Origin of the sequence: Flexivirga meconopsidis, from assembly GCF_026162425.1 — a bacterium.
Classification (GTDB): Bacteria; Actinomycetota; Actinomycetes; order Actinomycetales; family Dermatophilaceae; genus Flexivirga; species Flexivirga meconopsidis.
In genome coordinates this window covers 795,217-850,202 of sequence record NZ_JAOBQJ010000002.1, presented here as the reverse complement: position 1 = coordinate 850,202, position 54,986 = coordinate 795,217, and the positions used below count along the sequence as shown (strand labels likewise).

The 54,986-nt window shown below is 67.9% G+C and carries 57 protein-coding genes and 1 pseudogene (2 of these 58 only partly in view); 38 read left to right on the top strand and 20 right to left on the bottom strand.

Annotated elements, in window-relative coordinates; genetic code table 11:
• The 4 genes from N2M23_RS09355 to rho form a co-directional block, all read left to right on the top strand.
• On the top strand, positions 1-881 hold the 3' portion of the coding sequence (locus tag N2M23_RS09355; protein WP_265444966.1) for a homoserine dehydrogenase. The gene continues 409 nt to the left of window position 1, outside the view; only the last 881 of its 1,290 coding nucleotides appear in the window; its start codon lies beyond the left edge, outside the window; the stop codon is at positions 879-881.
• Positions 881-1,969, top strand: coding sequence for a threonine synthase (gene thrC / locus N2M23_RS09350; RefSeq protein WP_265444964.1), 1,089 nt, complete (start codon positions 881-883; stop codon positions 1,967-1,969). The genes N2M23_RS09355 and thrC overlap by 1 nt, the downstream gene beginning before the upstream one ends.
• Before the next feature lie 5 nt (positions 1,970-1,974).
• The gene (locus tag N2M23_RS09345; RefSeq protein ID WP_265444962.1) at positions 1,975-2,916 is read left to right on the top strand and encodes a homoserine kinase; all 942 of its coding nucleotides are present in this window, start codon (positions 1,975-1,977) and stop codon (positions 2,914-2,916) included.
• 208 nt (positions 2,917-3,124) lie between these two features.
• Positions 3,125-5,086, top strand: coding sequence for a transcription termination factor Rho (gene rho / locus N2M23_RS09340; protein WP_265444961.1), 1,962 nt, complete (start codon positions 3,125-3,127; stop codon positions 5,084-5,086).
• 501 nt (positions 5,087-5,587) lie between these two features.
• Here the strand turns inward: rho and N2M23_RS09335 are convergent.
• From N2M23_RS09335 to N2M23_RS09325, 3 genes are all read right to left on the bottom strand, one after another.
• Entirely contained in the window at positions 5,588-7,492 is a 1,905-nt protein-coding gene (locus tag N2M23_RS09335; RefSeq protein WP_265444959.1) for an N-acetylmuramoyl-L-alanine amidase, read from the bottom strand.
• A 110-nt stretch (positions 7,493-7,602) separates the two neighbouring features.
• Positions 7,603-9,498, bottom strand: coding sequence for an N-acetylmuramoyl-L-alanine amidase (locus tag N2M23_RS09330; protein ID WP_265444957.1), 1,896 nt, complete (start codon positions 9,496-9,498; stop codon positions 7,603-7,605).
• Positions 9,499-9,603: 105 nt separating this feature from the next.
• Positions 9,604-10,455, bottom strand: coding sequence for an LLM class flavin-dependent oxidoreductase (locus tag N2M23_RS09325; RefSeq protein ID WP_265444956.1), 852 nt, complete (start codon positions 10,453-10,455; stop codon positions 9,604-9,606).
• Between the two features lie 172 nt (positions 10,456-10,627).
• On the opposite strand from N2M23_RS09325, the gene rpmE reads away from it, so the two are divergent.
• From rpmE to prmC, 3 genes are all read left to right on the top strand, one after another.
• Positions 10,628-10,843, top strand: a complete 216-nt coding sequence (gene rpmE, locus N2M23_RS09320; protein WP_171153925.1) for a 50S ribosomal protein L31 — start codon at positions 10,628-10,630, stop codon at positions 10,841-10,843.
• An 88-nt stretch (positions 10,844-10,931) separates the two neighbouring features.
• Positions 10,932-12,029: a peptide chain release factor 1 gene (gene prfA, locus N2M23_RS09315; protein ID WP_265444954.1), complete on the top strand. Its 1,098-nt coding sequence runs from the start codon at positions 10,932-10,934 to the stop codon at positions 12,027-12,029.
• Positions 12,030-12,045: 16 nt separating this feature from the next.
• Complete coding sequence (prmC, locus tag N2M23_RS09310) at positions 12,046-12,909, top strand: peptide chain release factor N(5)-glutamine methyltransferase (RefSeq protein ID WP_265444953.1); 864 nt, start codon at positions 12,046-12,048, stop codon at positions 12,907-12,909.
• Here prmC and N2M23_RS09305 read toward each other — a convergent pair.
• Together N2M23_RS09305 and N2M23_RS09300 are read right to left on the bottom strand one after the other, a co-directional pair.
• Complete coding sequence (locus tag N2M23_RS09305; protein WP_265444952.1) at positions 12,863-13,276, bottom strand: DUF5360 family protein; 414 nt, start codon at positions 13,274-13,276, stop codon at positions 12,863-12,865. The genes prmC and N2M23_RS09305 overlap by 47 nt on opposite strands.
• On the bottom strand, positions 13,263-13,820 hold the full coding sequence (locus tag N2M23_RS09300; protein ID WP_265444950.1) for a TetR/AcrR family transcriptional regulator: 558 nt from the start codon (positions 13,818-13,820) through the stop codon (positions 13,263-13,265). The genes N2M23_RS09305 and N2M23_RS09300 overlap by 14 nt, the downstream gene beginning before the upstream one ends.
• A gap of 36 nt (positions 13,821-13,856) precedes the next feature.
• Here N2M23_RS09300 and N2M23_RS09295 point away from each other — a divergent pair, with 36 nt between their 5' ends.
• Positions 13,857-14,198: a DMT family transporter gene (locus N2M23_RS09295; protein ID WP_265444949.1), complete on the top strand. Its 342-nt coding sequence runs from the start codon at positions 13,857-13,859 to the stop codon at positions 14,196-14,198.
• 266 nt (positions 14,199-14,464) lie between these two features.
• Here the strand turns inward: N2M23_RS09295 and N2M23_RS09290 are convergent, their stop codons facing one another.
• The 3 genes from N2M23_RS09290 to N2M23_RS09280 are packed head-to-tail and all read right to left on the bottom strand — an operon-like array spanning position 14,465 to position 17,624.
• Positions 14,465-15,334, bottom strand: a complete 870-nt coding sequence (locus tag N2M23_RS09290; RefSeq protein WP_265444948.1) for a carbohydrate ABC transporter permease — start codon at positions 15,332-15,334, stop codon at positions 14,465-14,467.
• On the bottom strand, positions 15,331-16,260 hold the full coding sequence (locus N2M23_RS09285) for a carbohydrate ABC transporter permease (RefSeq protein ID WP_425270208.1): 930 nt from the start codon (positions 16,258-16,260) through the stop codon (positions 15,331-15,333). Before N2M23_RS09285 ends, N2M23_RS09290 begins: the two co-directional genes overlap by 4 nt.
• Complete coding sequence (locus tag N2M23_RS09280; RefSeq protein WP_265444946.1) at positions 16,260-17,624, bottom strand: extracellular solute-binding protein; 1,365 nt, start codon at positions 17,622-17,624, stop codon at positions 16,260-16,262. Before N2M23_RS09280 ends, N2M23_RS09285 begins: the two co-directional genes overlap by 1 nt.
• Positions 17,625-17,799: 175 nt before the next feature.
• On the opposite strand from N2M23_RS09280, the pseudogene N2M23_RS09275 reads away from it, so the two are divergent.
• A pseudogene (locus tag N2M23_RS09275) lies at positions 17,800-18,777 on the top strand (acyltransferase family protein); the annotation flags it as partial.
• A gap of 105 nt (positions 18,778-18,882) precedes the next feature.
• Here the strand turns inward: N2M23_RS09275 and N2M23_RS09270 are convergent.
• The gene (locus tag N2M23_RS09270) at positions 18,883-19,443 is read right to left on the bottom strand and encodes a pentapeptide repeat-containing protein (RefSeq protein ID WP_265444944.1); all 561 of its coding nucleotides are present in this window, start codon (positions 19,441-19,443) and stop codon (positions 18,883-18,885) included.
• A 126-nt stretch (positions 19,444-19,569) separates the two neighbouring features.
• Between N2M23_RS09270 and N2M23_RS09265 the strand changes: the two genes are divergently transcribed.
• From N2M23_RS09265 to N2M23_RS09195, 15 genes are all read left to right on the top strand, one after another.
• Positions 19,570-19,782: a type II toxin-antitoxin system VapB family antitoxin gene (locus N2M23_RS09265; protein WP_265444943.1), complete on the top strand. Its 213-nt coding sequence runs from the start codon at positions 19,570-19,572 to the stop codon at positions 19,780-19,782.
• On the top strand, positions 19,779-20,180 hold the full coding sequence (gene vapC / locus N2M23_RS09260; protein ID WP_265444941.1) for a type II toxin-antitoxin system VapC family toxin: 402 nt from the start codon (positions 19,779-19,781) through the stop codon (positions 20,178-20,180). The genes N2M23_RS09265 and vapC overlap by 4 nt, the downstream gene beginning before the upstream one ends.
• A gap of 44 nt (positions 20,181-20,224) precedes the next feature.
• Positions 20,225-21,253: a GNAT family N-acetyltransferase gene (locus tag N2M23_RS09255; RefSeq protein ID WP_265444940.1), complete on the top strand. Its 1,029-nt coding sequence runs from the start codon at positions 20,225-20,227 to the stop codon at positions 21,251-21,253.
• Entirely contained in the window at positions 21,250-22,161 is a 912-nt protein-coding gene (locus N2M23_RS09250; RefSeq protein WP_265444938.1) for an L-threonylcarbamoyladenylate synthase, read from the top strand. The genes N2M23_RS09255 and N2M23_RS09250 overlap by 4 nt, the downstream gene beginning before the upstream one ends.
• Before the next feature lie 10 nt (positions 22,162-22,171).
• A complete protein-coding gene (locus N2M23_RS09245; protein ID WP_265444936.1) occupies positions 22,172-23,455 on the top strand; it encodes a serine hydroxymethyltransferase in 1,284 nt (427 codons plus the stop codon).
• Between the two features lie 24 nt (positions 23,456-23,479).
• Positions 23,480-24,556: a glycosyltransferase family 4 protein gene (locus N2M23_RS09240; RefSeq protein WP_265444935.1), complete on the top strand. Its 1,077-nt coding sequence runs from the start codon at positions 23,480-23,482 to the stop codon at positions 24,554-24,556.
• Between the two features lie 167 nt (positions 24,557-24,723).
• The gene (locus tag N2M23_RS09235) at positions 24,724-25,185 is read left to right on the top strand and encodes a Cg1360 family ATP-synthase-associated protein (protein ID WP_265444933.1); all 462 of its coding nucleotides are present in this window, start codon (positions 24,724-24,726) and stop codon (positions 25,183-25,185) included.
• A gap of 199 nt (positions 25,186-25,384) precedes the next feature.
• Entirely contained in the window at positions 25,385-26,209 is an 825-nt protein-coding gene (gene atpB, locus N2M23_RS09230; protein WP_265444932.1) for a F0F1 ATP synthase subunit A, read from the top strand.
• A gap of 100 nt (positions 26,210-26,309) precedes the next feature.
• Positions 26,310-26,522, top strand: coding sequence for an ATP synthase F0 subunit C (gene atpE / locus N2M23_RS09225; protein ID WP_171153948.1), 213 nt, complete (start codon positions 26,310-26,312; stop codon positions 26,520-26,522).
• Positions 26,523-26,573: 51 nt separating this feature from the next.
• A complete protein-coding gene (locus tag N2M23_RS09220) occupies positions 26,574-27,158 on the top strand; it encodes a F0F1 ATP synthase subunit B (RefSeq protein WP_265444930.1) in 585 nt (194 codons plus the stop codon).
• The gene (locus N2M23_RS09215; protein ID WP_265444929.1) at positions 27,158-27,970 is read left to right on the top strand and encodes a F0F1 ATP synthase subunit delta; all 813 of its coding nucleotides are present in this window, start codon (positions 27,158-27,160) and stop codon (positions 27,968-27,970) included. The genes N2M23_RS09220 and N2M23_RS09215 overlap by 1 nt, the downstream gene beginning before the upstream one ends.
• A 78-nt stretch (positions 27,971-28,048) precedes the next feature.
• Positions 28,049-29,686 (top strand): F0F1 ATP synthase subunit alpha, encoded by a 1,638-nt coding sequence (gene atpA / locus N2M23_RS09210; RefSeq protein ID WP_265444927.1) that lies wholly within the window; start codon positions 28,049-28,051, stop codon positions 29,684-29,686.
• 46 nt (positions 29,687-29,732) lie between these two features.
• Entirely contained in the window at positions 29,733-30,647 is a 915-nt protein-coding gene (locus tag N2M23_RS09205) for a F0F1 ATP synthase subunit gamma (RefSeq protein WP_265444926.1), read from the top strand.
• Positions 30,648-30,671: 24 nt separating this feature from the next.
• Positions 30,672-32,165 (top strand): F0F1 ATP synthase subunit beta, encoded by a 1,494-nt coding sequence (gene atpD / locus N2M23_RS09200; RefSeq protein ID WP_265444925.1) that lies wholly within the window; start codon positions 30,672-30,674, stop codon positions 32,163-32,165.
• 295 nt (positions 32,166-32,460) lie between these two features.
• Positions 32,461-33,102, top strand: coding sequence for a hypothetical protein (locus N2M23_RS09195; protein ID WP_265444924.1), 642 nt, complete (start codon positions 32,461-32,463; stop codon positions 33,100-33,102).
• A 4-nt stretch (positions 33,103-33,106) separates the two neighbouring features.
• Here the strand turns inward: N2M23_RS09195 and N2M23_RS09190 are convergent, their stop codons facing one another.
• Both N2M23_RS09190 and N2M23_RS09185 read right to left on the bottom strand, forming a co-directional pair.
• Positions 33,107-33,928: a DMT family transporter gene (locus N2M23_RS09190; protein WP_265444923.1), complete on the bottom strand. Its 822-nt coding sequence runs from the start codon at positions 33,926-33,928 to the stop codon at positions 33,107-33,109.
• A 39-nt stretch (positions 33,929-33,967) separates the two neighbouring features.
• Entirely contained in the window at positions 33,968-34,558 is a 591-nt protein-coding gene (locus tag N2M23_RS09185; RefSeq protein ID WP_265444921.1) for a hypothetical protein, read from the bottom strand.
• Between the two features lie 103 nt (positions 34,559-34,661).
• Here N2M23_RS09185 and asnB point away from each other — a divergent pair, with 103 nt between their 5' ends.
• Positions 34,662-37,307, top strand: a complete 2,646-nt coding sequence (gene asnB, locus N2M23_RS09180) for an asparagine synthase (glutamine-hydrolyzing) (RefSeq protein WP_265444920.1) — start codon at positions 34,662-34,664, stop codon at positions 37,305-37,307.
• 3 nt (positions 37,308-37,310) lie between these two features.
• Here the strand turns inward: asnB and N2M23_RS09175 are convergent, their stop codons facing one another.
• Entirely contained in the window at positions 37,311-38,096 is a 786-nt protein-coding gene (locus N2M23_RS09175) for a TerC family protein (protein WP_265444918.1), read from the bottom strand.
• 146 nt (positions 38,097-38,242) lie between these two features.
• Between N2M23_RS09175 and N2M23_RS09170 the strand changes: the two genes are divergently transcribed.
• Both N2M23_RS09170 and N2M23_RS09165 read left to right on the top strand, forming a co-directional pair.
• The gene (locus N2M23_RS09170) at positions 38,243-38,512 is read left to right on the top strand and encodes a F0F1 ATP synthase subunit epsilon (protein ID WP_265444917.1); all 270 of its coding nucleotides are present in this window, start codon (positions 38,243-38,245) and stop codon (positions 38,510-38,512) included.
• 7 nt (positions 38,513-38,519) lie between these two features.
• Positions 38,520-38,951: a DUF2550 family protein gene (locus N2M23_RS09165; protein ID WP_265444916.1), complete on the top strand. Its 432-nt coding sequence runs from the start codon at positions 38,520-38,522 to the stop codon at positions 38,949-38,951.
• A gap of 116 nt (positions 38,952-39,067) precedes the next feature.
• On the opposite strand, the gene N2M23_RS09160 is transcribed toward N2M23_RS09165, so the two are convergent.
• Complete coding sequence (locus N2M23_RS09160; protein WP_265444915.1) at positions 39,068-39,697, bottom strand: cob(I)yrinic acid a,c-diamide adenosyltransferase; 630 nt, start codon at positions 39,695-39,697, stop codon at positions 39,068-39,070.
• 168 nt (positions 39,698-39,865) lie between these two features.
• Here N2M23_RS09160 and N2M23_RS09155 point away from each other — a divergent pair, with 168 nt between their 5' ends.
• Positions 39,866-40,231, top strand: a complete 366-nt coding sequence (locus N2M23_RS09155) for an STAS domain-containing protein (protein WP_265444913.1) — start codon at positions 39,866-39,868, stop codon at positions 40,229-40,231.
• Positions 40,232-40,235: 4 nt separating this feature from the next.
• Here the strand turns inward: N2M23_RS09155 and N2M23_RS09150 are convergent, their stop codons facing one another.
• The 6 genes from N2M23_RS09150 to N2M23_RS09125 are packed head-to-tail and all read right to left on the bottom strand — an operon-like array spanning position 40,236 to position 46,434.
• Positions 40,236-41,750: a gamma-glutamyltransferase gene (locus N2M23_RS09150; protein ID WP_265444911.1), complete on the bottom strand. Its 1,515-nt coding sequence runs from the start codon at positions 41,748-41,750 to the stop codon at positions 40,236-40,238.
• A 16-nt stretch (positions 41,751-41,766) separates the two neighbouring features.
• The gene (nucS, locus tag N2M23_RS09145; protein ID WP_265444910.1) at positions 41,767-42,462 is read right to left on the bottom strand and encodes an endonuclease NucS; all 696 of its coding nucleotides are present in this window, start codon (positions 42,460-42,462) and stop codon (positions 41,767-41,769) included.
• Between the two features lie 19 nt (positions 42,463-42,481).
• Positions 42,482-43,285 carry an ABC transporter permease gene (locus tag N2M23_RS09140; RefSeq protein WP_265444909.1) on the bottom strand — a complete coding sequence of 268 codons (804 nt, stop codon included), beginning with the start codon at positions 43,283-43,285 and terminating at the stop codon, positions 42,482-42,484.
• A 16-nt stretch (positions 43,286-43,301) separates the two neighbouring features.
• Positions 43,302-44,213 (bottom strand): ABC transporter permease, encoded by a 912-nt coding sequence (locus N2M23_RS09135; protein WP_265444908.1) that lies wholly within the window; start codon positions 44,211-44,213, stop codon positions 43,302-43,304.
• Between the two features lie 11 nt (positions 44,214-44,224).
• Positions 44,225-45,394 (bottom strand): extracellular solute-binding protein, encoded by a 1,170-nt coding sequence (locus tag N2M23_RS09130; protein WP_265444907.1) that lies wholly within the window; start codon positions 45,392-45,394, stop codon positions 44,225-44,227.
• Positions 45,394-46,434: an ABC transporter ATP-binding protein gene (locus N2M23_RS09125; RefSeq protein WP_265444905.1), complete on the bottom strand. Its 1,041-nt coding sequence runs from the start codon at positions 46,432-46,434 to the stop codon at positions 45,394-45,396. The genes N2M23_RS09130 and N2M23_RS09125 overlap by 1 nt, the downstream gene beginning before the upstream one ends.
• A gap of 158 nt (positions 46,435-46,592) precedes the next feature.
• Here N2M23_RS09125 and N2M23_RS09120 point away from each other — a divergent pair, with 158 nt between their 5' ends.
• The 7 genes from N2M23_RS09120 to N2M23_RS09090 all read left to right on the top strand — a co-directional run bounded on the left by N2M23_RS09120 (position 46,593) and on the right by N2M23_RS09090 (position 52,008).
• A complete protein-coding gene (locus N2M23_RS09120; protein WP_265444903.1) occupies positions 46,593-47,351 on the top strand; it encodes a FadR/GntR family transcriptional regulator in 759 nt (252 codons plus the stop codon).
• A 14-nt stretch (positions 47,352-47,365) separates the two neighbouring features.
• Positions 47,366-48,052, top strand: a complete 687-nt coding sequence (locus tag N2M23_RS09115; RefSeq protein ID WP_265444902.1) for a cache domain-containing protein — start codon at positions 47,366-47,368, stop codon at positions 48,050-48,052.
• Positions 48,053-48,077: 25 nt separating this feature from the next.
• Complete coding sequence (locus N2M23_RS09110) at positions 48,078-49,748, top strand: 3-hydroxyacyl-CoA dehydrogenase family protein (protein WP_265444900.1); 1,671 nt, start codon at positions 48,078-48,080, stop codon at positions 49,746-49,748.
• An 86-nt stretch (positions 49,749-49,834) separates the two neighbouring features.
• Positions 49,835-50,089: a hypothetical protein gene (locus N2M23_RS09105; RefSeq protein WP_265444898.1), complete on the top strand. Its 255-nt coding sequence runs from the start codon at positions 49,835-49,837 to the stop codon at positions 50,087-50,089.
• 10 nt (positions 50,090-50,099) lie between these two features.
• Entirely contained in the window at positions 50,100-50,849 is a 750-nt protein-coding gene (locus N2M23_RS09100) for an alpha/beta hydrolase (RefSeq protein WP_265444897.1), read from the top strand.
• Between the two features lie 163 nt (positions 50,850-51,012).
• Positions 51,013-51,420: a hypothetical protein gene (locus N2M23_RS09095; protein WP_265444896.1), complete on the top strand. Its 408-nt coding sequence runs from the start codon at positions 51,013-51,015 to the stop codon at positions 51,418-51,420.
• Between the two features lie 171 nt (positions 51,421-51,591).
• On the top strand, positions 51,592-52,008 hold the full coding sequence (locus N2M23_RS09090) for a hypothetical protein (RefSeq protein ID WP_265444895.1): 417 nt from the start codon (positions 51,592-51,594) through the stop codon (positions 52,006-52,008).
• A 45-nt stretch (positions 52,009-52,053) separates the two neighbouring features.
• On the opposite strand, the gene mce is transcribed toward N2M23_RS09090, so the two are convergent.
• Positions 52,054-52,488 (bottom strand): methylmalonyl-CoA epimerase, encoded by a 435-nt coding sequence (gene mce / locus N2M23_RS09085; protein ID WP_265444893.1) that lies wholly within the window; start codon positions 52,486-52,488, stop codon positions 52,054-52,056.
• Between the two features lie 23 nt (positions 52,489-52,511).
• Between mce and N2M23_RS09080 the strand changes: the two genes are divergently transcribed.
• The 3 genes in view from N2M23_RS09080 to N2M23_RS09070 are tightly spaced (at most 37 nt apart) and all read left to right on the top strand, a layout consistent with a single transcriptional unit that may run on beyond the window.
• On the top strand, positions 52,512-53,765 hold the full coding sequence (locus N2M23_RS09080) for an acetyl-CoA C-acetyltransferase (protein ID WP_265444891.1): 1,254 nt from the start codon (positions 52,512-52,514) through the stop codon (positions 53,763-53,765).
• Between the two features lie 17 nt (positions 53,766-53,782).
• On the top strand, positions 53,783-54,742 hold the full coding sequence (gene meaB, locus N2M23_RS09075) for a methylmalonyl Co-A mutase-associated GTPase MeaB (RefSeq protein WP_265444890.1): 960 nt from the start codon (positions 53,783-53,785) through the stop codon (positions 54,740-54,742).
• Positions 54,743-54,779: 37 nt separating this feature from the next.
• Positions 54,780-54,986 carry the 5' end (the start) of an NAD(P)/FAD-dependent oxidoreductase gene (locus N2M23_RS09070; protein ID WP_265444888.1) on the top strand. Its footprint extends 1,497 nt past the window's final position, so only the first 207 of its 1,704 coding nucleotides appear in the window; its start codon is at positions 54,780-54,782; its stop codon lies off the right edge, out of view.

Below are 54,986 nucleotides of genomic sequence, written 5' to 3'. Positions count from 1 at the left end.
CTCTGCTGCGGCCGCTGCGCGAATCCCTCGCCGGCGACTCGGTGCAGCGCGTGATGGGCATCGTCAACGGCACCACCAACTTCATCCTCGACAAGATGGACCGCACCGGCGCTGCCCTGCCCGACGTGCTCGCCGAGGCGCAACAACTGGGGTATGCCGAGGCCGACCCGACCGCCGACGTCGAGGGCCATGACGCGCAGGCCAAGGCCGCGATCCTCGCCTCGCTCGCCTTCCACACCCGCGTCTCGACCGATGACGTGCACTGCGAAGGGATCATGGGCATCACCGCCGATGACATCCGCGACGCGCGCAAGATCGGGTGCACGGTCAAGCTGCTTGCGATCTGCGAGCGGACCGCCGACGGCGTCAGTGCCCGGGTGCACCCGACGCTCGTGCCTCGGTCCCACCCGCTCGCGTCCGTGCGGGAAGCGTTCAACGCGGTCTTCCTCGAGACCGAGCTCGCCGGTGAGCTGATGTTCTACGGCCAGGGCGCCGGCGCGCAGCCGACGGCTTCGGCGGTGCTCGGAGACCTGGTGCAGGCGGCCCGCCACAAGGTCGACGGCGGCCGCGGGCCGGGGGAGTCGGCATACGCCGCCCTGCCGATCCTGTCGATCGACCAGGCGCGCACCAGCTACTTCATCCGGCTCGATGTGCAGGATGAGCCCGGCGTGCTGGCACGGGTGTCGAATGTCTTTGGAAATCAAGGAGTTTCGATCGAGAGCATGCGGCAGGGCGTCGTCCGTTCCGACGACGGGCTGGCCATGCTGCAGATCGTCACCCATCAGGCGACCGACGCGGCGTTGGCTCGCACGGTCGAAGGTCTACAAGCCGCCGACGACGTGCACGAGGTCGCATCGGTGCTCCGCGTGGAAGGTATGTGATGGCCCAACAGTGGCGCGGTGTGATCCGCGAATACGCCGATCGTCTGCCGATGTTGCGTGACGCTCCCGTCATCACCCTCGGTGAGGGGGGCACGCCCCTGATCCATGCCGACTACCTCAGCGAGCTCGTCGGCGCTGAGGTCTACGTGAAGTTCGAGGGGCTCAACCCGACGGGTTCGTTCAAGGACCGCGGCATGACGGCCGCGATCTCGATGGCCGCCAAATCCGGTGCGAAAGCAGTGATTTGCGCGTCGACCGGCAACACGTCGGCGTCTGCTGCGGCATACGCGATCAAGGCGGGTATGACGTGTGGCGTGCTCGTCCCCGAGGGCAAGATCGCGATGGGCAAGCTCGCCCAGGCGATCGCCCACGGCGCTGAGCTGCTGCAGGTCGAGGGCAGCTTCGACGACTGTCTCAATGTGGCGCGAAAACTCGCCGAGTCTTACCCGGTGGAGCTGGTCAACTCGGTGAACCCGGCCCGCATCGAGGGCCAGAAGACCGCCGCGTTCGAGGTCATCGACGTGCTCGGCGACGCCCCCGACATCCACTGCCTGCCGGTCGGCAACGCCGGCAACATCACGGCATACTGGAAGGGTTATCGCGAATCCGCAGCTCTGGCAAAGGGTTCCGACGGTCACGCGACCAAGTCGCCGCAGATGTGGGGTTTCCAGGCGGCGGGCGCGGCGCCGATCGTCAAGGGGCACCCGATCGACGAGCCGGACACCGTCGCCACCGCCATCCGCATCGGCAACCCGGCCTCCTGGCGACAGGCGCTCGCCGCCCGGGACGAGTCGTCCGGGCTGATCGACGCGGTCAGCGATCAGCAGATCCTGCAGGCGCACCGGGTCATCTCCAGCAAGGAGGGCGTCTTCGTCGAGCCGGGCTCGGCTGCGAGCATCGCCGGTTTGTTGATGATGCACGCGCGCGGCGACGTCCCGGCCGGGGCGACGATCGTGTGCACCGTGACCGGGCACGGCTTGAAGGATCCGCAGTGGGCGCTCCGCAACGCCGACGGCGAGGACGTCCAGCCGACCCGGATCCCGGTCGACGCCGTGACCGCCGCCCGCGCTCTCGATCTCGAGGGCTGAATTTCGTGGATCGGCAAGCTTTTTCGCCCGGTAGCTCGGTCACGGTGCAGGTGCCGGCCAGCAGCGCCAACCTTGGCCCGGGCTTCGACTCCATCGGCCTTGCGCTCGGCATTTTCGACACCGTCCAGGCGACGATCGGCGGCGACCAACTGGTGATCAGCGTCGACGGTCACGGCGCCGACGACGTCCCGACCGACGACGGTCACCTGATCTGGCAGTCCGCAGTCACGATGTGGCGACATCTCGGCATAGAGCCGCCCACAGGCGTGATCCTCAACTGCCGCAACGAGATTCCGCATTCGCGCGGGCTCGGGTCGTCGGCCGCGGCCATCGTCGCCGGCCTCGCAGTCGGGCTGGCGCTCGTGCGCGATCACATCGACGACGAAGCCTCGTTGGCGCTGCTGAACAATCTGGCCGGTGACGCCGAAGGGCACCCGGACAACGCGTCCGCGAGTGTCTACGGCGGGTTCACCGTCTCCTGGGCCGACGACCACGGCGGCGGATGGCGCACCGTGCGGCCGCCGCTGCACCCGGGGATCACCCCGACGGTGCTGATCCCGCATGCCACGCTCGCCACTGACAAGGCCAGGGCCGCACTGGGTGACACGGTCAGTCTCTCGGCGGCAGCGTCGACCGTCGGCCGAGCGGCGCTGCTGGTCGAAGGAATGACGCGTGATCCGCAGGTGTTGTACCCGGCAACGCGAGACTGGCTGCACCAGGAGGCGCGACGCCCGTCATACGCCGAGAGCATGGGCCTGGTGGACGTGCTGCGGTCGCGCGGCGAAGCCGCGGCGATCTCCGGCGCGGGGCCGGCCGTTCTCGTCCTCGGCACGCAGCCGCCCGCCCTCAGCGCGCAGGACCTCGGCGACACCTGGCAGGTGCTGCAACCTGGCGTCGCCACGACCGGCGTGCGGGTCGTTTCGCGTTCCACACCTTCCACGGTGTAAGTTGGGTGCTGCATCGAAGGCAGTTAGTCGGCCGCGTGACATTTTCGTCCCGGCTTCACTCGATGCCTCATCACCGAAGGCTCCGGGCCGATCAACTCGGTCCTTGCCGTATGGCGATGAGGTCGCCGCATCCAGCGCGACTCAAAGTGACACCCCAACACGATCGGCCCATCGAGAGGCCGGCACAGACGAGGGGGAAGGAACCTTCGTGACAGACACCACCGAACTCACTGCGTCGACCAACGAGTCTGCGCCGAGTTCCCGGGGCAGCCTCAGCACCATGAAGCTCGACGAGCTCAAGCAGCTCGCGGTGACGATGGGCATCAGCGGCACCTCGAAAATGCGTAAGAGCGACCTGCTCGCGGCGATCCGCGAGCGTGGCGCCGAAGGGGGCGCTGCGTCCGGGGGGACCAGCAACGGCGGTACGACGAGCGCGCGCCGCGCGCCGCGCCGCGCCGGCTCCGGCACCACGACTCCCGAGGAGCGCCCGGCCGAGCAGCCCGCGCCGCAGGCCGAGCCCGAACAGCGCGCAGCGCAGAGCCGGTCTGACAAGGCGGACACGGGCAGGGCCGACTCTGAGAAGGCCGACTCTGACAAGTCGGGCCAGGCTGGCGAGCAGGACAAGCCCGCCGACGGCGAGCAGTCCGACAAGTCCGACAAGGGTCAGTCCGACAAGAACCAGGGCGACCGCGGTCGTCGCGGGGACCGTCAGCAGGGCGGGGACCGTCAGGACCGTAACCAGGGCGGCAACGACCGTCACGACCGCGACCGCAACCAGGGCGGCGGCAACAACAACGACCGTCAGCAAGGTGGCGACCGGCAGGGTGGCCGTCAGCAGGGTCAGAACCGCCAGGGCAACCAGGGCGGCAACGACCGGCAGGGCGGCAACAACAACGACCGCTGGAACGACGACGGCAACAACCGCGGCGGACGCCGTCGGCAGCGGGGCCGCGACCGCAAGCGCGGGCGTGGCCGCGGCGACGACTTCGGCGACGTCGATCTGGCGGTGCGCGAGGACGACGTCCTCGTGCCGGTGGCCGGCATCGTCGACGTGCTCGACAACTACGCGTTCGTCCGCACCAGCGGCTACCTGCCCGGCCCGAACGACGTCTACGTGCCGCTGGGCATGGTGAAGAAGAACGGCATGCGCAAGGGCGACGCCGTGACTGGCGCCATACGGGCCTTGCGCGAGGGTGAGCAGCTGCCGAGCCGGCAGAAGTTCAACGCGCTCGTGCGGGTCGACACCGTCAACGGGATGACTCCGGAGAAGGCCAAGGAGCGCGTCGAGTTTTCCAAGCTGACCCCGCTCTACCCGCAGGAGCGGCTGCGTCTGGAAGACGACCCGAAGCACATCACCAACCGGGTGATCGACCTGGTCGCGCCGATCGGCAAGGGCCAGCGTGGCCTGATCGTCGCGCCCGCCAAGGCCGGTAAGACCCTGGTGATGCAGGCGATCGCCAACGCGATCACCACCAACAACCCCGAGTGCCACCTGATGGTCGTGCTCGTCGACGAGCGGCCGGAGGAAGTCACCGACTTCGAGCGCTCGGTCAAGGGCGAGGTCATCTCCTCGACCTTCGACCGTCCCGCCTCCGACCACACCGAGGTCGCCGAGCTGGCGATCGAGCGCGCCAAGCGCCTGGTCGAACTCGGTCAGGACGTCGTGGTGCTGCTCGACGGCATCACCCGCCTCGGTCGCGCCTACAACCTGGCCGCGCCGGCCAGCGGGCGCATCATGTCCGGTGGTGTCGACTCGGCCGCGCTCTACCCGCCGAAGAAGTTCTTCGGTGCGGCCCGCAACATCGAGAACGGTGGCTCGCTCACCATCCTCGCGACCGCGCTCATCGAGTCCGGTTCGAAGATGGACGAGGTCATCTTCGAGGAGTTCAAGGGCACCGGCAACTGGGAGCTGCGCCTGTCGCGTCAGCTCGCCGAGCGCCGCATCTTCCCGGCGGTCGACGTCAACCAGTCGTCCACCCGCCGCGAGGAGATCCTGCTCGGCCAGGACGAGCTGAAGATCATGTGGAAGCTGCGCCGCGTGCTCGCCGCGCTCGACTCCCAGCAGGGCATCGAGCTGCTGCTCGACCGGTTGAAGAAGACCGCGTCGAACACCGAGTTCCTGATGCAGGTGCAGCAGACCAGCTCGATCAAGCTCGACGACGAGGACTGAGCGAGCGACGCAAGTCATCGAGAGGCCCACGAAATCCAGCGGATTTCGTGGGCCTCTCGATGTATGCCCCGGTATGCGGCGGGGCGTGGAGCCGGGGGCGTGCGTAACTCGAAACGGTTGCGGGTTGTGCGCGCGGACCCGGCCCGGGGGCGTGCATAAGTCGAAACGGTTGCGGGTTGTGCGCGCGGACCCGGCCCGGGGGCGTGCGTAAGTCGAAACGGTTGCGGGTTGTGCGCGCGGACCTGGCCGGGGGCGTGCATAACTCGAAACGGTTGCGGGTTGTGCGCGCGGATCCGGCCTGGGGCGTGCATAACTCGAAACGGTTGCGGGTTGTGCGCGCGGATCCGGCCTGGGGCGTGCATAACTCGAAACGGTTGCGGGTTGTGCGCGCGGATCCGGCCTGGGGCGTGCATAACTCGAAACGGTTGCGGATTGTGCACGCGTCAACGCGCAGGCGCCGGACCCGCGCGGGATCCGGCGCCTGCGCCATACCGACGAGCGTCAGCTCACCCGCACGTCCTTCGCCTGCACGAACATCACCCGGTGGCCGAAGCTGACCATGAGATATTCGGTCTTGCCGACGATGTCGATGTGGTCGTTCGGGGTGTCGATGTCATAGGTCTTGGCCTTGTAGTAGTCAGTGGGGACGTCCTCGTCGACCACGACGTACGACTGACCTTCACCCCACACATAGCTGTATGGCGAAATCGCCTGCACATCCGTCGGATCGGAGTATGCCGAGGCTTCCGGATAGGCCCGGCCGTAGAGCGGCACGGCACCGGTCTTGGCGGTCGCGACACGAGCCTTCTTCACCACCCGCGCGGTCGGCGACTTCACCGGGTTGCGGAACCACGATTTCTGCCCGAGATACCAGATAGCGGTCCAGTCGCCGTAGACCTCGGCCACCACCCAGTCCGTGCCGGCCGTTGCGCGGGCGCTGATGTCGTCCGGCTCGGTCGTCGAGGCGGAACCGTCCGGGTGCCGGCCGATGTCGTCGACCAGGGGAGCACCCTCGTCCGGCTGCTTGTGCAGTGTGACGAAGTTGGTCGCCGGCTGCGGCCCGTCGACCACACAGATCGGCGGGTTGTTGGTGTCGCAACCGGTGACGACCTGCTCGTTGCCGTCGAAGCCGGGCAGGATGCGCACCACGTCGCCGGCGCGAATCTCCTTGTTGCGGAACGTTCCCCGGTCCAGAGGCGCCTTCAGCAGCTCGAAGTAGTGCTCCCAGTCCCAGAAGGGGCCCGGGTCCCAGTGCATCCCGGCGATCCCGGCGGTGGTCGTGGCCGGCACCTGGTCGTGGCCGATGATGTGCGCGCGGTCCAGCGGGATGGCGTATTCCCTGGCGAGATAGGCGACCAGTCGCGCGGAGGTGCGGTACATCGCCTCGCTGAACCATTTCGGCCCGTCGACCGCAAAGCCCTCGTGCTCGATCCCGATCGAATGCATGTTGACGTACCAGTTGCCGGCCTGCCAGCCGACATCCTTGCTCTCCAGGTGCTGCGCGATCTGCCCGTCGCTGGAGCGCACCGAGTAGTTCCACGCCAGGTAGGTCGGGTCCTGGACCAATTTGAGGCTGCCGGCGTAGTAGCCCTCCATGTCGTGGATGACGATCTGGTTGATGATCGGCGCCTTCGGCCGGCGGGCCAGGTCGTGGTTGCCGTAGTCGCCGGGAGTCGGTCCCGTCTGTTCGTATGGCGCAGGCACCCAATCGACCGCGAGCCCCTTCGGGGCGTCGATCGGCGACGACTGCCGGGCCTTGGCCGCCTCGGCGGCGCGCTTGGCGAACGGCGCCCGCTGACCGCTGACGTCACCGACCTTGGTGGGTGACAACTGCAGCTTCGCGCCGGCTGCCTGCTTGCTCACGCCCTTGCGCAGGTCGGCCACGACGTCGTCGGCGAAGCCCAGCTGCGTTGCGGCAGAGGTAAATCCGCTGGTGCTGGCGATCGCGGCATACCAGCTCGCCGGGTCGGTGCCGGTGCCGATCGCGTGCCCGAGCGCGCGTTGCGCGGCGGACAACACGGCGGCGCCTCCGGCGATGTTCGACGCCGGATCGGTCCGCAGGTGCTGCGTGTCGATGCCGGTGAGAGTGGCCGCCTGGGCGAGAGTGTCGACCACCGAGGGCGCCGAGTCACCCCGCGCGTTGTCGCGCAGGGACTGTGCCTTGGTGCCGTCGATCAGGTGCATCGGGCCGTAGCCGAGGCTGGTGCTCGGCCGGCCGGCGTGGTCCTCCCAGCGAGTCTGTCCGTAGGAGACGGCAGCGAGCACCGCGGGCGGCACGCCGTACTTGGCCGCGGCAGTTGTGAACAGGTCCTGCTCGTCCACCGCGAGCGCGGGCGCGGCGGCCGCGGTGAGCGGCACCGCGAGTGCGGCAACCAGGAAGTTTCGTCGGGAGAGCGGTCTACTCATGGTGTCTCCGAAGGGCACGGGCGCTAGCCGGGGGTGAACGCTGACTGATTCACCATGCCACCGATTGGTGGGTAAATGCTTTCCAATCGTCGAAGAACTTCGCGGCCGGTTCAGCTCACGACGACGTCCGCCGCCTTGACATACATCAGCCGGTGCCCGAAGTTGACCAGGTAGTACTTGGTCGTCCCGACGACATCGATGTGGGTGCCCGGAGCGTTGAGGTCGAACCCGCCGCTCTTGTAGTAGTCCGTTGGCACCCGCTCGTCGACAACGGCATACTCCTGGCCGACGCCCCACACGTAGCTGTATGCCGAAATCGGTTGCGCCGTAACGGAGCTCGGGTATGCCGAAGCTTCCGGGTAGGCGCGGCCGTAGAGCTTGATCGGCCCGGTCTTCGGGCGCGCCTTGCGCCCACCGGTCACCACTCGGGCGGTCGGCTTTGCCTTCGGGTTCTTAAACCACGCGAGCTGATCGAGATACCAGATCGCGGTCCAGTCGCCGTCGACCGCAGCGACCACCCAGTCGGTGCCGGCGGCGGCGCGCGCGCTGACGTCGGACGGGTTCGTGGTCGAGGCCGAGCCGTCCGGATGCGCGCCGATGTCGTCGACCAGGGGAGAACTGTCGCTCGCCAACTTGTGCAACGCGACGAAGTTGGCGCCCGGCTGCGGGCCGTTCGTGACGCAGAGCGGCGGGTTGTTGGTGTCGCAGCCGGTGAGGACCTGCCCGTTGCCGGCGAAGCCGGGCAGGATGCGCACCACGTCCCCGATGACCGGCGCGGTCGTCGTGGTGCCCGTGGTGAGCGGCTTGCCCAGCAGCTCGAAGTAGTGCTCCCAGTCCCAGAAGGGGCCCGGGTCCCAGTGCATCCCGGCGATCCCAGAGGTGGTTGTCGCCGGCACCTGGTCGTGACCGATGATGTGCGCCCGGTCGAGCGGCACGCCGTACTTGGTGGCCAGATAGGCGACCAGCTTCGCCGAGGTGCGGTACATCGCCTCGCTGAACCACTTCGGGCCGGCGACCGCGAAACCTTCGTGCTCGATGCCGATCGAATGCATGTTGAAGTACCAGTTGCCGGCGTGCCAGCCGATGTCCTTGGCCTGCAGGTGCTGCGCAATCCGCCCGTCGCTGGAGCGGACCGAGTAGTTCCACGCGACATACGTCGGGTCCTGGACCAGCTTGAGGCTGCTCGCGTAGTAGCCCTCCATGTCGTGGATCACGATGTGGGTGATCGACGGTGACGCAGGTCGTCGCGCGAGGTCGTGGTTGCCGTAACCGCCCCCGCTCAACTGCTCGTATGGCGCCGGCACGTCGTCCACGGCGAGCCCCGTGGGTGCATCGACCGCCGCGGCGGCCAGAGTCCGGCGCGCCGCGTCGGCACGGGCGGCCAGTGGTGCACGCTGCGCGGTGACGTCACCGACCTTGCTCGGAGCGAGCTGCAGCTTCGCGCCGGCCGCCTGCTTGCTCACGCCCTTGCGCAGATCGGCCACGACGTCGTCGGCGAAGCCCAGCTGTGTTGCGGCAGAGGTGAATCCGCAGGTTGCCGCGATCGCGGCATACCAGGTCGCTGGGTCGGTGCCGGTCCCGGTGGGGTGCCCCAGACTGCGCTGTGCGTCGGCCAGGACGGCCGCGCCGCCCGCGATGTTCGACGCCGGGTCGGTGCGCAGACGCTGCTTGTCGATGCCGGTGAGCGCCGCGGCCTGGCCGAGGGTGTCGAGCGCGCCGGGGGCGCTCTCGCCGCGCGCGGCGTCGCGCTGTGCGCGCACGGCCGCGCCGTCGATCAGGTGCATCGGGCCGTAACCGAGGCTGGTGCTCGGTGCGCCCTCGTGGTCCTCCCAGCGGGTCTGTCCGTAGGAGATCGCCGCCAGGACCGCGGGCGGCACCGCGTATTTCGTTGCGGCAGGTGCGAACTGGTCGTGTTGGTCCACCGCGAGGGCGGGTGCTGCTGCAGCGGTGAGCGGCACGGCGAGCGCGGCGACCAGGAAATTTCGGCGAGACAGCGGACCGGTCATGGTGACCCACCATGGCAGCGCCGAGGACGCGAAAGGTATTGCCCAGGTAAGGATTTCGCCAATTCGAGTTATCGGCCGGGTGTTCAGCCGCGGTGCGGCCGGTGCTCAAACACGGGGTGGGCCGGCGCCGATCCGGCGTCGCAGCTCGGCGACGGAGTCCGGCCCTTCCGGCAGCGACCACCATGACTCCACCCACCAGGTCGCGCCGGCCTGCGCCCAGTCAGCGGGCCCGCCCGGCAGGTCGAGGAACTGCCCGTAGGAGTCGGCCTCCAGGACCACGTCGTAGCCCTCCCACGGCAGACCTGCGTCGGCCCGCAGGACTCTCAGTCGGTCGACGATGTCGGCGAAGAATTCGGGGTTGATGCCGGAGGAGCCCTCGTCGACTCCGGCCACCGCCGGGAAGATGCCCTGGAAGCGCGCTGCCCGAGCCAGCGACGGCTGCCGCGCCTTGCCCGGCACGAGCGCGCCGACCACCCAGACCGGCGGGTGCGGCCGCTGCACCGGGGGAGGCGGCAGTAGTTCCTCAGTCGGGCGCACCTGGAAGTGGGTCCCGTCATACGAGAACGGCTGCCCGCGCAGCAGCCCGGTCACCACGTCGAGTCCCTCGTCGAGCTTCTGGGCGCGGACCTTGCGCCCCTCGTCGGGCTCGAAGGCCAGCCAGTTGGCATTGGGCGCGCCCAGTCCGGCGCCGAGGATCACCCGGCCGTCGCTCAGCCGGTCGACCGTGCCGATCCGCGCCGCGAGGTCCCACGGCCGATGCCGCGGCACCGGCGTCAGCAGGGTGCCGAGCCGGATGCGCTCGGTCGACACTGCCGCGGCCGCGAGCGTCGACCAAGCGTCGTGCCGGAAGACTGCCTCCCAGCTGAAGACGGCGTCCCAGCCGTGCTCCTCGCCGAGTTGCGCCAGCTCCACGAACTCGCGCTCGGTCGTCATCGGCACGACATAGGCAAATCTCATGCTCCGACCGTATGACGCCCCACCGACAGCCGCCCCGCGCGCGGAATATGTCGGGAACGCTTCTCGTTTGGACTGATGGTCTGCCACCTGGCAGAATCTTCGGTTGGCCCACCGGTTCACGTGCCGCACCAGCGATGCGACCCGGAGGGCAAGAGATCGCAAGGAGACTTCCATGAAGAAGGACATTCACCCGGCATACGGTGAAACCGTCGTGACCTGCACCTGTGGTGCGACCTTCACGACCCGCAGCACTGCGGAGTCCGGCCGCATCAGCGCCGACGTCTGCTCGCAGTGCCACCCGTTCTACACCGGCAAGCAGAAGATTCTGGACACCGGTGGTCGCGTGGCCCGCTTCCAGGAGCGCTACGGCAAGAAGGCCGCGAAGTAACTCAAGAGCACCGCCGGTCCCACTCCTTCTGGCCGAAGGAGTCGGGGCCGGCGTTTTGCATCCGCGCACCCCTCACCGAAGGCAGAGCATGAACGAGTCCGCAGCAGCCGTAGCCGACGAGTACGCCGACCTGGAGCGGCAGCTCGCCGACCCGGCCGTGCATGCCGACCCGACGGCGCTGCGCAAGCTCAACAAGCGCTATGCCGCGCTGGCCCCGACCGTCGCGGCCTACCGCACCTGGCAGCAGGCGCACGACGACCTCGACGCCGCGCGCGAGCTGGCCACCGAGGACGAGTCGTTCGCCGCGGAGATCCCCGGCCTCGAGCAGCAGGTCGGCGAGGCCGAGGACAGGCTGCGCAAGCTGTTGCTGCCGCGGGACGAGGACGACGACCGCGACGTCATACTTGAGGTGAAGGCTGGCGCGGGCGGCGCCGAATCTGCTTTGTTCGCAGCCGATCTGGTGCGCATGTATCTCCGGTATGCCGAGCGCTCCGGCTGGAAGGCCGAGATCACCGACGGCACCGAGTCCGATCTCGGCGGCTACACCGACGTCCGCGTGGCGATCCGGGCCAAGGGTCAGCCGGAGCCGGGCACGGCGCCGTGGGCGCGCCTGAAGTACGAAGGCGGCGTGCACCGGGTGCAGCGCGTGCCGGTCACCGAGAGCCAGGGGCGCATCCACACCTCCGCAGTCGGCGTGCTCGTCATGCCCGACCTCGACGAGGGCGACGACGACGAGATCGACTTCGGCCCGAACGACCTGAAGATCGACGTCTACCGGTCGTCCGGGCCCGGCGGTCAGTCGGTCAACACCACCGACTCCGCGGTGCGCATCACGCACCTGCCGACCGGCACCGTGGTGTCCTGCCAGAACGAGAAGTCGCAGCTGCAGAACAAGGAGGCGGCGATGCGCGTGCTCAAGGCGCGACTACGGCAGATGGCGCAGGAGGAGCGCGACGCCGAGGCGTCGGCCGCCCGGCGCTCGCAGGTGCGCACGGTCGACCGCAGCGAGCGCATACGCACCTACAACTTCCCGGAAAACCGCATCGCCGACCACCGCACCGGCTTCAAGGCCTACAACCTCGACGGAGTGCTCGACGGCGACCTCGACCCGGTCGTGCAGTCGGCCATCGAGATGGACGAGGCGGCCCGTATGGCGGCAGTCGCCGACGGGTCCGCGTCCGCCTGATGACCGGGTCAGCCCGATGACCGGCCTGCGTGCGGCGGTCGACGCCGCGACGGCGCAGCTGCGGGAGGTGGGCGTGCCGAGTGCGCGGGCCGACGCGCTCGCGCTGCTGGCGCACGTGCGCGGGGTGCCGGGCGCTGAGCTGCAGCGGCAGTTGGTGCTCGGAGCAACCCTCGACGCCGCCACCCGTCAGGCGTATGACGAACTGGTCGCGCAGCGCCGTGCCCGGGTGCCGCTGCAGCACCTCACCGGCACCGCGCCTTTCCGTCACCTCGAACTCGCAGTAGGGCCAGGCGTTTTCGTGCCGCGCCCGGAGACCGAGCTGCTGGTCGACCTGGCGCTGCGGGCCGTGGCCGATGTGTCGGCGCCCACCGTTGTCGACCTGTGCACCGGGTCCGGCGCGATCGCGCTCGCGATCAAGCACGAGCTGCCCGCCGCTGACGTGTCGGCGATCGAGCTCGACCCGATGGCACACGCGTGGGCGGCCCGCAACCGCGACAACCTCGGTCTCGACGTCGAGATCGACTGCGGCGCAGCCGAATCCGCGTTCCCCGACCTCGACGGGGGAGTCGACCTGGTCGTGAGCAATCCGCCATACATCCCGGTGGGGATGGTGCCGATCGACCCCGAGGTGCGCGACCACGACCCGGAGGTCGCGCTCTACGGCGGCAGTGAGGACGGCTTGCGCATCCCGATCGTGGTCGCGGCGCGCGCCGCGCAGTTGTTGCGCCCCGGCGGCGTGCTCATCATGGAACACGCTGATTCACAAGGGGATTCGCTACCTGCCGCGTTGCGTCAGCAGGGCGTGTGGAGTCGCGTCAGCGACCATCTCGACCTCACCGAGCGACCGCGTGCGGTGACTGCGGTGCGTCGAGCTTGGTGAACATTCGGCCGAGCGCGATGACCGGGAAGAGCAGGAGCCAGAGGTTGGGCAACCACCAGGCCGGGTCGAAGCTGCACCGGATCGCGTAGAAGTTGATCGCCATTAGTCCCGCTGCAGCGGTGGCGGTCAGCGAGATCACCATGAGCATGCGGCTCCGCTCGGGACTGCGCCGGGCCGTTGCCACGCTCAGCAGGCCCAGCGCGATTGCCAACAAATCGAGTCCGATGAACGACCAATTCCATTGGTGCAGAAACGGGTCCACGCCAACACTGATAGCGCCGCCGGCGGTGAGCAGCCAGTAGCAGAGAAAGCCGACGTCGGTCACAAACATGGTGCGCTTGGTGAGGGTGCGGTCACGCGTCTGCACGGCCGAGCTCCCGGTCCAACAGTTCGATCACGTAACGCTGGACGTCGCCGCTCAGGTCCTTGTCGGGTGCGGCGAGGCCAAGCGTCGCTGCGGCCCAGTAGCCGTCCATCGCGAGTCTGATCGTCATGCTCACCTCCGGGCGAAGCCCGTCGGCGTCGAGGAGTCTCTGCCAGCGGTCGTAGTGCGCTCGTAACGGCTGCAGGAGATCGGTGTCCACCGCGATTGCGGCGAGGATGCCCGCTGTCGGAGCGGTCCCTTCACCGGTGTCGTTCGGCGTGGTCGCAAACGTGCCGTCGATATAGGCGCGGGTGCGCGCTCCTGGCTCGCCGGCTGCCTCGGCAAGGACGCTGTCGAAGGCGCTCACGAAGTCGGAGACCAAGGCCTCGAGGAGGGCCCGCTTGTTGGCGTAGTGGTAGCGCACGCCGCCCACGGTCACCCCTGCCTCCGCCGCGACTGCGGCGAGGGTGAGCCGGTCGGCTCCGTCGCGCACGAGCACCCGGCGGGCAGCCGTCAGGATCCGCGCCGGAAGCAGGTTGTTCTTCATGGATTTACTGTACCGCACGTGCGGTACAGTAAATCCATGGACGGACGAACCGCGTCGTGGCTGATGCTCGCGGGAGCGATCGCACTCGAGGTCACCGCGACCCTGTCGCTGCGAGCATCGGACGGCCTGACCAAACTGATCTGGCTGATCCCGATCGCCCTCGGGTATGGCGGGGCGTTCGTCCTGCTCGCCCAGGTGCTCAAGCAGGGCATGCCGGTGGGCGTCGCCTACGGCATCTGGTCGGCGATCGGCGTCGCCGCGACGGCCCTGCTCGGCAAGGTGATCTTCGACGATCCGCTCACCTGGCGGATGGGCCTCGGCATCGTGCTGGTGATCGGCGGCGTCGCGCTGCTGGAGAGCTCGAGCGCCGCACACTGACAGCGTGATCCGCCGGCGCGGGCTGCATTTTTCCGACGACGGTCGCGCTGAAAGTGCGCGGGTGCGGCGCGGGTTGCATTTTTCCGACGACGGTCGCGCAGAAGGTGCGCGGGTGGGGCGCGGGCTGCACATTTCCGACGACGGTCGCGCTGAAGGTGCGCGGGTGGGGCGCGGGCTGCATTTTTCCGACGACGGTCGCGCTGAAGGTGCGCGAGTGCGACGTCGGTTGCACTTTTCCGACGACGGTCGTCAGCCCTTCACCCCGCTCAGCCCTTCACCCCGCCCGCAGCGACGAAACCGTCCCGCAGCCGCCGGCCGAGCAGCAGGTAGAGCAGCGCCACCGGCAGCGAGTAGAGGATCGAGAAGGCGGCAAGCTGGCCGTACTGCACCTGCCCGTATTGCGAGGAGAAGGTGAACAACGACACCGCCGCGGGCAGTTTGTCCGGTGACAGCAGCAGCATGAACGGCACGAAGAAGTTTCCCCACATGCCGACGAACGTCAGCATCGTGACCACCGCCGTACCCGGTCGCATGAGTGGGAGCACGATCGACCAGAGGGTGCGCACCATGCCGGCGCCTTCGGTCCAGGCGGACTCCTCGAGCTCGTGCGGCACCCCGTCCATGAAGTTCTTCATCAGGAAGATCGCGTAGGGCAGCGAGGATGCGGCGAGGAAGGCCGCCGCGGCGGGCATCGAGTCGATCAGGTTGACCTGCACGAACATCGCGTAGACCGGGATCATGATCGCGGTGATCGGCAGTCCGCTGGCGAAGATGATCGTCATCAAGAACGGCCGGGTCCCGCGGGAGCGATAACGGCTGAGCGGGTATGCCGCGAGCGCCGCACAGACCACGGTGATGATCGTGCCGCCGCCGCACAGCAGCAACGAGTTCCAGATCGGCCGGTAGGTCGTCTTCTCGTTGAGCACGCCGCGGTAGTTGTCGAAGGTCGGCGACCCGGGCCAGGACACCGCGAGCGAGGCGTTCTTGTCGAACGACGCCAGGATCACCCAGACGAGCGGGATGCAGAAGAGGAACGCGACGATCAGCAGGATGCCGCTGGAGCCGGTCTTGACCGCGGCCTCGCGAGAGCGGGGACGCTTCGCCGTACGCGGCAGGGCGGGTGCTTCGGTGCTCATAGGTCCTCCTTGGGCAGCACCTTCAGATAGGCGAGCGCGGCGACACCGCCGACCAGCAGCAACAACAGCGCGACGGCGGTGCCGTAGCCGAGTTGCCCGAAACTGAAAGCCTGTTCGTACATGTAGAGCGGCAGCGTCTGGCTTTCGGTGCCGGGGCCGCCGCCGGTCATCACGAAGATCAGGCCGAAGACCGACAGCGTCTGCAGCGTGGTGAGCAGCAGGTTGGTCATGATCGAGCGCCGGATCAGCGGCACGGTGATCGACCAGAAGCGGCGCATCGGTCCGGCGCCGTCGATCGCTGCACTCTCCTCGACCTCGGGATCGAGCTGGGACAGTGCCGCCGAATAGGTGAGCATCGAGAAGGCCGTGCCGCGCCAGATGTTCGCGAACGACACGGCCACGATCGGTGCGCTGATCAGCCAGTCCTGCGGTCCGAGCCCGAACCAGCCGAACACCTTGTTGAGCGAGCCGTCGCCGGAAAGGAAGGTGTACCAAAGGTATCCGGCGACCACCTCGGGGATGATCCACGCGCCGATCACCACCGTCCCGGTGATCCAGGAGACCCACGCCGCGCACTTGCGCAGCAGCAACGCCAAGGCCATACCGAGCACGTTCTGCCCGATCACGCCCGACACGACGGTGAACACCAGCGTCAGCCACATGGCGTTCCAGAAGTCGGGCTGTGAGAACGCCTCGGTGAAGTTGGCGAAACCGACCATCGACGTGCTGTCGGCGCCCTCGCCGCGGACTGCCTTGTTGGTGAAGGCCAGGTAGATCGAGTAGATCACCGGTCCGGCCATGAAGATCAGTAGCAGCACGAGGGCCGGGAGCAGCGGCATACCGCGGCGTGCGGTGCGTGCCGGGTCGCTGTTGCCGCTGCGCCGCGGATCCACTGGCATCGTTGAGGTTTCGGCGACGGCAGCCATCACGCACCTGCCTTCATGGTCTGGTCCCGACCCACGATGTCGATGAGCATCGAGTCGTAGGTGGCAGCGGCCGCCGCCGGGGTCTTCGATCCGATGAGCATCGCCTCGCAGGCGATCTGGATCGCGTTGGAGATCTGCGGGTATGGCGCGAGCGCCGGTCGGTAGGTGGTGCTTTTGACCAGATCGGTCATGAATTTCGTTGTGGGAGTGGACTTTTGGTAGGTCGGCTCGGCGGCGGTGTCTGAGCGCACTGCGATCTGGGAGTCCTTGATGCAGTAGTCGGTGTTGTTCTTCCGGTTGCACATGGTGCGCACGAAATCGAAGGCCTTGTCGGGGTGTTGCGCGTGCTTCGGGATCGCCCAGCAGAAACCGCCCGACATGGTGACCAGTCCTGGTGCGGCGCCGTGCTGGGTCGGCATCTTCGCCACCGACATGCTCTTGCTCCAGTCCGGCCACGACCCACCGATCCAGGCACCCGGGATCCAGCTGCCGTCGACCGCCATCGCGATCTTCTCGTTGGGCCACAGGACGTTGTAGAGCCGATCTCCCATGTTGGGGTCGAGCGCGTCCGACAGTTGCAGGCCGAGCTTCTCAGCCGAGACCGTCCGCATGAATTGCAGCGCGTCGACGAACCCCTTCGAGCCGGTGACCCACTTGCCGCGACTCTCGTCATACAGCGTGGAATCGGTGCCGTAGAGCAGCATCTCGAAGCCTTGCATCGACGTTGCCTCGCCCATCGCCTTGCTCGACCAGATGTTGATGGGTATGACGCCGGGCAGCTTCTGCTTGATCGCGCGCGCGGCGGTGAGGATGTCGTCCCAGGTCTTCGGCTGCCACGTCTCGGGCAGGCCCGCCTTGGCCAGCAGCTTGCGGTTGAACCAGATCGCGCGGGTGTCGGTGGACAACGGCACTCCGTAATGCTTGCCGTCGGTGTATTTCACCGCGTCCTGCGTGGTCGGGTAGTAGAGCTTCCAGTCCGGCCAGGTCGCCAGGTAGTCATCGATCGGCCGCAGATAGCCGGCCGCGACGTCCGAGCGCAGGATGAAGGTGTCCTCGTAGACCAGGTCGGGCGAGGTCCGGCCGCTGCTCATCATGAGCTCGGTCTTGGTGTAGTAATCGTTCTCCGAGGCGACCAACGGAATGAGGTCGACGGCCGACCCGGATCCACTCGCGGAGTATTCGTTCACGACACCGCGCAGGAAGTCGCCCATGATCGTGCCGGAGCCGAACTGCTTGTAGGTCAGCTTCACCGCGTCGCTGGAGTCGCTCCCGCAGCCGGCAAGGCCGAGCGGCAGGGCGATCACCGAGCCTGCGGTGAACCACAGGGCTGTCCTCCTGCTGACTCCCGGTTGCGGGTCGGGCATCAAGCATCACATCCTGACGAGCGGTCGTCGCGGCAGCCGTTGACGCGACGTGTGCCTACTGTGGCAAGAATTGCCTGCTCATGGGCCGATTTCGGTCGGATCGCTGGAGCGGTTCAGTCGGATCTTCGCAAAGGAAACACACAGGAAACACTGACCGCGTGAACAACTGCGGTCGATGATGTGGGCTGTGATGCCCCATCCACCACGCCGTCCCGAGCACCTGCGCGCCCTGACCGGACTACGTATCGTCGCTGCCGCGTGGGTGGTGCTGACCCATCTATCCGGTCGTTGGTGGGCGATCTGGCCGGAGCTGCCGGACAGCGCGATCACCAACAGCGGCTACTTCGCAGTCGACCTGTTCTTCGTGCTGTCCGGGCTGGTGCTCGCGCACAACCACTTCGAGGAGTTCGCTTCCGGGCGTGGCGATTACCTGCACTTCCTGCGCAAGCGCCTGGCCCGGATCTACCCGTTGCACCTGGTCACGCTCGTCGCGATGGTCCTACTGTTCATGCTCGGCGCGCATGTGGCGGACCCGACGCTGCGGGGCGCGATCGGAGACCTGACATTGGTGCGCAGCTGGTTCGGCAACGACATGGGCTGGAACCTGCCCGCCTGGTCGCTGTCCGCCGAATGGCTTGCCTACCTGCTCTTCCCGGCCGTCGTGGTCGTGGTCGCGCGTTCCGAGCGCGCTCGCGGCTGGCTGCTCACCGGACTCATCGCCGCGCTGGTGCTCGTCGACGGCTACGGGTCATGGGCCTACCCGGGTGTCGACGGACAGGCGGTCGCACCGATCCGGGTGCTCACCGCCTTCACTGTGGGAGTGGCGCTCGCGCGACTTGCGCCATACCTCAGGCGAGTGCGGGGCGCGGGCCTGATCGCATCTGCCGCGCTCATCGCACTGATCGGTGCGCTGCCACTGCTCGACGACCACTGGTGGGTCACCTCCGCGGCATTGTTCTTCTGCACGCTGGCAGTCGCTGGGTTCGGTTATGGCACAGGAGGTTTCGCGGCGCTGCTGGCGAGTCGGCCGTTCGTGTATGCCGGCAAGGTCTCGTTCGCGCTGTACCTGGTGCACGTGCCGTTCGGGTCGCTGATGGACCTGCTGCTGCCCACGGCGGTCGCCGGAGGCTGGAGCCAGCCGATCCGCATCGGGCTGGTGGCGGTCGAGGTGGTGCTCCTCGGTCTGCTGGCGTGCGCCGCTCACCACTTCATCGAGGCGCCGGCCGCACGGCGCTTCGGCCGCAGGTCCGAGCGCGCTTCAGTCGAGCACGACCACGCCGGTCAGCTCGGTCACGATCGCCCGGGCCTGCTCGGTCGTGATCAGCGCGCCCTTGAGCACCCGGAGCCGGTCGAGGTCGCAGGGTCCGAGCGAGGCGCCGCGTAGGTCCGCGCCGTCGAGGTTGGCGTCGTAGAGATCGGCCTGGGTCAGGTCGCAGCCGTCGAGGGTGGAGGACCGCAGGTCGGTGCCGCGCAGGATCGCCTCGGTGAAGCGACACCCGGTGAGATCGGTGTGCGAGAGCACGGCGCCGATCAGGTTGGCGGCGAAGAGGTTTGACCGCTGGATGGTGAAACCTAGCCCGCGGGTCTGCGGCATCGAGACGCCCATCAGGCGGCACCCGACGAACCGCGCACCGCCCATCGACGCACCGTCCAGACGTGCCTCGTCGAGCACGCAGTCGGTGAACGCGACCTCGGTCAGGTCGGCGTCGCGCAGGTCCGCGCGGGTCAGGTCGCAGCGCACCAGCTCGACCGCTTCAGTGGCATCCGCGAGCAGCCTGCGCAGTTCGGGCCCGGCATACGTCTGGTCGAGCAGCTCCATGTGGCCGAGTGTGGCAGCGGGCACCGACTGGTCCACGAAACCCCGACTTGTCACGTGTTCCTGCACGTGACAAGTCGGGGTTTGACGTGACAAGTGGGCGCTTCTGGGGAGGTGTAAACTTGGTGTATGACGCGCACAAACATCGAGATCGACGATGCGCTGATCGGTCGGGTCATGCAACGGCACGGCTTCCGCACCAAGCGAGAGGCCGTGGCGGCGGGCTTGCGCGCCCTCGACCCGGCACCGCTTAACTCGTCGGCACTGCTGTCGCTCGAAGGAATGGGTTGGTCCGGCGACCTCGACGCGTTGCGTGATCCGGAGATGCGCGACGGCGAATGATCGTCATCGACAGCTCGGCGTGGATCGAGTTTCTGCGGGGGACCGGATCCCCCGTTGCGTTGCGGGTCCGTGCACTGCTGCGTGATCCGTCCGAGTTGGCACTAGTGGGTACAGTCGCCCTCGAATTGCTCTGTGGGGCAACCAATCCGCGTGAGTTGGAAGCGGTGCGACAACTGACGAAAGCCATCCCCGTTCTCGCCGTGGATGAGCGGGCCGACTATGAGTCCGCGGCCGACATCTACCGGGCGGCGCGCGCGATCGGTCGCCCGGTCCGCAAGGTCAACGACTGTCTCATCGCTGCTGTCGTGCTCCGACACGGTGCGTCCCTGGTGCACCGGGATGCCGACTTCACGGCCATTGCGGAAGTGGTGCCGTTGCGCCATGAGTTCTGCCGCTGAGAGTTGGTAGCCACGTGACGCCACCAGCCCCACACTCCAGCCGTATGACGATCGGCATCCGTGACATCGGACCCGGCGATGACGCCTTCGCCTCCTGGCACGCCGCGATCCGGGAGGCGCATCTGGCCGACCGCGAATCGGCGTGGTGGTCGTCCGTCGAGTCGGTGCGCGCCTACTTCGGCCGCCCGAGCGACCGCACCCGGCACCTTGCGGTCGCGGCCTTCGACAGGGGGATCTGCGTCGGGGGAGCGGAGGACAAGTTGCCGCTGCGATGGGACGTGGAGACGATGTCAGTCGAGTTGGGCGTCAGCCCCGCCGCGCAGGGCCGCGGGGTGGGTGCGCGGCTTGCGTCATACGTGAAAGAGCTTGCGGTACAACACGATCGGCGCATCGTCCAGACCGAGCTCTACCTCCGGCCCGGCCTGGCGCTCTCGCACACTCCCGGCGGCCGGTTCGCCGAGAAGCACGGGTTTCGCACGGTGAACACTGAGGATCGCCTCGTGCTCGACCTGCCCGCCGACGAGGGCCACCTGGCCAGGCTCCAGCAGACATTCCCACGCGACGACTACGTCATCCGGTCATGGGTCGATCGCTGCCCGGACGACCTGGTCGCCGAGTGGTCCCGCATGCGCACCCACATGGACGAGGACGTACCGACCGGCGAGCTCACCCGCACCCCGCAGCCGGTCGACGTCGACCGCATCCGGGAGGCCGAGCGCAACTTCGCCGAGCAGGGCTGGACCCGGCTGCGCACCGCGGCCCTGACCGCCGACGGCAGGGGTGCCGGCTACACCGAGATCTACCTCTCGCGTCACGACACCGAGTTCTTGGTGCAGGACGACACCTTTGTCGACCGCTATCACCGGGGGCACCGCCTCGGCCTGCGGATGAAGCTGGCCAACCTGCGCCAGCTTCATGACTTGCCCGACCACCTGCGCGCCGGGCTCCGCTTCCTGCAGACCCACACCGAACGCCACAACACTGCGATGCAGCGAGCCAACGGAGCGTTCGGTTTCCGACGCGTCGATGTGCTGCATGAGCTGGAGACTGATCTGACAAACTTGCCCGCGTGAGCCCGGTCTTCGATTGCAGCACCCCCGAATCGCGTGAAGACGGCATCACCGCCGCAAGCGACGCCATTCTGCGCGGCGAGTGCGTGGTGATCCCGACCGACACCGTCTACGGGATCGGCGCCGATGCCTTCAATGCCGCGGCGGTTGCGCAGTTGCTGGAAGCCAAGGGGCGCGGTCGGGAGATGCCGCCGCCGGTGCTCATTCCCAATCGGCAGACGGTCGACGGGTTGGCGATGTCCGTCCCGTCATACGTATGGCGGCTGATCGACGCGTTCTGGCCCGGCGGACTCACGCTCGTGTTGCGTGCGCAGCAGTCCCTCGCCTGGGACCTCGGCGACACCAACGGCACGGTGGGGCTGCGGATGCCGGACGACGAGATCACCTTGGCGGTGCTCGAGCGCACCGGCCCGCTCGCGGTGAGCTCGGCCAACCGCACCGGCAAGCCGTCGGCCACCACCGTCACCGAGGCCGGATTCATGCTCGGCCACTACGTCGACGTCTACCTCGACGGTGGCGAGCGCGGCGCCGACACCTCCTCGACGATCCTCGACTGCACCAAGCCCGACCCGGTGGTGCTGCGCGAGGGCACGATTTCCGACGACGCCCTGCGCAAGGTGCTCGGAGACGTCGAGTTGATCAGCGGCCGCGCGGTCAATTCGGCGGTGCCCGAGCAGCCGCTCGTCGACCTCGACAAGCCGGCCGGGGACGACGGGTCAGCGGGCGCCGCGATCGACCTGGACAAGCCCGCGGACGCGGCGGCCGTCGCCCAGGCGGCCCCCGTCATACACGACTCCGCCGATGCCCCCGCACAGCCGCCGACCCTCGGCCAGCAGTGGGAGCACGACGCGCCCGGCGCCGCGGGTCCGTCTGCCGACCAGCACGCCGACCAGCCCGACCCCGAGAAATAAGGTGTCCGACATGAGCACGCCCTACTACGGCCCCGACTACGCCGCGCTGCAGGACTTCGACCCGGAGATCGCCGGGGTGCTGGTCGACGAGCTCGACCGCATCCGCGGCGGTCTGCAGCTCATCGCCAGCGAGAACATGTCCAGCCCCGCGGTCATCACCGCGCTCGGCTCGACCCTGACCAACAAGTACGCCGAGGGCTACCCGGGCCGCCGCTACTACGGCGGCTGCGAGGTCGTCGACGTCGCCGAGAACCTCGCGATCGACCGGTGCAAGGAGCTCTTCGGCGCCGACCACGCCAACGTGCAGCCGCACTCGGGCGCGAGCGCCAACCAGGCCGTCTACGGCGCGTTCATGCAGCCCGGCGACACCATCCTCGCGATGTCGCTCCCGATGGGCGGCCACCTCACCCACGGCACCAAGGTCAGTTTCTCCGGCAAGTGGTTCAACGCCGTCGGTTACGGCGTCGACAAGGAGACCGAGAACATCGACTACGACGAGGTCGAGCGCCTCGCCAAGGAGCACAAGCCGAAGGTGATCCTCGCCGGCGGCTCGGCGATCCCGCGGCTGATCGACTTCGAGTTCTTCCGCAAGCTCGCCGACGAGGTCGGCGCGATCTTCTGGGTCGACGCCGCCCACTTCATCGGTCTCGTCGCCGGGCAGGCGATCCCCAGCCCGGTGCCGTATGCCGATGTCGTCTCCTTCACCACCCACAAGGTGCTGCGCGGCCCGCGTGCCGGCGCGATCGTCTGCAAGGAGGAGCACGCCAAGGCGATCGACAAGGCGGTCTTCCCGATGATGCAGGGCGGCCCGCAGATGCACTCGATCGCGGCCAAGGCGGTCAACTTCAAGGAGTGCGCCACCCCGGAATACCGCGACTACGCGCGGCAGGTCATCGCCAACGCGCAGCAGCTGGCAACCTCGTTGGGGGAGTTCGGGATTCGCCCGACGACCGGCGGCACGGACACCCACCTGTCGCTGCACGATCTGCAGGGCATCGGCGTCACCGGGGCCGACGCGGAGAAGCGCGCCGACGCCGCGGGCATCGTGCTCAACAAGAACGCCATCCCTTTCGACCCGGCCAAGCCCAACATCGCCTCCGGCATCCGGGTCGGCTCGCCGAGCGTGACCACCCAGGGCATGGGCACCGACGAGATGAAGCTGATCGCCGAGCTGATCAACACTGCCATCACCAAGGGCGACGGCGACCCGGAGCATCAGGTCGCCAAGGACGTCCGCGCCCAGGTGACCGAGCTGGTCGGACGCTTCCCGGCATACCCCGCCCCGGGCGCCTGAGCCGGGGACCGCTGAGCTCATCACGTGCGTGAATACCTGCTCGTCGCCATCGTGGCGGCCGCAATCACCTTTGTGGCGACGCCCGGCATCCGCTGGGCCGCCATCCGGTGGAACGCGGTCACCCCGGTGCGCGTGCGGGACGTGCACACCGTGCCGATCCCGCGACTCGGCGGGCTGGCGATGCTGCTCGGTTTCGCCGCGTCGATCCTGATTGCGTCGACGCTGCCCTATCTCGGCAACCGGATCGACTACTCCAACCTGTTGTGGGTGCTGGTCGCGGCGGGCATCATCACCGTGCTCGGTGCGATCGACGACTTCCGCGATCTGGATCCGCTGACCAAGGTGGCCGGCACCGTGCTCGCCGCGTTGGTGATGGCCGCGCTCGGTGGGGTGCAGCTGCTCTTCCTGCCGGTCTTCGGCACCCAGACGATCCTGCCGCAGCAGGTGCTGCAGGGCCTGACCGTGCTCGTCGTCATCGCCACCACCCAGGCGGTCAACTTCGCCGACGGGCTGGACGGCCTGGCCGCGGGCACGGTCGCGATCGCCGCTACCGCGTTCTTCATCTGGAGCTACACGACCCGACCCAACGACGACCAGAGCGTCTTCACGATGGCGACGTTCATCTCGGCGGCGACCGTCGGCTGCTGTCTCGGCTTCCTGCCGCACAACTTCCATCCGGCCAAGCTCTTCATGGGTGATGCCGGGGCGTTGCTGCTCGGGCTGCTGCTGGCGAGCGCAACGATCTCGTTCACCGGCAACTTCGACCCGTCCTCGGACACCAAGCAGTCGAGTGTGGCGATCCTGTTGCCGATCGCGCTGCCGGTGGTGATCCTCGCGCTGCCGGTGCTGGACGTCGTGCTGGCGTTCATCCGGCGCGGTGGAAAGTTCTGGCACCCCGACAAGAAGCACCTGCACCACCGGCTGATGCGGATGGGTCATCCGCACCGCCGGGCGGTGCTGCTGCTCTACCTGTGGTCGGCGTCGGCGGCCGGGGGAGTGCTGGCCTACAACTACCTGTCGACGCCCTGGGCGACGTCCCTGCTCTTCGGCCTGCTCGCGCTCTCGCTCGGCCTGACCCTGGGACTGCCGAGGATCGGCTAGGCCCTTGCGGCAGAGCCGATTTCGCGACTCACAGGAGCTTGTGATAGTTTTCACAAGCACGAAGACAGGTTGTTCTGCAAGCAGTCCGAACAGTCTGTATGCCGCTTCGCGAGACGCCCCTCCGACGCCCACGACCCAGGCAGATTGAGCAGATTGAGTAGAGCCCAATGACGGACTCCGACCCCGCGGCCACGCCGGTGAAGCGTGGCGTAGCGCTCAGCAACCGCCCGTTCGCGGTGATGCTCCGGGCGGGTCTGCGGGCTTCGGTCTGGATGCTCCCCCTCGCGGCAGCGGGCTGCTGGGTCTTCCGCGGCGCCGAAGGCGGCTGGTCCGCGGCGCTCGGCGCAGTGATCGCCCTGGTCTTCTTCTCCGGCGGGCTACTGCTGATGGACAAGATGGTCGGCGACAACGCGCACGCGATGATGGCCGGCGCACTCGCGATCTACCTGGCCCAGGTGATTTTCCTCGGCATCGTCATCTTCGGCCTGTCCGAGGCCTCGTGGTTGGACGGTCCGGCGTTCGCGATCGGGGTCATCGCGGTGACCCTCGTCTGGCAGGCCGCCCAGGTGGTGGCGTTCATCCGACTGCGACAGCCGGTGTATGACGAGCCGACGGAGCCGACCTCATGAAGCAACTCAGCTTGCGCTCAGGTCGATGTGGCAACGGCCGCGTCCCCAGCACGGGTGACCGTCGGGTAGCGTACGCAGTGGCCAGCCACGTGCGCGGCGATTTCGCGGTGCCCGCAGTGCTTGCCCGACAACTTTTCCGGCGCGAGTTCGCGCCGACCCCAGCCCGACCGACCGACGTATCACTGGCCGAGGAGATCTTGTGAGTACAACCCTGGTGGCTGCGGCAGGCAGCCTCCGCGGCGCGGTGCCGACCGAAAGCTTCGAGACGCCGGGCACCAAGGATTTCTGGTGGCCGCTGATCGGCAGCGACACCAACTCGTTCACCTTCACCCGCCCGGCGCTCATCTGGATCCTGTCCTGCATCCTGATCTGCTGGTTCTTCCTCTCGGCGACCAAGAACCTCCAGCTGGTGCCGAGCAAGCGGCAGTGGCTGACCGAGCAGGCCTACGGCTTCGTGCGCAACACCATGGGGCAGGACATCATCGGCAGCAAGAACTTCAAGCCGTTCATCCCGCTGCTGCTGAGCCTGTTCACCGTCATCCTGCTCAACAACATCGCCGGCGTGATCCCGTTCGTGCAGTATCCGACGACCGGCCGCATCGCCTTCCCGATCGTGCTGACCGCGATCGTCTACGTCGTCTACCACGTGACGGCGGTCCGGCATAAGGGCGGCTTCGGCAAGTACCTCGGCTCGCTCACGCCTCCGGGACTGCCCGGCTGGCTCAAGCCGATCATGTTCGTGCTGGAGTTCCTGACCTACTTCGTCATCCGGCCGCTCACGCTGGCGTTGCGACTCTTCGGCAACATGATGGCCGGCCACCTGATGCTGCTGGTCTTCATCCTCGGCGGCGAATACCTGCTGCTGCACGGTGACAACCCGTTCATCAACGTCTCGGGCGCGTTCTCGTTCCTCTTCGCGATCCTGATGATGTTCTTCGAGCTGCTCATCGAGTTCCTGCAGGCGTTCATCTTCACGCTGCTGACCGCGATCTACCTGGCCGACGCCGTCTCCGACAGTCACTGAGACAGCCGAAGCAAGGCCTTACAACTTCACACTGACCCGCAAGAAACCCCAAGCGGCCCGGGAAAACCGTCTCAGGGCCACTCGAAAGGAAACAAACACAATGGGTGGAAACATTGCCTTCCTCGGCTACGGTCTCGCCGCCATCGGCCCGGGTATCGGCATCGGCCTGATCTTCGCCGCCTACATCAACGGCGTCGCCCGTCAGCCCGAGGCTCGCGGCATGCTGCAGACCATCGCCTTCACCGGCATGGCCCTGACCGAGGCGCTGGCGATCCTGGGTCTGGTCTTCGCGTTCGTCTTCCGCTCAGCCTGAGCCTTTCGAACGTTCCCGATTCCCTAGGTTCAGCGCTCCAAGGAGTGACCCATGTTGAGCATCGTTAAGGCGAGCGGTGGCGAGGTCGGTTGGCCCGAGAAGCTCCCGCTGCTGCCGCAGCCGGGAGAGATGATCGCCGGTCTGATCTTCTTCGCGATCGTCTATTGGTTGATGAAGACCAAGATCGTGCCGCGGATGGAGCAGATGTACGCCGAGCGCACCGCCGCCATCGAGGGCGGTATGGAGCAGGCGGAGCAGGCGCAGAAGGAAGCCGAGCAGGCCAAGTCGCAGTACGAGGCCCAGCTGGCCGACGCCCGCGCCGAAGCTGCTCGCATCCGTGAGGACGCCCGGTCGCAGGGCGCGCAGATCATCGCCGAGATGCGCGACCAGGCGGGCGCCGAGTCCGATCGCATCATCGACAGCGCGCACAAGCAGACCGAGGCCGAGCGTCAGCAGGCCCAGGTCGAACTGCGGGGCCACGTCGGCCGCTTGTCCACCGACCTCGCCGGCAAGATCGTCGGGGAGTCGCTGGAGGACGAGACCCGCCAGCGCGGCATCGTCGAGCGTTTCCTCGCCGACCTCGAGGCCGGCGACGTGAAGCCGCAGAAGGTCGGCAGCGCCGACGAGGGCGCCTGATGCAGGGCCCGTCCCGCGCTGCGCTGCTGACCTCGCGGCAGGACCTGACGGAGCTGCTCGCCTCCGGCGCCGACCCGGCGACCGCTGGCGACGAGCTCTTCGCGGTCTCCCAGGTGCTCGGCGGCAGCGCACCGTTGCGTCGGGCGCTCACCGACCCGACCAGTGACGCGGCCGCCAAGCGTGGCCTGGCCGACAAGCTGTTCGGAGGCAAGGTGAGTGACGGCGTGCTGGAGGTCGTGCGAGTCGCGGTCGGGCAGCGTTGGGCCGACGAGCGTGACCTCGGCGACGCGCTGGACCAGCTCGGAGTCGAGGCCGTGCTGACCTCGGCGGACCGCGCGGGTCGCCTCGACCAGGTCGAGGACGAGTTGTTCCGCTTCGAGCGGACGGTGGCCCGCGACTCCGGTCTGCGGGACGCACTCGGCGACCGTCGCCGCTCCGGCGCCGACAAGGCCGACCTGGTCGGCAAGCTGCTCGAGGGCAAGGCTGCACCGGAGACCGTGCGGCTGGCCCGCCAGGCGGCGGCCAACCCGGGCGGACGCCGTGTCGAGCGGGTGCTCGAGTCGTATGTCGGCGTGGCCGCGCAACTGCGCGACCAGTTGGTCGCCACGGTGACCGCGGCGGTCGAGCCGACCGCCGAACAGCGGTCCCGGCTCGGTAAGGCACTGGCCGGCCTCTACGGCCGCCCCGTGCAGCTCAACGTGCTGGTCGACCCGAACGTGGTCGGCGGCATGCGGGTGCAGGTCGGCGACGAGGTCATCGACGGCACCATCGCGACTCGTCTGGAGGATGTCCGCCGCAGCATGGCGGGCTGACCTCGTGGCGCAACTCACAACGGCATACACGCTTAAGCAGGACCTACGGGCCACCAGCCCCGAAGAGGAGAAGGAACAATGACGGAGCTTTCGATCCGTCCGGACGAGATCCGGGAAGCACTGGACGGCTATGTCCGGTCCTACGAGCCGGGTGCCGCGAGCCGCGAAGAGGTCGGCACCGTCGCCGACGCCGCTGACGGCATCGCGCACGTCGAGGGCCTGCCGTCGGCAATGACCAACGAGCTGCTGCAGTTCGAGGACGGCACGCTCGGCATCGCGCTGAACCTCGACGTGCACGACATCGGTGTCGTCGTGCTCGGCGAGTTCGGCGGCATCGAGGAAGGCCAGGAGGTCAAGCGCACCGGCGAGGTGCTCTCGGTCCCGGTCGGTGACGCGTTCCTCGGCCGGGTTGTGGACCCGCTCGGCCAGCCGCTTGACGGCCTCGGCGACATCAAGGCCGAGACCCGCCGTGAGTTGGAGCTGCAGGCGCCCAACGTCGTGTCCCGTAAGTCGGTCTTCGAGCCGATGATGACCGGCATCAAGGCGATCGACGCGATGACCCCGATCGGCCGCGGCCAGCGCCAGCTGATCATCGGTGACCGCAAGACCGGTAAGACCACGATCGCCACCGACACGATCATCAACCAGAAGGCCAACTGGGCGACCGGTGACCCGAACAAGCAGGTGCGCTGCATCTACGTCGCGGTCGGCCAGAAGAACTCCACCGTCGCCGAGGTGCGCCGCACCCTCGAAGAGGCCGGCGCGATGGAATACACCACCATCGTCAACGCGCCGGCCGGCGACGCCGCGGGCTTTAAGTACCTCGCGCCGTTCACCGGCTCGGCCCTCGGCCAGCACTGGATGTACCAGGGCAAGCACGTCCTGATCGTCTTCGACGACCTGACCAAGCAGGCCGAGGCCTACCGCGCGATGTCGCTGCTGCTGCGCCGCCCGCCGGGCCGCGAGGCCTACCCGGGTGACGTGTTCTACCTGCACAGCCGGCTGCTCGAGCGTTGCGCGAAGTTGTCCGACGAGCTCGGTGGCGGTTCGATGACCGGTCTGCCGATCATCGAGACCAAGGCGGGCGACGTTTCGGCATACATCCCGACCAACGTCATCTCGATCACCGACGGTCAGATCTACCTGCAGGCCGACCTGTTCAACGCCAACCAGCGCCCGGCGGTCGACGTCGGTGTGTCGGTGTCGCGTGTCGGTGGTGCCGCCATGACCAAGGCGATGAAGGCCGTCACCGGCTCGATCAAGGTCGACCTGGCGCAGTACCGCGAGATGCAGGCCTTCGCGATGTTCGCCTCCGACCTGGACGCCGCGTCCCGCCATCAGCTGGCCCGTGGTGACCGTCTGATGGCGCTGTTCAAGCAGCCGCAGAACGACCCCTACTCGCTGTCCAGCCAGGTCGCCTCGATCTGGGCCGGTACGACGGGGCAGCTCGACGACGTGGCCGTCGACGACGTGCCGCGCTTTGAGGCGGAGTTCCTCGACACGCTGAAGCGCGAGCAGAAGGGCACCCTCGACGCGATCGAGGAGACCACCAAGCTCGACGACGACGGCAAGCAGGTCTTCGAGGAGACCGTGAAGCGAGTCAAGTCGCAGTTCCAGGCCGGCCCGGAGCACGGCGGCGAAGGCGCTGTGTCGCACGACGAGATCGCGCAGGACCAGATCGACCAGGCGCAGATCGTCAAGCAGCGGTCCAACTGATCGCCGGCAGCTGACCGACCACGACTAAGACTAGGAAGGGGACGACATGGCAGCGCAGACGCGGATCTACCGCCAGCGCATCCGGTCCGTCCAGGCCACCAAGAAGATCACCCGCGCGATGGAGCTCATCGCCGCGTCGCGGGTGGTCAAGGCCCGCAAGCGGGTGGAGGAGTCGACGCCCTACGCGTTGGCCCTCACCCGGGCGTGCTCGGCGGTGGCCACGAACAGCAACACCGACCACCCCCTGACAACCGAGCGGGTGGACCCCAAGCGCGCGGCGGTGCTGATCTGCACCAGCGACCGCGGGCTGGCGGGCGCCTACTCGGTGAACGCCATCAAGAAGGCCGCCGAGCTCATCGAGCGGCTGAACAATGAGGGCAAGGAGGTCGTCGCCTACCTGGTCGGCCGCAAGGCGGTCAGCTACTACCGCTTCCGGCGGCGTGACTTCGCCAAGGAGTGGACCGGCTTCACCGACGGTCCCGACTTCGAGGTCGCCAAGGAGATCGGTGACGAACTGACTGCTCAGTTCATCGCCGGCAGCGAGGAGGGTGGCGTCGACGAGGTCCACATCGTCTACACCCGCTTCGTCAGCATGGTCACCCAGGAGCCGCAGGTCGTGCGGTTGCTGCCGCTGGAGGTCGTCGAGGGTGAGATCGACACCGACGGTGACGGCAAGCCCGACTCGGGTCCGCTGCCGCTGTACGAGTTCGAGCCGAGCGCCGACGAGGTGCTCGACGCGCTGCTGCCGAAGTACGTCACGGCGCGCATCTACAACGCGTTGCTGCAGTCGGCGGCCTCCGAGCTCGCGGCGCGCCAGCGTGCGATGAAGTCGGCAACCGACAACGCCGAGGACCTCATCAAGACCTACACCCGCCTCGCCAACCAGGCGCGGCAGGCCGAGATCACCCAAGAGATCAGCGAGATCGTCGGCGGTGCCAGCGCCCTGGCAGACGCGTCCTGACGTCATACGGAATTAAGGAAAGACATGACTGAGATTGCCCACGAGGTCGACGTCCTCGACAAGAAGGCTGAGGAAACCAAGCCTGGTGCCGTCGGACGCGTCGCCCGAGTCATCGGTCCGGTCATCGACGTGGAGTTCCCCACCGATGGCATGCCGGACATCTTCAACATGCTGACCCTCGAGGTCGACCTGTCCAACGAGGGCGGCGAGAACGAAGGCAAGAAGCAGATCAAGCTCGAGGTCGAGCAGCACATCGGCGACAACATGGTCCGCGCGATCTCGCTGCAGCCGACCGATGGTGTGGTTCGTGGCCAGGCGGTGCAGGACACCGGCGGCCCGATCATGGTGCCGGTCGGTGACGGCACCCTCGGCAAGGTCTTCAACGCCACCGGCGAGGTGCTCAACCTCGAAGAGGGCGAGAAGCTCGACATCAAGGAGCGGTGGGGCATCCACCGCAAGTCGCCCGCGTTCGACCAGCTGGAGTCCAAGACCCAGATGTTCGAGACCGGCATCAAGGTCATCGACCTGCTGACCCCCTACGTGCAGGGTGGAAAGATCGGCCTGTTCGGTGGTGCCGGTGTGGGCAAGACCGTGCTCATCCAGGAGATGATCGCGCGTGTTGCCCGCGACCACGGTGGTGTGTCGGTGTTCGCCGGTGTCGGCGAGCGCACCCGTGAGGGCAACGACCTGATGGTCGAAATGGACGAGGCCGGCGTGCTCGGTCAGACCGCGCTCGTCTTCGGCCAGATGGACGAGCCGCCGGGCACCCGTCTGCGCGTTGCGCTCTCGGCGCTCACGATGGCGGAGTACTTCCGCGACGTGCAGAACCAGGACGTGCTGCTCTTCATCGACAACATCTTCCGCTTCACCCAGGCCGGCTCGGAGGTGTCGACCCTGCTCGGTCGTATGCCGAGCGCGGTGGGCTACCAGCCGACCCTGGCCGACGAGATGGGTGAGCTGCAGGAGCGCATCACCTCAACGCGTGGTCACTCGATCACCTCGATGCAGGCGATCTACGTGCCGGCCGACGACTACACCGACCCGGCGCCGGCGACCACCTTCGCCCACCTCGATGCGACCACCGAGCTCTCGCGTGACATCGCCTCGAAGGGTATTTACCCGGCGGTGGACCCGCTCACCTCGACGTCGCGCATTCTCGACCCGCGCTACGTGAGCAAGGAGCACTACGACACCGCGGTGCGCGTGAAGCAGATCCTGCAGCGCAACAAGGAGCTGCAGGACATCATCGCGATCCTCGGTATCGACGAGTTGTCCGAAGAGGACAAGATCCTGGTCAACCGGGCCCGTCGCATCGAGCGCTTCCTGTCGCAGAACACCTACGTCGCCAAGCAGTTCACCGGCATCGAGGGTTCGACCGTGCCGCTGTCGGAGACCATCGAGGCGTTCAACAAGATCGCCGACGGTGACCTCGACGACATCCCGGAGCAGGCGTTCTTCATGTGCGGTGGCCTGGACGACGTCTACAAGAAGGCCAAGGAGCTGGAGCAGGAGGACTGAGCCTCTTCTCTCGAGCACGCGAAAGCGCCCCGGACTGATTCGGTCCGGGGCGCTTTCGCGTGTGCGGGACGGGTTCGCGGTTGTGGTGGCGTGCGGATGCCGCAACTGTCGTGGGCTGCACTTTTGTGACGACGGTCGCGCGGTCCGGCCGCGATTCGGCCGGGGGCGCACTTTTGTGACGACGGTCGCCCTAAACCAGCGCCATGTGGTCCCCGGGTGCACATTCGAAGTCGGCACATGCCCGAGGCAGTCGTCATTGCGACCGACTGACCCCTGCGCGGCCTACCCTGCGGGCATGACATCCACCCCGGAGAGCATCGAGGACTACTACGCGCGCGTCGCGGCGGCGACCGACGACGAGGGCCGGCTGCCGGTCGCGGTCGAGGAGATGCCGGGCTGGGACATCTTCCCCTTCGAGACCGAGAGCCTGCGGATCAAGCCGCTGCAGCCGCTGGCCGACGCCGAGCCCGACCGGCGCGGTGAGGACCCGGCCACCTGCGACTGTGCCGGACCCGACTCTGCGGACGACGGCCTGCTCGTCTGGTCGAACGATCGGTGGCGGCTGACGATCGTGCCCGACACCGGACTGCCGGTCGTGCTGTCGCTCGGCCCGAAGCGGCACATGGATCTGCCCACCATGCCTGCGGATTGGGCCGCCGAGTTCGGCCGGCTGATCGCCACGATCAGTGCCGGCATCGAGGCGCTGCCGAGCGTCGGCCGCGCGCAGATCGCCAAGTATGGCGACGGCGGCGCCCACCTGCACCTGTGGTTGTTCGGCCGACCAGCCCGCATGCTGCAGCTGCGTGGCTCGCCATTGCTGGACTGGGAGGAGAATCTGCCGCGCGTCCCGCGTGCGGTGGCCCAGGCCAACGCTCGGCCGATCGGTGAGGCGCTTGTCCCGGCATACGGTGGAGCGGTAGGGCGGCTCGACGGCTGAGGCGTCACTCCACCTCTGCCCTTCCGGCGAGCGCGAGACAACCGGCGAGCGTGACGGCGAAACCAATCGGCGCGACGATGACGAACCCGTGCCGCACCTGATCGCCGAGGAAGGCCAACCCGATCGCGGCCGGCACGATCGTCTCGACCGCGAAGGTGATCGCGGCGACGCTGGTCGTGCGTCCCCGGTCCAGCGCGAAGCCATAGGCGACGATCGCGACCGCCCCGGCGATCACCAACGCCCACAGCTGCGGCTGGGCGACGGAGTGCCACAACGGATCAGACGGCTCGAGCACTCGGGCGACGATGCCGGTCACTCCGAAGCCCAGCCCGCTGGCGACGGCCAGCACGACCGACGAGCGTGCGGGGGAGTGATCGAAGTAACCGGCCGCGAAGACCAATGCCACGAGCACCCCGAGCGCGAACAGCCACCAGCCGCCGCGGGTGCCGACGTGCCGCCCGGCGCCCTCCTGTGCGCTGATTGCCAGCAATACCAATCCGATTCCGACCACGAGGAGTGCACCGACCTCGCGGCTGCTGAGCCGCACGTGAAGCACCAGGACGGCCAGCACCGCGGTCACCGCGACCGACGAGGCGAGCATCGACTCGACCAGGAAGAGCGGCAGGGTGCGCAGCGCCGCAAAGGACAACACGAAGCCGAGGCCGTCGAGGGCGAGACCCACGGCATACAACTGACCGGCGCGCACCCGGGCGACCCAGCCGGACCCGGCGGGCATCGCCCCGAGCCGGCGCACCCCGATCGCCTGGAGGATCGTGGCGCTGCCGTAGGCGATCGCCGCGGCCACGGCCCCCAGGATCCCGATCACCGGGTCATGCTGTCACGCCCGTCGCATGACCCCGACTGATTACGACGCCTTGCTCTGGTCGGTCGTTTCGGTGACGTTGAGGCCGTTCTGCTTGGCAGTGCTGAGGATCGAGCCCAGGATGCCGTTGGTGGCGACCGCCGACGTCAGGTTGCCCGAGGTGATCTCGCCCTTGAGGTTGCCGAGCTTGTCGACGGCGTTGCTGATCGGCTGGTAGAGGTGCTTGCAGAGGGTCGGGTTGGCCTGGGCGTTCTTCTTGGCGTTGTCGAGCAGCTTGATGTCGAGCGCGGTGATCGCGGCGGCCTTGATGCCCGCCTTGATCCGGCCGTTGGCGCCCTTCTTGAACTGGCCGTCCTGGTAGGGCTTGTAGAGCCAGCGGTGGAAGGTGCCCGCGGCCAGTCCGAGGTCGGTCACGAAGCGGGTCTTGGCGAACGAGCGCGTGTTGGAGGTCGGGCACTGCTGCGTCGAGGCCGGCGATGCCGAGGCGCCGGCCGAGGCGACTGCGGTCGACGAACCGCCGGCGGCCGGTTGCGAACTCGCAGCAGACGATCCGGAGCCGCTGTTGCACCCGGTGATCAGCACGAGGGTCAGCGCGGAGGGAACTGCTGCGTAACGGGCGGTTTTCATGGACATGGGCGCCGACGCTAGGAGCGGACTCTGGGAGAAGGCTGGTCGCCGGCCGGTGATCAGCCGCGCCGTTTAGGTATGGCGGACTCCACGAAATAAGCTGGCCCGCATGTGTGGAATCGTCGGATACCTCGGCCCGGGCGGCAACGCAGCGATGCTGCAGCGGATGAACGACAGCCAGGCGCACCGTGGCCCCGACGGGCAGGGCACCTTCACCGATGGCGAGCTCGGCCTCGGCCACCGCCGCCTGTCGATCATCGACGTCGCGCACGGCCAGCAGCCGATGACGACCAAGGACGGCCGCTTCACCATCGTCTACAACGGCGAGGTCTACAACTACCTGGAGCTGCGCGCCGAGTTGGAGCAACTCGGCCACGATTTCACCACCGACTCCGACACCGAGGTTGTGCTGGAGGCGTTCGCGCAGTGGGGCAGCGAGGCGTTCGACCGCTTCAACGGCATGTGGGGCCTGGCGATCTGGGACGGCAAGGAGCAGCGCCTCACCCTGAGCCGCGACCACTTCGGCATCAAGCCGTTGTATGTCGCGCAGTCCGGCGGCACCTTCCTGTTCGCCTCGGAGATCAAGTCGATCCTCGCGTCCGGGCTCTACGAGAAGAAGCCGAACGACCGCACCATCTACCGCTACCTGCGCTTCCGCATCCACGAGGACGGTCGCGAGACGTTCTTCGACGGCATCGAGCGACTCGAGCCGGGGGAGGCGCTGACGGTCGACGCGAGTGGCGTGCAGCGCGCGCCATACACCCGGCTGCGCGAGGAGCTCGCGGAGCTCGCCACCGAGCAGCGCCCGTATGACGATGCCGCCGCCGCGGACTACAAGGCGCGGCTGATCGAGGCGGTCCGCCTCCGGCTGCAGTCCGAGGTGCCGGTCGGCACGTCGCTGTCCGGGGGGCTGGACTCCAGCGCGGTCGCGGTGATCATCAACCAGCTGCTCAACCAGGGCGACGAGACCACCAAGGAAGCGGTCGGCGCCCAGCAGAACACCTTCTCCGCGGTCTTCCCCGGCTCGCTCAACGACGAGGAGAAGTACGTCGACGCGGTGCTCGACATCTGCCGCGGGCATGTCGACGCGCACAAGATCCTGCCGACGGCCGACGAGTTCAAGGCCGACCTGCGTGACTTCATCCGCACCCAGGAGGAGCCGCTGATCTCCTCCGGTCCCTATGCGCAGTATCAGGTGATGCGTGAGGCGACCCAGCACGTCACCGTGCTGCTCGACGGCCAGGGCGCCGACGAGATGATGGCCGGCTACATCCCCTACTACTTCGTCTATCTGCGTCAGCTGCGCGCTCAGGGCGCGACCAAGGCCGCCGCCGAACTCGCCCGCAGCCTCGACGTCCTCTACCGGCTCGGTCGCTTCAAGCTGAAGGCGAAACTCAAGCGCCAGAAGGGGATTGCGGCCACGCAGCTGATGGGCGGAGACTTCGCGAAGAGTTACTCGGGGGAGCGCTACAGCGTCGAGGGCAGCAACCTCAAGAAGCGCCTGATCGAGGACCTCTTCGTGGGCTCGCTGCCGTCGCTGCTGCGCTACGAGGACAAGAACACCATGCGCTTCTCGCTCGAGGGACGCGTGCCGTTCCTCGACAAGGAGGTGGTGAAGTTCATCTTCAGCCTGTCCGACGAGGCGATCATCAAGAACGGCTGGAACAAGCGGGTGCTGCGCGACGCCACCCGCGGGCTGCTGCCTGAGTCGATCAACCGGCGCCGCAATAAGATCGGCTTCACCACCCCGCAGGGCGAGTGGTTCATGCGGCTGAAGAACCACTTCTACGGGATCTTCCTGTCGGAGTCTTTCGCGAACCGGCCCTACTTCGACCAGCCCGAGGTGCTGCACGCCTTCGAGGGCTGGATCAAGGGCACCAATGACGTCGACTCGATGATGTTCTGGCGGCTGCTCAACATCGAGCTGTGGCTGCGCGAGTTCTTCGACGAGCACGAGCCGGAGGACGAGGCGCCGGTCCGGATCAAGACCGACCTGGAGGCCAACGAGGGCAAGGAGCTCGACCTGGTCACCGCAGGTGGGGCGACCGTACGCCGCTACCCGCTGCGCACCGAGCTGTTCAGCCGGGAGGACGACCTCGACGCGCGCGTCGCCGACGAGGTCGACGGCTTCTTCAAGGAGCTCGACGCCGACCCGGAGCACGCCGCGCAACTGGCCGGAAAGCGTTGGTACTTCTTCATTTCCGAAAAGATCGTCGCGATCACCCAGGGCCGTTCCTACTTCATCTGGGACATCAACGTCGGCCGTCCGGCGCGGGTGCTGTCCAAGTACGTCACCCGCACTCCGGCCGGCATCGGGCTCGGCTCGCCGTTCACCATGCAGCTGGCGATCCAGGAGGCCGGGCTGCCGCGGGTGCTCTACGCCAGCGCCGGCGGCGCGGTCGGCAAGCTGATCGGCAAGCGCGGCATGTTCTACGAGCTGGTCGGCGGCGACATCCGCGCGATCGACGGGCCGACCGAGTATTCCGCCTACCCGTCCAACGTCTCGGCGAAGCTCGCGCCGAAGGACCCCGACGAGGTGTCGGCCCGGCTGTCGGCGCTGATCCGGTCGCGGGTGCCTGCGGCATACGCGCAGACCTTCGGGGGCACCGTGGTGATGGACGCCAACGACATCGGCCGCAACGTGCTCGGCACCGACGTCGCCGGCGACCGCACCCGGTTTGAGGAGATGTTCGCCGACAACCCGCTCGGTCAGGGCGGTGAGCAGACCCCGATGGCGATCGTGGTCGAGCGGTAAGGGCTACTCCGCCCCGTACTTGTTGTGCAGGTGCACCGGGTCGCTCGCCGGCTGATGCCGGCGGGCGGCCTGTCGCTTGCGGTAGGTCAGGTTGAGCGCCTCGACCGCGATCGCGAAGGCGATCGGGCCGTAGATCACGGCCTTGTCGAGCTTGACGTCGAACCCCTCGGCCAGCAGCGTCGAGCCGATCAGCACCAGGAAGCTCAGCGCGAGCATCTTCACCGTGGGGTGCTCGTTGACGAAGGCGCTGATCCGGCCGGCGAGGACCATCATCAGGCCGATCGACAGCACCACCGCCGCCACCATGATGTAGAGCTGGTCGACCATGCCGACCGCGGTGATCACCGAGTCGAGCGAGAAGACCATGTCGATCAGCAGGATCTGCACGATCACCCGGGCGAAGGTGGAGGACTTGCTCGGCGTCGTGTCAGCGCCGTGCTCCTCCACGCCCTCGAGCTTCTCGTGGATCTCGGTGACCGCCTTGTAGACCAGGAACGCACCGCCGACAATCAGGATCAGGTCGCGGCCGGACAGTTGCAGGGCCGAGGCGTCGCCGATCGAGATCAGCGTCGACTTCAGGCCGATGATCCACGAGGCGACCATCAGCAGCAGGATGCGCAGCACCAGCGCCAGGCTGAGGCCGACGAACCGGGCCTTGGGCCGCTGGTGCTCCGGCAGCCGGCCGGTGAGGATCGAGATGAAGACGACGTTGTCGATGCCGAGCACCAGCTCGAGCGCGAAAAGGGTCAGGAACGCGACCCACAGGTCTGGGCTTGAGAAGAAGTCCATAGTTACCGCCCCTAACGTCGCAGGTATGGCGTGCAGTTCCGCGCGATGGCGCGGTCAGCGCAGTATGCGTCGCCGGGTAGACTGGATGAAACTCCGCCGGCATCGCCGACGGAATGCCCCGCCATACCCCAAGGAGCTGTTGCCCCGTGAGCCTCAACGTCGAGATCGTCGCCCCCGACCGCAAGGTCTGGAGCGGGGAGGCCAAGCAGCTGTCCGCCCGCACCGTCGAGGGTGAGATCGGCATCCTGCCGGGTCACTCGCCGATGCTCGCCGTACTCGGCAACGGTGAGGTGCACATCGACCCGGTCGACGGCAAGCGCAGCACGATCACCATCGACGGCGGCTTCATCTCGGTCGACAAGGACCAGGTGCGCCTGGTCGCCGAGCGCGTCGACGCCACGGCCCTCACCGCCTGAGCACCGGATGGCCGCGACGATCGACTGGATTGGGGTCGGTCTCGCGTGCCTGGTGTTGCTCATCGTGCTGGTGCTGGCCGGCATGGTGCTGCGGCGCCGACTGATCGCCCGCGGCGAGCCGATGGCGCTGGTCGCGGTGGCGCGCGGTGAGGATGGTTGGCAGCTCGGGATGACCCGGCTGACCACCCACAACGTGCAGTGGTTTGCCCTCGTCGGACTGGGCCTGCGCCCGGCCCGGGTGTGGGCCCGCGGCGAGCTCGACCTCGGCTCGCCGGCGCAGATCACCGGCAACCGGCCGATCGCGATCATGGACCCGGTCCAGGTCGACTGTTCTGCCGACGGTTCCACCTTCCGGATTGCCGTGGCCCGCGGCGACTACACGGCGCTGCGCTCCTGGTCGGAGTCCGCGCCCCCGGGCCGGGGCGTCAACGTCGCCTGACCGGTCGCTCGTCAGGTGGCGGTCCGCGCGACCCTGACGGCGATTCCGACCGGTGACGGCGAGATCTCACCGTCACCGGTCGGACGGACCGTCAGCGTCGGCGAGCGGGTGCGGGTTCAGCCCTCGGGTTGGGACTCGCGGCCGCCGCCCGGTTGCCAGAGCACGTCGCCGCCGCGCGGCAGGTTCGCCACCCGTGCGGCGAGGAAAAGCAGATCCGAGAGCCGGTTGAGGTAGGTCGCGGTGAGCGGGTTGACGCCGCCGGCTCCGCGTTCGCTGCCGGCCGGGGCGGGTGCCTCGCCATACATCTCGACCGCGGCCCAGGCAGCGCGCTCGGCTCGACGGGCGACCGTGCGGGCCACGTGCAGCCCGGCAGCACCGAGCGTGCCGCCCGGCAGGATGAACGACCGCAGCGTCTCCACCTCGTCGGACAGCCGGTCGCAGTCCGCCTCGAGGTCGTCGATCCACGGCTGCCTGACCCGCAACGGCGGATGCTCGGGGTCTTCGACGAGCGGGGTGCACAGGTCTGCGCCGACGTCGAACAGCTCGTTCTGCACCCGGGTGAGCATGGTGACCAGGTCCTCTCGCAGGTCACCGCCGGCGAGCGCGAGCCCGATCGCGCTGTTGGCCTCGTCGGTGTCGGCATACGCGATCAGCCGCGGATCGTTCTTGCTGGTCCGGCTGAAGTCGCCGAGGGCGGTGGTGCCGGCGTCACCGGTGCGGGTGTAGATGCGGCTCAGGATCACCATGCGGTCATCCTCCCAGCCGCCGCCATACCGCCGAACAGCCGCCTGGCGTTACCGAGTCGTTGCCTGATTTACCGAAATGTGACCTCGAGGTGTTCAACGATTGGTGATCCTCGTGCGTCAATACATGCGGACGAGGAGATCAACCACGACAGGGAAGGTGGCAAGACGATGGCTCGATCGGGGGATCGCGAACCAAACTCGACCACCATTGAAGTACTCCAGCCCGGGGCCGAAATCGCCGTGCACGGAGCGCTCGACGTGCATTCGGTGGCGGATGTGCGCAACGCACTGAGTCGCGCGATCGACGACGGCGCGGGCGATCTGGTGCTGCATCTGGGCAGCGCCGAGATCGGCGACGCGACCGGTTTGGGCGTGATTGTCGGTGCGCACCACCGGGCGATGCGGGCCGGCCGCAAGCTGGTCCTGGCCGACGGCTCGGCCCGCCTTGAGCGCCTGATGCGCGCGACCAAGCTGAGCCGAGTCATTCCGCTGGGCCGCTCGACGCTGTCGCAGCCGGCCGCGCTGCCTGCCTGAAGCGTCAGGAGATCGCGGTCGCCGCTGCGCGCCGCGGATCGCCGGCAGCACCGAGGTCACCCTGGGCGGTGCGGTATGCCGCGCCGACCCCGCCGAAGTACATCGCCAGCGCCTGGTGCTCTACGTCGTCGTAGCCGAGCTGCCGGATCGCCTCGGTGATCGCCGGCTCCGGCTCGTGGTCGACCTGCACCCGCTCCCCGGTCAGTTGCACGTGCAGCCGGGGCGCGTCGATGGCCGCCTGCAGGTCGTCGCCGGTGAGGCAGTAGCGCGCAATCACCTGCGAGAGCGCGGTGGTGATCCGGTCGGCGCCGGGGCTGCCGATCGCAAGCGTCACGCCGTCCGCGCTGCGTGCGGTGGTCGGTGCCATGTTGGAGGCGAGCCGGGTGCCGGGCGGCAGGGCGTGCAACCCGAGGCGGTTGAGCTCGGGCTCACCGAGGCAGTTGTTGAGCACCAGGCCGGTGCCGGGCACGGTCACTCCGGAGGAGTAGCCGGCCGAGGTGGTGATCGCGCACGCCATCCCGTCGCCGTCCACCACCGAGACGTGCGCGGTGTCGGTGCTGGTCGGCAGCGACTCCAGGCCGGTGGTCTCCAGCGCCAGCAGCAACTCGCTTCCGGCGAATCGCAGGTCGTGGGCCAGGTCCAGGTGGGTCGCTCGATAGCCCAGCACCAGACGCTGGATCTCGATCAGCGTCATCGGGTCGTGTCCGCGCTCGCCGATCGACCGCAGCATCGCGGTGAGCACCGGCCCGCCGATCGACGGAGGCGGGTTGAGCGCGACATCCCAATGGCCGACGATGGCGCGGCTGGCCGGCCGGCGAACCGCTCGGTATGACGCCAAGTCTTCGCGCCCGATCAGGCCGCCCTCGGTGGTCATGTGATCGGCAATCGCCCGGCCGAGGTCGCCGGTGTAGAGCGCCGAAACACCTTCGGCAGCAATGACTTCCAGCGATCGAGCCAGATCGTCGTTGGTCAGGAGGGTGCCCGGGCCGACCGGCCGGTCGCCGTCGTAGTGCTGGGCCCGGGTGACCGGGTCGAAGCCGTAGAGCTCGGCGCCGACCAGCTGCAGGTAGCTGCCGGCCGCCTGGCCGACCCGAAAGCCGCGAAGCGCGGCGTCGATCGCCGGGGCGAGGATGTCCGCCCAGCTCGCCTTGCCGAATCGTGTGTGGGCGAGCCCGTAGGCGGCGAAAGACCCTGGCGTCGCTGCGGATCCGGCGCCGGCGAAGACGGTGATCCCGCCGCCGTAGTCGAGGTCGATCTGCCGCAGGCCGTGCCCGAACCGCTCACGGGGTGCGGCCCGCCCCGGCATCTCGCAGTTGCCGTCCACGACCTCCGGGTCGCTGTCGGCCGGCCAGACGTTGACGAAGGCACCGCCGAGGGCGCTGACGATCCCGGGCTCAGTGACGTAGGTGACTGCCTGCGCCGCGATCGCGGCGTCGACCGCAGTGCCGCCGAGAGCGACGACGTCGAGGCCTGCTTGCGCGGCGAGTGCGTTGGGTGCGGCGATCGCGGCTCTCGTCATACGGGATCCTGAGGTGCTAGAAGAGCCGGGCTTCGGCGTCGTCCATGCCCTTGAGCGCCTCGTAATCCAAGGTGACACAACGGATCCCGCGGTCCTCGGCGAGCACGCGTGCCTGCGGTTTGATCAATTGCGCAGCGAAGACGCCGGTCACCGGGGCCAGGTGCGGATCGCGGTTGAGCAACTCGAGGTAACGGGTCAGTTGCTCCACGCCGTCGATGTCGCCACGTCGCTTGATCTCCACCGCGACCGTCGCTCCGGCGGAGTCGCGGCACATGATGTCCACCGGCCCGATCGCGGTCATGTATTCGCGCCGGATCAGGCTGTACCCCTCGCCGAGGGTGTGGATATGCTCGGCGAGCAGCGCTTGCAGCTGCGCCTCGACGCCGTCCTTGACCAGGCCGGGGTCGACACCGAGGTCGTGGCTGGAGTCGTGCTGGATCTCGTGGATGCGCACGTGCAGCCGGTCCTCGGACTTGGCGTGCTGCACCGACCAGACCGCGACGACACCTTCCTCGCGCTCGTCGTCGGTCGGGTCGAGTTGCGCCATCGAGCAGGGCGGCGACATCCAGTTGAGCGGCTTGTAGGAGCCGCCGTCACTGTGGATCAGCACCGAGCCGTCGGCCTTGACCATCAGCAGCCGGGTGGCGAGCGGCAGGTGGGCGGTCAGGCGGCCGACGTAGTCGACGCTGCACCGGGCTATCACAACGCGCACGGTCAGCCACCCTAACCGCTTACGGGGCCGCGGCGGTCACGTCGTCCGACAGCCGTTGCGCCAGCCAGATCGGGATGATCGAGATAAGGATCATCACCACCGCGACGACGTTGACGATCGGTGCCTGGTTGGGCCGGAACATGTTGTTGAAGATCCACAGCGGCAGGGTGTCCTGACCGGCGCCGGCGGTGAACGTGGTCACCACGATCTCGTCGAAGCTAAGCGCGAACGACAGCAGCATCCCGGCGACCAGGGCGGTGCGCAGCTGCGGGAAGGTCACCAGCCGGAAGGTGGTCCACACCCCGGCGCCGAGGTCGGCCGACGCCTCTTCCAGGTTGCCGCCGACCTGCCGCAGTCGGGCCGCGACGTTGTTGAAGACGGTGACGATGCAGAAGGTGGAGTGCGCGATCGTGACGGTGAGGATCGACAATCGCAGGTCGAGGATGCCGCGGAAGGCGTTGTTCAGCGCGATACCGGTGATGATGCCGGGCAGTGCAATCGGCAGCACCACCAATAGGTTCACCCCGGTGCGGCCGAAGAACTGGTAACGCGACAGGGCGAGCGCGAGCAGCGTGCCGAGCAAGGCGGCGACGACGGTGGCGACGATGCCGACTTGCACGCTCGTCCACAGCGCCTCGCGTGCCCCGTCGTTGTGGATGGCGCGGGACCACCACTCACCGGTGAAGCCCGGCGGTGGCCACTCGAAGGCCTGGCTGGTGTTGAACGAGTTGACCACCACCAACATCAGCGGGATATACATCAACAGCAGGATGACCCCGGTGATCGCCGCGAAGGCGCGACGGGCTCCCTTGGACAGAATCATTGGTATGCCTCCTGATTCAGAGCCGGTCGAGCGCACCGGTGCGCTTGGCCACGACGAGGTAGATGCCCATGATCACGATCGGGATGATCGCCACCGCCGCCGCGAGCGGCAGGTTGTTGGCTGCGCCCACATCGGTGTAGATCAGCGTGCCGAGCATCTGCTTGGTGCCGCCGACCAGGCGCACGGTGATGTAGTCGCCGAGCGTGAGTGAGAAGCTGAAGAGCGAGCCGGCGACGATCGCCGGGACCATCATGGGTAGCACGACTGAGCGCAGGGTGCGACCAGTCTTGCCGCCGAGGTCGGCCGAAGCTTCCAGTAACGAGTTCGGCACCCGCTCGAACCCGGTGTAGATGGGCAGGATCACGAACGGCAGCCAGATGTAGGCCTGGGTGAGGATCACCGCGGTGACGCCGTATCCCGGTGTCCAACCGAGCACCTGCGACAGCAGGCCTTTGCCGGACAGCAGCGACAGCCAGGCGAACGCCTTGACCAGGTAGCTGGCCCACAGCGGCGTGAGCACGGCGATGACCAGCCAGCGTCGGGTGCGTGGCGCGGCGATCTTGCCCATGTAGAACGCGATCGGCAGCGCGATCACGACATCGATCGCGGTGACCGCGATCGCGATCCCGAGGGTGCGCAGGGTGACCGAGCGGTAGAGCTGCTCGGTGAGCACCGCGTGCACGTTGTCGAAGGTGAAACTGCGATGAAGCTCGCCGGTCATGTTGTCGACCGACCAGAACGCGGTCAGCAGCACCGCGAGGATCGCCACGACATACACGAGGCCGAGCCAGAGCAACGGCAGGCTGAGCAGCATGCCGAGCCGCAGCTTCGGTTTGCGGTCCAGCACGGACGACAACCGGCGGGCGGGCGACGGTGAGGGGGCCGACGGCGCGGTCGGCGCTTCACGGGTTTCGTTGACAATGCTCATCATTCGCACCCTTAGCCCTTCATTGCCGTCCACGCGGCGGTCCAGTCCGCGTAGTTGGTGCACTTGACGCCCTTGCGGCCGTCGAGGCACTCGGTGGTCGGAGTTCGCCAATACCAGAGCTGGTTGGCGTACTTCTCGTCGGCCGCGTGGTACTGCTCGCAGAATCCCTTCTCGGTGTACTTGCAGGCGTCGGCGTTGGCCGGCGATTCACCGAAGTACTGCGCTGATTCGGCGTTCACCTTCGGACTGGTGATGTAGTCGACCCACTTGTAGGAGCAGTTCGGGCGTGAGGTGTAGGACGAGATCATCCACGAGTCACTCCAGGCGGTCGCGCCCTCGCGCGGCACGATGCCTTTGATATTGGGCTTGTCGATTGCGTTGATCGTCAGCTGCCACGCGGTGCCGAGGACGGTGTCGCCGCCAGTGAAAGCCTGCTGTTCGGCGGCGTAATCCGACCAATAGGAACCGAGGTTCGGCTTCTGTGCCGACAGCAGCTTGACTGCCGCGTCGAGCTGGTTGCTGTCCAGCGCATACGGGTTCTTGATCTTCAGCTCCGGCCGGTGCTTCATCAGGTAGAGCGCGGCGTCGGCGATGTAGATGGGGGAGTCGTACGCCGTGACCTTTCCCTTGTACTTGCTTGCTTCGCCGAAGACCGAATCCCATGACGTGGGAGCGGGTTTCACCACATTCGTGTTGTATGTGAGCAGGTTGGCGCCCCAGCCCTGCGCGATGCCGTAGGGCTTGCCGTCGAACGTGGTCCACTCGGTGTTCTTCAGGAACGGGAAGATTTTCGGCCAACTGGTGAGCAGGTCGGTGTTGAGCGGTTGCACCTGTTTGCCCAGCCAGAGCCGTGTGGTCAGGTCCCCGGAAGCGGCGACGACGTCATATCCACCGCTGCGCATCAGGTTGAGGGCCTCGTCGGAGGTGCCGTAGTTCTTGTACTCGACCTGACAGCCGGTCTGCTGCTCGAACGGGGTGACCCAGTTGACGCTCGGGTCGTCGGTGCCGTCCTCGACGTATCCGGGCCAGGTGAGCACGACGACCTTGCCCTCGCCCTTGCCCACTTCGGTGCGAGGTGAGAGGACAGCCGTGCCGTTGATCGTGCCGCAACCGGCGGCGGTGAGCGCGAGTGCGAGGGTGCCGCTCACCGAAAGGGCAAGTCTGCGTGTGCGTTTCGTCATCAGCCAACGTCCTCCAGCTCGCGCAGGTCGCGTTCGGCAAAGCTGACCTGCACCGTCTGTCCGCGCCCGGCTGTGTCGCGCGAGTCGTGCGCCTCGACGACGGTGATCCGTGGTCCGCTCGTCAGGTCGACCAACACGCGCTGACGGCCGCCGAGGTAGATCGTCTCGGCGATGGTGCCGTCGGCCGCGATCCGTCCCTCGGTATGGCGCCCCGCGCGATCCTCGATCCGCACGTCCTCGGGGCGCACCGAAAACGCGCCCGGACGGCCGAGCACGGCCTGTGCGTCGTCGCCGGTGAAGATGTTCGAGGTGCCGACGAAGCCTGCGACATACGTATTGAGCGGGTGGGCGTAGATCTCCTCCGGGGTGCCGAGCTGGACGATCTTGCCCGCGTTGAAGACGGCCACTCGATCGCTGAGGGTGAGCGCCTCCTCCTGGTCGTGGGTGACGAAAATGAAGGTGATGCCGAGGCTGCGCTGCAGTTCCTTCAGCTCGACCTGCATCTGCTCGCGCAATTTCAGATCGAGGGCGCCGAGCGGCTCGTCGAGCAGGAGCACCTTCGGCTGCACGACGATCGCGCGTGCCAGCGCGACGCGCTGGCGCTGACCGCCGGACAATTGCTGCGGACGACGGTCGGCGAGGTGGTCCAAGCGCACCTTCGCCAGCGCCTCCGAGGCCCGAGCCCGCCGCTCGGACCGGCTGACGCCACGGACCTTGAGGCCGTAGGCGACGTTGTCCCGCACGCTCAGGTGAGGGAACAGCGCGTAGTCCTGGAACACGGTGTTGACGTCACGGTCGAAGGGCGCCGTGCCGGTGACGTCGTTGCCGTGCAACAGAATTCGGCCGTCGGTGGGCTGTTCGAAGCCGCCGATCATCCGCAGCACGGTGGTCTTGCCGGACCCTGACGGGCCGAGCATCGAGAAGAACTCGCCGTCACCGATTTGCAGGTCGAGGCCATCGACCGCAGCCACGTCGTCGAAGCGTTTGGTGAGGCCCTCCAGGGCGATCGCCGGTGGCGGCGACATGGTCTGCGCAGTCATGAGGTTCCTTCCGGATGCGCGGCGACGGAGCCGCCTGCGGTGCCTGACGTTGCGAAATCATATAGAGTTAAATAATAAATGTTAAGGGTCTGGCGGAACCTTCTTCGCGGTGCGACGTTCAGCAGCGTGGAGGCGGGTAACGGCAGGAAGGAACGACGATGGCGACTGGGGCGGCGCGATCCGGCACGCCGGCGCAGCCGCGCGCCCGGGCGGCGGTGTTCGGCCGCATTGGCGACGCGTCACGGATCGAGCAGGTCGAGAGCCGGCTCATCGAGGCGATCGTCTCCGGAGTCCTGGAGGACGGCGAACGGCTACCCAGTGAGCCCGAATTGGCTTCCCTGCTGGGGGTCTCGACGATCACCGCACGGCATGCGCTCAACACGCTGCGAGAGCGCGGCTTGATCGAGACGACCCGTGGCCGAGGCGGTGGCAGCTTCGTGCGGCGTGCCGGCCTCGACGCCGAGAAGATGCTGCGCGGACAACTCGCCGGTCTGACGCGAGTGGATCTGGACGACCGGGCTGCGTCATACCTGTTGATCGTGACGGGGTGCGCCGAACTCGCCGCCGAGTTCGTCGACGCGGACGACGCGGCGCTGCTGCGCGAGATCCTGCCCGGCGCGGACGAGGGTGCGGGTGCCTGGCGGTCCGCAGAGGCCGAACTCTTCGTCGCGATCGGCGCTCTCACCCGGTCGGCCCGGGTGACCCGGCAACTGATCGCCGTCGAGTCACTTTTCGGCTGGGCGTTCCGCCTTCCGTATGCCGAAGCGGACTACCGTGAGGAGACGCGTGCACGCTTCGAGGAGTTGATCGATGCGCTCGCCGCTGGCGACGGCGATGCTGCTCGCCGGTTGATGCGGCAGCACCTCGACCTCGCGATCGACCAGTTGCTCCGGCTGCACGCCGCACTTCGGAAGTGAGGGCAGAGGGCGACGTGACGACCACAGGGCACAAGAGCGAGGAGTTGGTGGCCTGCAGCCAGGAGGTGGATCGCTTCCTCGGTGAGCTGCTGGTCGACGTCCGCGCCATCGGCGCGGCGGCACGGGCCGCGTTCGGGGACTCTGCACCGACTGCCGGCCGCCTGACGTCTGCGGTGGAGCCGGGGGTCAACGAACTCATGGACCGACGCGATGATCTGCAGGGATGCGGGTTTGTCGTGGCGCCAGGCATTTTCGCCGATCGCGAGCTCTTCCTCGCCTGGTGGCAGGGACGGCCGCGCGCATTCCTGGGCGAGGCACGCTCGGTCACCGGTGAGGCGCTCGACTACACCCGGCAAGCCTGGTATCGCGCGCCGGCGACGACGGGTGCGGAGCAGGTAACCGGGCCCTACGTCGACTACGTCTGCACCGATGAATACGTCGTCACGGTGACTGCTCCGGTGGCGGACGATTCCGGGCGGCTGCTCGGTGTCGCCGGTGCCGATCTGCTGGCCGCAACGGTCGAGGACTGGGCGTTGCCGTTGCTACGCACCGTCGGCGGCCGGGCCACCCTGATCGGCACGACCGGTCGTGCCGTGGTGTCGCTCGACCCGGCGGTGCGACTGGGCAGGGCGGTCGCGCAATCCGCGATCCGGGAGCGCGTGGTCTGCCGGGTGGCTCCGATGACCGTCGCGCAGCTGTAGTCGGCCCGGCTGTCAGACTGACGGCATGGTTTCTGACATCTCCACCGTCGGTGTGATCGGGCTCGGCACCATGGGTGCTGGCATCGTTGAAGTCTTCGCCAAGGCCGGCAAGCAGGTATACGCGGTCGACAACACTGCCGAACTCGCCGAGCGCGGAAGGGGATTCGTCACCAAGTCGCTGGATCGGGCGGTCTCCAAGGGCAAGCTCGAGCAGGCGGTCCGGGACGAGACACTTGGCCGGATCACCTTCACCTGCGACCTGCAGGACCTGGCCGACACGGACCTGGTGATCGAGGCCGTGCCGGAGCGGATGGAGATCAAGAACGCCATCTTCGGCACGCTCGACGGCATCGTCCGACAGGACGCGATCCTCGCCTCCAACACCTCCAGCCTGTCGCTGACCGCGATCGCCGCGGCGACCGAGCATCCGGAGCGCGTCGTGGGCATGCACTTCTTCAACCCGGCGCCGGTGCTTGCGCTGGTCGAGGTGATCCGGACCGTGCTGGTCGACCCGCAGGTGGTCGACCAGGTGCGCGAGCTCGCCATCGGGCTCGGGAAGAAGCCGGTCGTGGTCGGCGACCGTGCGGGCTTCGTGGCCAACGCCCTGCTCATTCCCTACCTCGCCCGGGCGATCCGGCTCTACGAGACCGGCAAGGTGAGCCGGGAGGACCTCGACAACGCGGCCCGCATCGGCATCGGCCTGCCCATGGGGCCGCTCACCCTCAGCGACCTGGTCGGCCTCGACGTCGTCAAGGAGGTGTGTGACGTCATGTATGACGCCACGAAGCGCCCGAGCGACGCGCCCCCTGCGCTGTTGCAGCAGCTCGTCCTCGCCGGCCGGCTCGGTCGCAAGACTGGCCAGGGTTTCTACGACTACGGCGGGCAGGCCGCCGAGGAGCAGGCGCCGCAGGCATCGCCCTTCACCAGGGCGGCGGTCGTCGGAACCGGTGAGGTGGCAACGGCTTTCGCGGATGCGCTGCGCAAGGCAGGGGCCGAGGTCACCGTCGTCGACGACCCCGAGGCCGATGTCGAAGGACTGAAGGGGATGCCGCTGGTGTTGCTCACCGGTGGCGACGAAGCCGACTGCGACGAGTGCAACGCCGGCGCCTGCCTGGTGGCCGACGACGACGCGGATGCAAGTGACTGCGCCTGCTGCGGCGGCGCGGCGCCCGGCAACTGGTTCCCCGAGGTTGCCGAGGTGCTCGATGCCAGCAGTGTGGTGCTGGCCGCCGACGAGGCGAGCGAATTGGCACTCGAGGGAAATCTCGAAGACGGCGTCACGGTCCTGCCGGTGCGTCTGCACCAGGAGACCAAGGGCGGTCAGGTGGCCGAGATCGGCGTACCGCTCGACGCGACGGCGGAGCACATTGCGCAGGTTCGGGCGACGTTCGACGCCGCCGGGCTGGTGCCGGTGGTCGGTCCGGCGCGTCCCGGCCTCGTTGTCGATGCACTGCTCTTCCAGCACCTCAATGACGCGGTCGCGATGGTCGACGCGGGCTATGCCACCGCGCAGGACATCGACACCGCGATGACTGCCGGATGCGGTTATCCCACAGGGCTGTTCGCGATGCTGGACCAGCTCGGTGCGGTGCCGGTCGCCGAGGGACTTGCCGAGCAGAGCGCGATCGAGACAGCCGCCGCACCCGACCCGCTGCTGTTGGAGCATGCGGCCGCCGGACGTCCGTTCCTCGCCTGACGAGGCCAGCAGTGCCGCGCCGCAATCGACCGGACCGCGGACGGGGCGCGCGGGGTCGCGGCCCCGGTCCGACGTCGCGACCGGAGGTGTCGCGACTGCTGGACGCCGGCGTGCGCACCGAGAACTACCTCGGGCGTTCGTGGCGGGTGCGTGACCTACGCGGCAACAGCAACGGCCGCGCCTATGTGTGTCCGGGCTGCCAGCAATCGCTGTCGTCGGCACTTGCGCATGTGGTGGTGTGGCCGGATGACGGCCTGGGCGACGTCTCGGACCGGCGGCACTGGCACACCGCATGCTGGGCGGCGCGCGATCGCCGACCGCCCCGCGGATCGTGGAGATGATGAGGATCAGATGGCAGAACTTGTCGAAATACGAGCCAACACGGTGCTTCGCGCCGATCGTCGCGAGATCGGCCTGGAGACCGCCGACGGGTTGAGCCTCGTCGGAGAGTTGGCGGTGCCCGCGGACCGGCCACCGAGGGCAACTCTGGTGACCCTGCATCCGCTGCCCACGCACGGCGGCTTCATGGACAGTCACGTCTTCAAGAAGGCGTCCTACCGGTTACCCGCACTCGCCGACCTCGCGGTGCTGCGCTTCAACCTGCGCGGGGTGAGTTCCCCACGGGGCACGTCCGACGGCAGTTTCGGAGGCGGCAAGGATGAACGCTACGACGTGGCCGCCGCCATCGAGTTCGCGGAATTCTCCGAGGCACCTGCGCTGCCGAAGAGGTGGCTGGTGGGATGGTCCTTCGGCACCGACCTTGCGCTGATGTACGGCAACGACCCGTCGATCGAGGGGCTGATCCTGCTGTCCCCGCCCTTGCGCTTCTCGCAGCCGGAACACCTTGCCGTCTGGGCGGATTCGGGTAAGCCGGTGATCTGTCTGGTGCCCGAACTCGATGATTACCTGCGGCCCGCGGAGGCGATCGAGCGATTTGCCGCGATCCCGCAGGCCCGGGTGATCGGCGTCACCGGCGCCAAGCACCTGTGGGTGGGGGAGCACTACGTGCGCCAGGTGCTGGACGAGATCGTCCGAGCCGTTGCGCCGGAGGTGAGAACGCCGTTGCCGTCCGAGGCGCCGGCGGACCTGATCGTGAGCTGAATCAGACGGCTGCGGCCGGCTATTTCCGCAGCGTCGCAGGCCACCGCCCCGGGCCGAGAGCGCCCGCGACCCATCCCGACTGGACAATCGTCAAGCAGAGTCGATACGTTGCTTGACGGCCGTCCAAAAGGACGGCACATCGCTGACAGCTGGGAGGCTGCGTATGGGTGGGGCCAAGGAATCGTCCGGGATCAGTCGGCGCAAGGTGGCCAAGAGTGCCGCCTGGTCAGTGCCGGCCGTCGCACTGGCCGGCGGGGCACCGGCGGCGAGCGCTTCTCCCGGCTGCTCGGTGACCGTCTGCGATGTCTGCGCGGTTTGTGTCTCGGCGACCTCGGTCCGGCTGGATTTCACCGTGCAGAACGACTCCGCCGAGCAAGTCGTCACGATCAACTCCATCAAGGGCCCGGGCGCCAGCGTGTGGTCGGGTCTGCCCACTCAGTTCACCGCGCCTCCCGGGAGGTCGATCGGGGGAGTCACCGTCAGCGTCGCGCTGGCCGGTGATGGTGCCGCGACCATCACCTACTCGGTGTGTGGTCAGACGCGGACCGCGTCCGTCGACATCCGCCGCTGATCACGGCGCCCGCCTGAGCCGTCGCACTCGCCGGCGCGACTGTCTCCTGCCCGTCCGGTGTCCGGACGAATGACCAGGGTGAACTAGACGACTGGTCATGACAGCCGTATGGTCACTGGTTGCTGATTCAACCGGATCAGTAGCCAATCCGACCAGGGGTGGGAACTTCACATGGTCAACAAGTCCAGTCAGTCCAAGATCTCGCGACGAACGGTCGCGAAAGGCGCCGCGTGGACGGTGCCCGCTGTGGCCCTCGCTGCGAGTGCTCCGGCCGCCAGCGCGTCGCCGGCCACCTGCGACGTCAGGATCACTGGTGTCGGGGTGAAGTACCCGACCGAGAAGTCGGTCGAGTTCGACTTCACCGTCAACAACAACTCCGGTGCCTCGCAGGACATCACGATCGTGTCGATCGAGGGCCCCGCGAACACCGTGTGGTCCAACGTCAGCCCGGGCGTCGTCCCGGTGCCGGCGGGCGAGTCGACCGCAGTGGTCACCGCCGACCGCACGAACAACGCCAACGGTGACGCAGTGATCACCTACCGCGTCTGCGGCCAGACCTACACCACGAGCGCCTACGTCTCGATCTGATCGGTCCGCCGGTTGCAACAGCCGAGACCCGCTGGTCGGGTCCGCTCAGCGAGCGGGCTCGACCAGTTCGACCAGTACACCCCCGGCGTCCTTCGGGTGCACGAAGTTGATCCGGCTCCCGGCCGTGCCGCGACGCGGCTCGTCATACAACAGGCGCAGTCCGCGCTCGCGCAGCGCGGCGCTCACCTCGTCCACCGAACGCACCCGATAGGCGAGCTGTTGCAGACCGGGCCCGGAGCGGTCGAGGAACTTGGCGATCGTCGATTCGGGGGTAAGCGGCGCCAGGATCTGCAACGCGGCGCCCGGCTGGGAACCCGGAGCGACCATGGCCTCGCGGACCCCTTGATCCTCATTGGTCTCCTCGTGCGTCACCGTCATACCGAGCACGTCGGTGTAGAAGGAGAGGGCTGCGTCGTAGTCGGGTACTGCGATGCCGACGTGGTCGATGCATTCGAACAGGTCCGCGGGAAGAGCGCTCATGGGCACAGCCTAAAATGAGACGCATGACACAGCCTGACGCGTCCACCGACCGCACCCCCGTCCTCGTTGCCGGAGCCCGCACCCCGATGGGCAAGTTGCAGGGGTCGCTGGCGGGCTTCAGCGGCGCCGACCTCGGCGGCTTCGCCATCAAGGGAGCCCTCGACAAGGCAGGTGTGTCGGGCGACCAGGTGCAGTACGTCATCATGGGCCAGGTGCTGACCGCGGGCGCGGGGCAGATGCCCGCCCGCCAGGCGGCCGACAAGGCCGGCATCCCGCTGACCGTCCCGTCGCTGACGATCAACAAGGTCTGCTTGTCCGGTGTCGACGCAATTGCGTTGGCAGCACAGCTGATTCGCGCCGGTGAGTTCGACGTCGTGGTTGCCGGCGGCCAGGAGTCCATGAGCCAGGCGCCGCACTACCTGCCAGGCAGCCGTGGCGGCTACAAGTATGGCGATGTCACGATGAAGGACCACATGGCGCACGACGGCCTGTGGGATGCGTTCACCGACCAGGCGATGGGTGCGCTGACCGAGCAGGCCAACGTCGGCGACCGCCACGTCTCCCGCGAGGAGCAGGACGCCTTCGGCGCGCGCAGTCACCAGCTGGCGGCTCGCGCGTGGAAGGACGGCATCTTCGACGACGAGGTCGTCTCGGTGCAGATCCCACAGCGCAAGGGCGACCCGATCGAGTTCCGTGCCGACGAGGGCATCCGCGCCGAGACCACCGCCGAGAGCCTGTCCGGGCTGCGTCCGGCCTTCGCCAAGGACGGCACGATCACCGCGGGCTCGAGCTCGCCGATCTCCGACGGCGCCGCCGCGGTCGTGGTGATGAGCAAGGCCAAGGCCGACGAGCTGGGTCTGCCGTGGCTGGCCGAGATCGGCGCGCACGGTGTGGTCGCCGGCCCCGACTCCACGCTGCAGTCGCAGCCGGCCAATGCGATCGTCGCGGCGTGCGCCAAGGAGGGCATCCAGCCCGCCGACCTCAATCTGATCGAGATCAACGAGGCCTTCTCGGCGGTCGGCATCGTCTCGACCCGCGAGCTCGGCGTCGATCCCGAGATCGTCAACGTCAACGGCGGCGCGATCGCCATGGGCCACCCGATCGGTATGTCGGGAGCCCGCCTCACCCTGCACCTCGCGCTCGAGCTGGCCCGCCGCGGTGGTGGCGTCGGCGCGGCCGCACTCTGCGGCGGTGGCGGCCAGGGCGACGCGCTCATCGTGCGAGTGCCCCAGCGGGTCGAGCTGGACAGCGACACCTCGCTTTCCGGCCAGGCCTGAGGCCCGCCCTGAGCAGGATGTCCCGGCGCCGGCCCGATGTGCCGGCGCTTGTCGAAGCAGCCCGGGCGGGTCAGCCGCGCGCCGTCGCGCGGCTGATCACCCTGGTCGAGAACGCCGACCCCGCGCTGCGCGCGGTGATGGAGCGGCTTGCGTCATACACCGGGAACGCGCACATCATCGGACTCACCGGCAGTCCCGGGGTCGGGAAGTCGACCACCACCAGCGCGTTGGTCGGTGCGATGCGGGCACGGGGAATGCGGGTCGGGGTGCTCGCGGTCGACCCGAGCTCGCCGTTCTCCGGCGGTGCACTGCTCGGGGACCGCATCCGGCTGATCGACCATGCACTCGACGACGGTGTCTATATGCGGTCGATGGCCAGTCGCGGTCATCTCGGCGGCCTGTCGTGGGCGACTCCGCAGGCGCTGCGCGTGCTCGATGCCGCCGGCTGCGAGGTGATCTTCCTGGAGACCGTCGGGGTCGGGCAGAGCGAGGTCGAGGTGGCCGCGCTCGCCGACACCACGATGGTGCTGCTCGCGCCCGGCATGGGCGACGGCATCCAGGCGGCGAAGGCCGGAATCCTCGAGATTGCAGACGTTTTCGTGGTCAACAAGGCCGACCGGGACGGGGTCGACGTCACGATGCGCGACATCCGCGGCATGATCAGCCTGGGCGAGCGCAAGGAGGCGGGTGACTGGCGTCCGCCGGTCGAGAAGCTCGTCGCCGAGAAGGGTGACGGGCTCGATGACGTGGTCGCCGCGCTCGACAAGCACTGGCAGTGGCTGCAGGAGACGGGTGAGTTGCAGCATCGCCGGGAGCGTCGGGCCGCCGAGGAGATCGAGGCGATCGCGGTGCGCACGCTGCGGCAGCGCATGGGCAACCTGGACGGAGCCGGCGACCTCGCAGCGCAGGCCCAGGCCGTCGTCGCGGGGGAGCAAGACCCCTACACCGCAGCCGATCGCATCGTCGAACATTTGTAAGTGCGCGCGGGCGTGGCTTCCGGCATACAGTTGACCAGTGAAGCCTCCGCAGCCCGCCATCGTGCTCGTCGGCGACCAGAACGCCGAGCAGATGCAGCACGAGTTCAATCGCTACTCCGACGACTACCGAGTCGAGTTCGCCCGCGGGCTCGGTCCCGCAATGGCGCTCGTGCAGTCCCTGCTTGCCCAGCATGTCGAAATCGCCCTTTTCGCAGTCGAATTCAGCCAACCAGATGCACCCGGC

What these genes read in the sequence shown, in the direction of transcription:
- N2M23_RS09335 (WP_265444959.1), bottom strand. Translation starts at nt 7,492, where the DNA reads ATGAGTAGACCGCTCTCCCGACGAAACTTCCTGGTTGCCGCACTCGCG.
- N2M23_RS09165 (WP_265444916.1), top strand. Translation starts at nt 38,520, where the DNA reads ATGGCCGCGACGATCGACTGGATTGGGGTCGGTCTCGCGTGCCTGGTG.
- meaB (WP_265444890.1), top strand. Translation starts at nt 53,783, where the DNA reads ATGTCCCGGCGCCGGCCCGATGTGCCGGCGCTTGTCGAAGCAGCCCGG.
- atpE (WP_171153948.1), top strand. Translation starts at nt 26,310, where the DNA reads ATGGGTGGAAACATTGCCTTCCTCGGCTACGGTCTCGCCGCCATCGGC.
- N2M23_RS09280 (WP_265444946.1), bottom strand. Translation starts at nt 17,624, where the DNA reads ATGCCCGACCCGCAACCGGGAGTCAGCAGGAGGACAGCCCTGTGGTTC.
- N2M23_RS09150 (WP_265444911.1), bottom strand. Translation starts at nt 41,750, where the DNA reads ATGACGAGAGCCGCGATCGCCGCACCCAACGCACTCGCCGCGCAAGCA.
- N2M23_RS09120 (WP_265444903.1), top strand. Translation starts at nt 46,593, where the DNA reads ATGGCGACTGGGGCGGCGCGATCCGGCACGCCGGCGCAGCCGCGCGCC.
- N2M23_RS09215 (WP_265444929.1), top strand. Translation starts at nt 27,158, where the DNA reads ATGCAGGGCCCGTCCCGCGCTGCGCTGCTGACCTCGCGGCAGGACCTG.
- N2M23_RS09090 (WP_265444895.1), top strand. Translation starts at nt 51,592, where the DNA reads ATGGTCAACAAGTCCAGTCAGTCCAAGATCTCGCGACGAACGGTCGCG.
- N2M23_RS09080 (WP_265444891.1), top strand. Translation starts at nt 52,512, where the DNA reads ATGACACAGCCTGACGCGTCCACCGACCGCACCCCCGTCCTCGTTGCC.
- N2M23_RS09245 (WP_265444936.1), top strand. Translation starts at nt 22,172, where the DNA reads ATGAGCACGCCCTACTACGGCCCCGACTACGCCGCGCTGCAGGACTTC.
- atpA (WP_265444927.1), top strand. Translation starts at nt 28,049, where the DNA reads ATGACGGAGCTTTCGATCCGTCCGGACGAGATCCGGGAAGCACTGGAC.
- mce (WP_265444893.1), bottom strand. Translation starts at nt 52,488, where the DNA reads ATGAGCGCTCTTCCCGCGGACCTGTTCGAATGCATCGACCACGTCGGC.
- N2M23_RS09175 (WP_265444918.1), bottom strand. Translation starts at nt 38,096, where the DNA reads ATGGACTTCTTCTCAAGCCCAGACCTGTGGGTCGCGTTCCTGACCCTT.
- N2M23_RS09270 (WP_265444944.1), bottom strand. Translation starts at nt 19,443, where the DNA reads ATGGAGCTGCTCGACCAGACGTATGCCGGGCCCGAACTGCGCAGGCTG.
- N2M23_RS09325 (WP_265444956.1), bottom strand. Translation starts at nt 10,455, where the DNA reads ATGAGATTTGCCTATGTCGTGCCGATGACGACCGAGCGCGAGTTCGTG.
- prmC (WP_265444953.1), top strand. Translation starts at nt 12,046, where the DNA reads ATGACCGGCCTGCGTGCGGCGGTCGACGCCGCGACGGCGCAGCTGCGG.
- N2M23_RS09160 (WP_265444915.1), bottom strand. Translation starts at nt 39,697, where the DNA reads ATGGTGATCCTGAGCCGCATCTACACCCGCACCGGTGACGCCGGCACC.
- N2M23_RS09220 (WP_265444930.1), top strand. Translation starts at nt 26,574, where the DNA reads ATGTTGAGCATCGTTAAGGCGAGCGGTGGCGAGGTCGGTTGGCCCGAG.
- N2M23_RS09135 (WP_265444908.1), bottom strand. Translation starts at nt 44,213, where the DNA reads ATGAGCATTGTCAACGAAACCCGTGAAGCGCCGACCGCGCCGTCGGCC.
- vapC (WP_265444941.1), top strand. Translation starts at nt 19,779, where the DNA reads ATGATCGTCATCGACAGCTCGGCGTGGATCGAGTTTCTGCGGGGGACC.
- N2M23_RS09110 (WP_265444900.1), top strand. Translation starts at nt 48,078, where the DNA reads ATGGTTTCTGACATCTCCACCGTCGGTGTGATCGGGCTCGGCACCATG.
- N2M23_RS09100 (WP_265444897.1), top strand. Translation starts at nt 50,100, where the DNA reads ATGGCAGAACTTGTCGAAATACGAGCCAACACGGTGCTTCGCGCCGAT.
- rpmE (WP_171153925.1), top strand. Translation starts at nt 10,628, where the DNA reads ATGAAGAAGGACATTCACCCGGCATACGGTGAAACCGTCGTGACCTGC.
- N2M23_RS09195 (WP_265444924.1), top strand. Translation starts at nt 32,461, where the DNA reads ATGACATCCACCCCGGAGAGCATCGAGGACTACTACGCGCGCGTCGCG.
- N2M23_RS09205 (WP_265444926.1), top strand. Translation starts at nt 29,733, where the DNA reads ATGGCAGCGCAGACGCGGATCTACCGCCAGCGCATCCGGTCCGTCCAG.
- N2M23_RS09155 (WP_265444913.1), top strand. Translation starts at nt 39,866, where the DNA reads ATGGCTCGATCGGGGGATCGCGAACCAAACTCGACCACCATTGAAGTA.
- N2M23_RS09140 (WP_265444909.1), bottom strand. Translation starts at nt 43,285, where the DNA reads ATGATTCTGTCCAAGGGAGCCCGTCGCGCCTTCGCGGCGATCACCGGG.
- asnB (WP_265444920.1), top strand. Translation starts at nt 34,662, where the DNA reads ATGTGTGGAATCGTCGGATACCTCGGCCCGGGCGGCAACGCAGCGATG.
- N2M23_RS09130 (WP_265444907.1), bottom strand. Translation starts at nt 45,394, where the DNA reads ATGACGAAACGCACACGCAGACTTGCCCTTTCGGTGAGCGGCACCCTC.
- N2M23_RS09255 (WP_265444940.1), top strand. Translation starts at nt 20,225, where the DNA reads ATGACGATCGGCATCCGTGACATCGGACCCGGCGATGACGCCTTCGCC.
- N2M23_RS09300 (WP_265444950.1), bottom strand. Translation starts at nt 13,820, where the DNA reads ATGAAGAACAACCTGCTTCCGGCGCGGATCCTGACGGCTGCCCGCCGG.
- thrC (WP_265444964.1), top strand. Translation starts at nt 881, where the DNA reads ATGGCCCAACAGTGGCGCGGTGTGATCCGCGAATACGCCGATCGTCTG.
- N2M23_RS09235 (WP_265444933.1), top strand. Translation starts at nt 24,724, where the DNA reads ATGACGGACTCCGACCCCGCGGCCACGCCGGTGAAGCGTGGCGTAGCG.
- atpD (WP_265444925.1), top strand. Translation starts at nt 30,672, where the DNA reads ATGACTGAGATTGCCCACGAGGTCGACGTCCTCGACAAGAAGGCTGAG.
- N2M23_RS09290 (WP_265444948.1), bottom strand. Translation starts at nt 15,334, where the DNA reads ATGAGCACCGAAGCACCCGCCCTGCCGCGTACGGCGAAGCGTCCCCGC.
- N2M23_RS09095 (WP_265444896.1), top strand. Translation starts at nt 51,013, where the DNA reads ATGGGTGGGGCCAAGGAATCGTCCGGGATCAGTCGGCGCAAGGTGGCC.
- prfA (WP_265444954.1), top strand. Translation starts at nt 10,932, where the DNA reads ATGAACGAGTCCGCAGCAGCCGTAGCCGACGAGTACGCCGACCTGGAG.
- N2M23_RS09125 (WP_265444905.1), bottom strand. Translation starts at nt 46,434, where the DNA reads ATGACTGCGCAGACCATGTCGCCGCCACCGGCGATCGCCCTGGAGGGC.
- N2M23_RS09185 (WP_265444921.1), bottom strand. Translation starts at nt 34,558, where the DNA reads ATGTCCATGAAAACCGCCCGTTACGCAGCAGTTCCCTCCGCGCTGACC.
- N2M23_RS09285 (WP_425270208.1), bottom strand. Translation starts at nt 16,260, where the DNA reads ATGGCTGCCGTCGCCGAAACCTCAACGATGCCAGTGGATCCGCGGCGC.
- N2M23_RS09265 (WP_265444943.1), top strand. Translation starts at nt 19,570, where the DNA reads ATGACGCGCACAAACATCGAGATCGACGATGCGCTGATCGGTCGGGTC.
- N2M23_RS09295 (WP_265444949.1), top strand. Translation starts at nt 13,857, where the DNA reads ATGGACGGACGAACCGCGTCGTGGCTGATGCTCGCGGGAGCGATCGCA.
- N2M23_RS09330 (WP_265444957.1), bottom strand. Translation starts at nt 9,498, where the DNA reads ATGACCGGTCCGCTGTCTCGCCGAAATTTCCTGGTCGCCGCGCTCGCC.